Origin of the sequence: Paracoccus sp. Z118 (assembly GCF_019061185.1) — a bacterium.
GTDB lineage: Bacteria > Pseudomonadota > Alphaproteobacteria > Rhodobacterales > Rhodobacteraceae > Paracoccus.
Window position 1 is genome coordinate 1 of sequence record NZ_JAHQZU010000007.1, and the last position, 54937, is coordinate 54937.

Below are 54937 nucleotides of genomic sequence, written 5' to 3' on the forward strand. Positions count from 1 at the left end.
ATCGGCGATGGCCGCCAGCGTCACGCCCGGCCGCGCGCTGCGCTACGCCGGGGCTCCGCGCGCGGCCTCCTACACCAACCGCTGGGACACTGCCGAGGGGCTGGCCCGCAGGATCGTCGCCGCCGTGGCCGAGATGATCGCCGACATCAACGCAAGGGGGCCGCGGTGGTGCTGGTTGAGCAGAAGCTGACGATCGCGCTGAAGGGCCATGATGGAGCGGATCGGCAAGACGGCCGAGATCGTCGGTCCCACGTTCTTTCTCGCCTCGTCCTGGGCCAGCTACATCACCGGCGCCGTCCTGCCGGTCGACGGCGGCTTCTCGCCGCCTGACCGCCGCGCCGCTCCCAGGAGACCATCATGCCCGAGGTCGTCGACCTTTCCGCTTCCACCCCATGGCGCGAGATCCGCGCTACGCGATTGGGCGGCGCTCGACCTGGCCACGGGTGGCACGATGCTGGCGCAGATGGAACTGATCCGGGCCTTCGAGGAAAAGGTGCTGGAACTTGCCGCGCAGGGTCCGGTCCACGGCGCCGCCGATTCCGCCATCAGCCAGAAAGCGGGCGCAGTCGGGTCAGCCCCCAGCCTGCGGCCCGGCGACCAGATCAACGGCTCGCCCCCGGCGCATCATCAGTTCCTGGCCAAGGCGCTGTCCCATGTCGCGCCGCGGGGTATCGATCCGAAGGCGGAGCTCGGCGGCGATATCCGCCTGCTGGCCAAACGGACGCATGCCGAAACCTTCGGGCTTTCGCAGGGCTTCTGCCGGGGCCGGGGCGAATCGATGCATCTGCAGAATCACGCAATCTCGGCACCAATGCCACGGTGGGCGACGGCGTACCCATGACCGCCCGTGCCGCCTGGGCGCGGTTACCGGACCAAGGAGGAAGAGGCGGAGTGGCGCCACCGCGATCGGCTGCTCGCGCTGGCCCCGAATTGGGCCAGCGGAAGATCCTCGGCGACGACGCGACGAGGCGGCGGCGGCGTTGCGCGACCTATGCGTCGCCCTGATGAACGAGGTCGCGGGCGAGTTGATCGAGACGGCGCACGCCAAGCGGCGGATCATCCCGGCGCTCTGGCCCGAGGAAAGCTTCCGCGACTTCGGCCCGCGGGGCGACCTGTCGGAATTCGCCGGCGCGCGGACGGAGGAGGAGGAGAGCTTCACCGCCCCGTTCGCGGAAGCGAAGTTCATCGACACGGTGGCCGATGTCATGCACCGCCGCATGGCCACGGATGACCGGATCGTCATTCCGGGCGAGGACGTGCACCCGCTCAAGGCGGCACCAACGGCACCACCCGCGGGCTGAAAGCCGATATCCCCGACCGGGTGATCGGAACCCCGATCGGCGAGAACGCCTTTACCGGTGTCGCGGGCGGGCTGGCGGCGGATGGCCGCGTGATCCCGGTTCTCGAGCTCATGTATCCTGATTTTATGTGGGTCGCGGCCGATCAGCTCTTCAACAAGATCGGCAAGGCCCGGCACATGTTCGGCGTCGTTCGGCGCGAGAGGGACGGGACGCTGAGCGGCGACCTGCTCGACGGCCGGGGTTCCGTCGCCGGCAGGATCGCGGCCGGCGAATCGATCGCCCGGCGCCGCCTCTGTCTGGTCGTCGCGGGCGGCGCCGCAAGCGCCATCGCCTTTGCCATGGCCGAGAAGGCATCGGGCACCTGACGCTCGTCAATCGCTCGCAAGACAAGCTCATGGGTCTCGCAGGACGATCTCGGAGTATCTTCCCGAGCCTGTCGCTGGATTTGGGCGGGCCTCTCAGCGGGCACGACATCATCATCAACAGTACCTCACCGGCCTGCGGTCAGATGATCCGCTCCCTGTCGATCCGGCCGAGATCACGCCCGGAATGCTGGTCGCGGATGTGATCATGGAGCCCGCAGAGACGCCCCTGCTGGCCGAAGCAAAAGCTCGCGGCGCCCGTATCGACGAGGGTCCGAGGATGCCGGACGGCCAGATCGCCGAGATACTCTCTTCCCTTACCGAAGACCGGCGGAGAGGGAACGAAACGCCGAAAGCCGCGCCCCGGAACAACACATCAACCGGACGGCAAGACCTTAAGAGAACCGGCCGCGGCGGGAATGTAACCCCTGCCCTCTCAGCGCGACCCGGCACTGGCCTCCGGGGCTTCACGCCCGCGATCATCCGACTGACGATAACGCTCCTGATTTGGTTGTGGCTGCCGCTGCGCAACGTCGAAGATCTGCCGCACGAGCGCGGCGTCGTCATCAACCAAGAGTCAGCCAGGAGACCGCCCGCTTATGATGAACAGGTTTCCACCCGATGTCCTTGAACGACGACGAAGGCAAGAGGCAGGAATTCATAGCGACCAACACCCGCAATCGAAGGCATTCGCGCCCGCCAGTACGATCCTCTAGATCCCGGACGACAATGGCGTTAGTACGAGTCCGGCCGCTGATGGCGCGACAATCCGAAAGACAGCAGCGTCAACCAGCCGGATCAGTCGAATTTCGTTGAGGAGACGCTCGATGAGACTGCCGGCATCGGGTGGTCGCCCGCGCTAATGGCGTTGCGCCGGGCCCGCTCTATCGTTTGCGTCGTCTCCTGCTGGAGGTGGGAGCCGTGGCCGTGTCCGAAGATGACGATTTGGCCAGCAACCGGGCTGTCCGGCAGATCGAGGGCCGAATCCGGGAGTTCGAGCGCCCGCTTGGCCGCACGACGCTCGAGGCCGAGATCCTGTGTGAGATGCTGGATATCACGAGGTGCAGGCCGCAGGCCAAAGAAGCCGCGAGCGTAGTGCCGCTGATCAAGACGCTCGTTGCGGCGCATTCGTCATGCGGCTACCGCGGATTACCGCGATCTGAACCGGCAGTTTCCGAGGCGCTGGCGCAGGGCTGGGCCAATATCGGCTCGGCCCTCGTCGGGGGTCTGCCGGCGACCGGGGCGACTGCCCGCACGGCGACCAACGTCCGCGCGGACGGCAGGACGCCGGTCGTGGGCGTCGTCCATGCGCTGACGGTGCTGCTGGTGATGGTGGTGACCGCGCCGCTCGCCGGGCAGTTCGCCATGCCGGCGCTTGCCGGGCCGCTGATGCTGACCGCCTGGAACATGAGCGAGCCGCACAAGTGGCGCGGTTACATGCGGGCGCGGCGCTCGGACAGGGTGCTGTTGCTCATGACGCTGCTGCTGACGGTGCTGGCGGACCTGACCATCGCCATCGGCGTGGGGCCTTCGCGGGCCTCGCCTTGCGGCTGGCCCGGCGCGACGTGCCGAGCGGCTGGGACATGCCCTAACGCTGAAGGGCGCCGCGAACGCGCCCCCCACGGGCTTCGCGGGTCAGCCCAGCCTGGCGGCCACGTCCTCGGACAGGTCGAAATTGCCGGTGACGTTCTGCACGTCGTCGTCATCTTCCAGCGTGTCGATCAGCTTCATCAGCTTTTGCGCGGTCTCGATATCGGTGATCTCGGCCGGGGCCTGCGGTTTCCAGATCAGCTTGGCCGACTCCGACTCGCCCAAAGCCGACTCCAGCGCGATCGACACCTCGTTCAGGTCGGTGTCGGCGCAGTAGATCCAGTGGCCGTCCTCGTCGGATTCCACGTCCTCCGCGCCCGCTTCCAGCGCCGCCATCATCACCGTGTCGGCATCGCCGGCAGAGGCGGGATACATGATCTCGCCCACCCGATCGAACATGAACGCGACCGAGCCGGTCTGGCCCATGTCGCCGCCATGCTTGGTGAAATAGGACCGCACGTTCGACGCGGTGCGGTTGCGGTTGTCGGTCATCGCCTCGACGATGATCGCAACGCCGTCGGGGCCGTAGCCCTCGTAGCGGATCTCGTCATAATTTTCCGCGTCGCCGCCTTGCGACTTCTTGATGGCGCGGTCGATCACGTCCTTGGGGACCGAGTTCGACTTGGCCTCCTTCACCGCCAGACGCAGCCGCGCGTTCTTTTCGGGGTCGGGATCGCCCATCTTGGCGGCGACGGTGATTTCCTTCGCCAGCTTCGAGAACAGCTTCGAGCGGATCGAGTCCTGCCGACCCTTCCGATGCTGGATGTTGGCCCATTTCGAATGGCCTGCCATGTGCGTGCGTCCTGTTTGCGGATTTTCGCTGTGTGGCCCGGTTTCTAATCGCCGCGCCGGGGCGGCGCAAGCTGGGCTTGCGCCAGCACGAACAGCCGCAGCGCGGTCGCGAGCCCCACCTCGGGCGGGCGCATGTGATCGACCTGCGAGATGAGCTGCGCCGGCGTCATGTGCCGCGCCCGCGCCTCGTCCTGCAAGGCGCGCCAGAATGCATCTTCGAGGCTGACGCTGGTGGCGTGCCCTTCCAGCATGACCGAACGCTTGACGGGCGGCGTCAGCGGCGGCAGCCGAAGGGCGGAAGCGTCAGCCATCCTGCCCGCCGCTGTCCTGACCGTCGCCATCCCGGTCCAGCCGGTGCTGGTCGAGCTTGCGACCCTCGCGGGCCGCCGCGTCCGCCTGCGCGGCGCGTTCGGCGCGGGTCAGGCCGAACCGGGCGGCGTTCTCGTCACCTGTTCGGCGCTTGGTATTGCGGGCAGCCGACTTGCGCGCCTGCCGCAGGTTGACGACCTTGCCGGAGTCCCGCCCACTCATGGCTCCACGATCAGTTGCCAGCTGACGCCCACCCGGTCCACGATCCAGGTGTAGCAGGGCGAGAAGTCGTATGCCCCAAGCTCCATCAGCACCGCGCCGCCTTCGCCCAGCACGTCAGCCAGGCGCCGCAGCTCGGCCTCGTCCGCGCAGGCGACGGTCAGCGAGAAGGACGGGGTGAGCGTGAAATCGTGGTGAACCGGGCTGTCGAACAGCCGCAGCCGCTGGCCGGCGATTTCCACCGTGGCCGGGATGCCGGGCGTCACCTGCATGTCCGGAAAGGCGCGGCGCCACAGCGCCAGCGCCTCGTCCACGCGGCCCTCGAACATCAGTTGCGGCGTGATCTGCATCGCGGCCCTTTCTGCGGGACGCCGCGGGGGCGCCCCTCGGGGTCATCAATCCTCGGGACCGATCATCAGTTCCGGGCGGACGACGCGGTCGAAGGTCTCCGCGTCCACGTAACCCAGCGCGATCGCCTCTTCCTTCAGCGTCGTGCCGTTCTTGTGCGCGGTCTTGGCGACCTTGGTGGCGGCGTCGTAGCCGATGGTCGGCGCGAGCGCCGTCACCAGCATCAGCGATTCCTGCATCAGCTTCTCGATGCGCGCGGTGTTGGCCTGCGTGCCGACGACCATGTTGTCGGTGAAGCTGGATGCCGCGTCGCCTAGAAGCTGCATGGATTGCAGCACGTTGTAAGACATCATCGGGTTGAAGACGTTCAGCTCGAAATGGCCCTGCGACCCGGCGAAGCCCACGGCGGCGTCGTTGCCCATGACATGGGCGCAGACCATCGTCAGCGCCTCGGCCTGGGTCGGGTTCACCTTGCCCGGCATGATCGACGAGCCCGGCTCGTTTTCCGGCAGGATCAGCTCGCCCAGACCCGAGCGGGGGCCCGAGCCGAGGAAGCGCAGATCGTTGGCGATCTTGAAGAGGCTTCCGGCGATGGTCTTCAGCGCGCCGTGGAAGAACACCATCGCGTCATGGGCGGCCAGCGCCTCGAACTTGTTGGGGGCGGTCACGAAGGGCAGATCGGTGATCTTGGCGATCTCGGCCGCGATGGCGGTGTCCCAGCCCTTCTTCGTGTTCAGACCGGTGCCGACCGCGGTGCCGCCCTGCGCCAGTTCGTAGATCTGCGGCAGGGCCAGCTTCACCCGCTCGATCCCCATGCGGACCTGATGGGCGTAGCCGCCGAATTCCTGCCCGAGCGTCAGGGGCGTTGCGTCCTGCGTGTGGGTGCGGCCGATCTTGATGATGTCCTTGAACTCGTCACGCTTGGCTTCCAGCGCGGCGGCCAGCTTTTCCAGCCCCGGCAGCAGCACGTCGCGGGCCATCATGCCGATGGCGACGTGCATCGCGGTCGGGAAGGTGTCGTTGGACGACTGGCCCATGTTGACGTGGTCGTTCGGATGGACGGGCGTCTTGGACCCCATCTCGCCGCCGAGAATCTCGATGGCGCGGTTCGAGATGACCTCGTTCGCGTTCATGTTCGATTGCGTGCCCGAGCCGGTCTGCCAGACCACCAGCGGGAAGTTGTCGTCGAACCTGCCCGCGACGACTTCCTGCGCCGCTTGAACCATCGCCTTGCCGATGCCGCCGTCCAGCTTGCCCGTGGACATGTTCACCTGCGCGGCGGCCTGCTTGACGACGCCGAGCGCGCGGATGATGGCGACGGGCTGCTTTTCCCAGCCGATCGGGAAGTTGCGGATCGACCGCTGGGTCTGCGCCCCCCAGTATTTGTCGGCGGGCACTTCGAGCGGGCCGAAGCTGTCGGTTTCGGTGCGGGTGTCGGTCATGCTTGCCCCCTTTTCACGGTTGCGGGGGTTCTAGGGCCGGCGGGCCGCCTTGGCAATCGTATGCCTTGGTATGCGGGACGCCTACTTCCGCCACTTGTCGAGGCTCACGACCTCGGCCCCGCCCTCGGGCGGGAAGGAATCGGCCTCGGACGCGCCCTGTTCCCCGTCCTCGTCCGCCTCGTCCTCATCGTCGCTTTCCTGCGTCTCGAAGCGCAGGCCGAACTCGACCGAGGGGTCCACGAAGGTGCGGATCGAATCGAAGGGGATCACCAGCGGCTCGGGCGCATTGCCGAAGTTCAGCGTGATCGAGAAACCCTCATCGGTGATCTTCAGGTTCTCGAACCAGTGCTGGATGACGATGGTCATCTCGTCGGGATAGCGCTCGCGCAGCCAGTCGGCCATCTCCACCCCGTCGTCATGCGTATCGAAGGTGATGAAGAAATGATGCTCGCCCGGAAGGCCGTTGTCGGCGATGCCTTGCAGGACATCGGCGATCAGCCCCTGCATTGCACGGTGCATCATCCCGCCATAGTCGATTTCGCCTGACATCGTCCAACCTCGTTCCTTTGCCGGGCCAGCATAGGGATTGACGCGGCCTTGGAAAGCCCCGCGGGCAACGCCCGCATGCAGCAAATGATGGATGAAGGAAGGGAAATGGCGCGGTTGACGGGGCTCGAACCCGCGACCCCCGGCGTGACAGGCCGGTACTCTAACCAACTGAGCTACAACCGCGCACTTCCTGCGACCGGGCGTTCGGTGGTGATGGCGCGGTTGACGGGGCTCGAACCCGCGACCCCCGGCGTGACAGGCCGGTACTCTAACCAACTGAGCTACAACCGCGCAGACCACCCCGACGCCTGTCGGAGTGCCGGGGGTTTACGCATCCGCCGCGCGCACGTCAAGCGGATTGCGCGGGCGGGGCGCAACAAAGCGGCCATCATGCAGAAAGGCCCCGCGCGGTGGCGGAGCCTTTCCTTCATCTCACCGTCCGCCGATCAGTTTGCGGGGGTGTATTCCGGCAGGTTCTGCACCTGCTCGCCGGTCGTGCCGACATAGGCCCGCAGGTCCGAGCCGTCCGCCTGACGCTGCAGCGACACCTGGTCGAACGGATAGGCGACGTCACGTTCGCCAATCCCCAGGAAGCCGCCGACACCGACGATCACCTGCTGGATCTGGCCGGATTCGTCCGCGACCACGTCGTTGATGTCGCCGATCTGCTCGTCACCGGCGGCATAGACCGGGGTTCCGTCCAGCTCGTCCGCAGTGACCTCGCCAGCGGGAACGACCGCATAGCCTTCACGCACGACCACATCGCTCGCCATCACCGGGGCGAAATCGACAAGGGCGGCGTCTCTCTCGACGTCGGTCACGGCGACCGCGGCATCGGCCCCGGTCACGTCAACCGCGGCGTCGGCGGTTTCGACCGTGACCTGAGCGTCGGCCGCCGGCGCGACATCGACCACCGGCTCGGCGTCGGTCACGGCCACCTGGGGCTCGCCGGCCTGATCGACATTCACGTCGGCCTCGTTCTGGATGATCTGAACCTGCGCCGCATCGGCGCGGGCCACGTTCACCTGCGGCTCGGCATCCGTGACATTGACCACCGCTTCGGCCGATTCGACGGCAACGCGCGGCTCGGGGGTGATGAAGCTCACCACCGGCTCGGGCGTTTCCACGGTGACGACCGGCTCGGCGCCCTCGATCATGACCTCGGGATCGGCCAGCGCGACCGAGACGAGCGGCTGCGGGATGTTGACCTGAACGGTCGGCTCGGCCTGGGTCACGTGGATGACCGGGGCGCATTGCTCGACGGTCACCTCGGGCGGGGCCTGGGTGACGGTCACGGTCGGCTCGGGCTGCTCGACCGTCACCTGCGGCGGGGCCTGGCGCACGTTCACGACCGGATCGGGCACATCGACGTTCACGACCGGCTCGCCCTGTTCGACGACGACTTCCCCGCCCGCGACAGGGGCGGCAATGGTCGCGCCCGCGGCGTCAGGGGTTCCGACCACGGCTGCGTCGGTATCGGTCCCGACGACCGCGGCATCGTCGGTGGCAACGACGGCGGCGTCCGTATCGACCGTGCCGGTCACGGCGGCGTCGCCTCCGACCGGGGGCGTGCCATCGACCGGAGCGGTAGCCTGGGCGAATGCGCCCGATGCCACGAACGACATGACAGCGGCGGTCCCAAGAAGTTGCTTGAGCATGGAGTTACCTTTCAGCTGGATCGTTTCGGACAGGCCCAACCCTTGGCGGACCCCTGCGGCTTTAACGGGCGGATGGCGGATTCGTTCCATGCGAACGGCAAAAAGGGGCACCCGAAGGCGCCCCTTTTGGTCTTGTTTATATTGAAGAATTCAGCGCATGACGGTCGTCGTGTCGAAGTCCGGCAGCGCTTCCAGCTCTTCCTTGGTGAAGTTGGTGGCGAAGAACACGTCATCGCCCACCCGCACCATGTGCAGCGCCTGATCGCCCAGCAGAACCTGCTTGGCGCCGATCCCGAGGAAGCCGCCGATATCGGCGATGTAGCCCCGCAGATCGCCGCTCGCGTCGAAGACGAGGTCGTCCACCTGCGCGATGTCGCCCCAATCGGCGGGCCGCTCGGCCAGGTCGAAGCCTTCCCAGGCGGTGCTGGACGGCTGGTTGGTCGTGTAGATCCGCATCCCCATGATGCGCGAGGCAAGCAGGCCGGGCGCCTCGGCGCTGAGCGCCGGGGCGCCCACGTCCGGCGCTGCGACCGTGGCGGTGTCGCCGGTGACGACCGTGGTCGTCGTGGCGTCCTGATCCGTCACGACCGGCGCGGTGGCCACGGAATCCGAGGACATCGTGTCGGTGGCCATGGTGTCGGTGGTCGTGGTCGTCACCGCGTCGGTGCCGGTCGTGTCGGTGGTGGTCGTCGCCGTGCCGTCCATCGTGGTGTGGGTCATCGGCGTCGTGGTGTCAGCCGTGACGTCCGTGCCCGGATCGGTCGTGGACGAGGTGATGCCGGTCGCCGAGCTGCCTTCGGTGCTGGTCGCCGTCGCGTCGGCGGGGGCGGCGGTGGTGCCGGCCGTGGTGCCCATCGTGTCCGAATCGGTCGCGGCATCCGTCCCGCCCGTGTCGCCGGCGTCCTGGGTGGTCGCGCTGCCGGCGGCGTTGCTGTCGGTATCGGCCGAGGCGCCCGGTGCGGCGTTGGTCGCCGGCGGGGTGGAGTCGGTGGTGGTGTCGGTCGCGGTCTGGGCCACGGCGAACCCGGTCAGCGCAAGCGACGAGGTGGCGGCAAGAAGCAGAGCTTTCATCGGTGGTTCCTTTCGAAAATCGCTCGGGCGGCGGCGCAGGGCCGTCTCGCATCAGGCAGTCAACCCTGACGCGGGACAATTGTTCCGCACCGATTTGGCCTGCCGTATCAAGGTGCTCCGCTCGGGAACACGGACCCGTCAGCGCGGCCCGCTGATCCGCGCGCCGCAGACCGGCCCCGGCGCGCCGGTCGTGCGCGGGGCCGAGGTCGGCAGCCCCCGCAGCACCCGCACGGCGAGCCAGCCGAAGGCCTGCGCCTCGATCATGTCGCCGTCGAGCCCCAAAGCCTCGACCGGCTGCACCGGCAGCCCGGTCCGTTCGGCCAACGCCGCCATCATCGGCGCATTGTGTCGCCCGCCGCCGCAGACCAGCAGCGCGGCGGGCGCCTGCGGCAACCACCGCAGCCCCGCCTGAACCGAGGCCGCGGCCGCATGGGTCAGCGTCGCCGCTGCATCCGCGTCAGGCAGCCCCGCGACCGCCCTGCCCAGCCCGGCGAAGCTGTCGCGGTCCAGCGACTTCGGCGGCTCACGGTCGAAGAAGGGATGGCGCAGGAAGGCGGCGATCACGGCCTCGTCCGGCGTCCCGCCGGCGCTCAGCGCGCCGCCCTCGTCCCGCGCTGCCCCAAGGCGGGCGCGCATCAGGTCGTTCAGCGGCGCGTTCGCCGGGCCGGTGTCGAAGGCGAGGCAGGCATCCTCGGGCCGCGCGATCCTCGGGTCGGTGAAGGTCAGGTTCCCCACCCCGCCGAGGTTCAGAAACGCGACCGGCGCCGCCTCGATCCGCCCCTGCTCAGCTGCCCACCGCGCCAGCGCATGGTGGAAGAACGGCGCGAGCGGCGCGCCCTGCCCGCCCTGCCGCACATCCTCGCGCCGGAAGTCCCATACGACCCGCCGCCCCGTGAGCCGCGCGAGCCGCCAGCCATCCCCCGCCTGATGAGTGCCGCGCCCGCCCGGATCATGGGCGAGCGTCTGGCCGTGAAAGCCGATCACCCCAGCCTGCGGAAAGCGGTCCGCCAGCTCGGCATGGGCGGCGACTGTCAGCGAGGCGGCCTCGGCCACGCCCGCTTCTCCCGGCCAGCGGCCGAGGGCCGCGTGCAGCACGGACGCCTCGTCCGCGGAATAGGGCTGATAGCCGCTCTCCCCGAAACCGGCGATGCGCTCGCCGTCGGTGTCGATCAGCGCCGCGTCCACCCCGTCGAGCGAGGTGCCCGACATCATCCCCAGCGCCAGCATTTCCGCCCCGCTTTTCCTTGACCCTGCCCCCCTGTATAGGCGGACGGGACAGAAGGAAAACGCCGATGACCTACCGCCCCAAATCCGAGTTCCTAGGCATCATGATCCAGCGCGGCTACATGGCCGACTGCACCGACCTGCAGGCGCTGGACGATGCGCTGATCGAAGGTCCGGTGACGGCGTATATCGGCTATGACGCGACGGCAGCCAGCCTGCATGTCGGGCACCTGCTGAACATCATGATGCTGCGTTGGTGGCAGAAGACGGGCAACCGTCCGATCACGCTGATGGGCGGCGGGACGACCAAGGTGGGCGATCCGTCCTTCCGGTCCGAGGAACGGCCGCTGCTGGACAACGCCGCGATCCAGTCGAACATCGACGGGATGGCGCGGGTCTTCGGCCGCTACCTGCGCTATGGCGACGACGCGGCGCTGATGCTCAACAACGCCGAGTGGCTGGATAGCCTGAACTACCTCGAATTCCTGCGCGACATCGGGCGGCATTTCAGCGTCAACCGGATGCTGTCCTTCGAGTCTGTCAGGTCGCGGCTGGACCGGGAACAGTCGCTGAGTTTCCTCGAATTCAACTACATGATCCTTCAGGCCTACGATTTCCTGGAGCTTTACCGCCGCTACGACTGCCGCTTGCAGATGGGCGGGTCGGACCAGTGGGGCAACATCGTCAACGGCGTGGACCTGACGCGCCGGGTGCTGGATGCCGAGGTCTGGGGCCTGACCTCGCCGCTGCTGACCACCAGCGACGGGCGCAAGATGGGCAAGTCGGCGGGCGGCGCGGTCTGGCTGTCGGCGGACATGCTGTCGCCTTATGAGTTCTGGCAGTTCTGGCGCAACACGACCGACGCCGATGTGGGCCGGTTCCTGAAGCTCTACACCGAGCTTCCCGTCGAGGAATGCGAGCGTCTGGGCGGGCTTCAGGGTGCCGAGATCAACGACGCCAAGATCATCCTCGCCAATCAGGTGACGACCCTGCTGCACGGCGCGGACGCCGCCGCCAGCGCCGAGGCGACCGCCCGCGAGGTGTTCGAGCAGGGCGGCGCCGGGGGCGATCTGGAGGTCGTGACCCTGCCGCCCTCGGCCATTGGCGAGGGGCTGTCGGTGGTGCAGATGCTGGCCCAGTCGGGGCTGACCGCCTCGGGCAAGGAGGCCAAGCGCCTGATTGCCGAAAGCGGGCTGCGGCTGAACAACGACCTCGTGACCGACCCGCAGCGGATGCTGACGGCCGACGAGATCGGCGGCGGCATCAAGGTCTCCATCGGCCGCAAGAAGCACCGGATGCTGCGCCTTGGCTGACATGTCCCCGCCCCGCCCCGATGTGCTCTGCATCGGGCGGTGCTGTGGGACGTGATCGGCCGCACCCGCCTGCGGATGCAAGCAGGGGACGACGTGCCGGGGCGGATCGCCCTTGTGCCGGGCGGCGTGGCGGCGCGCAGTGCCGGACGCGGTGGGGGTCGAGCCGGTGCCGCTCCGGCCGTCGCGCTTCAAGCCGCCGCCGCCGCCGCTCTTGTCGCAGGACAATCCGCATGACCGCACTTCCGCTCGCCTGCACCCCCGAGGTTCGCGCCGCGCTGGACGAAGGCCGCCCGGTCGTCGCGCTGGAATCGACGATCATCACCCACGGGATGCCCCATCCGCAGAACGTCGGAATGGCCCGCGACGTGGAGGCCGCGATCCGCGAGGGCGGCGCAACCCCCGCGACCATCGCCGTGATCGACGGCACCATCCGCATCGGGCTGGATGACGGGACGCTGCAATCCTTTGCCACCCGGCCCGAGGGCTCGGTGATGAAGCTGAGCCGCGCCGATCTGGCCGTCGCCATCGCCACGGGCCGCACCGGGGCAACCACCGTCGCGGGCACCATGATCTGCGCGGCGCTGGCCGGCATCCGCGTCTTCGCCACCGGCGGCATCGGCGGCGTGCATCGCGGGGTCGAGCAGACGATGGACATTTCGGCCGACCTGCAGGAACTCGCGCAGACTGCGGTGACGGTGGTGTCCGCGGGCGCCAAGGCGATCCTCGACCTGCCGCGCACGCTGGAGGTGCTGGAGACGCTGGGCGTTCCGGTCATCGCCGTCGGCCAGGACGCCCTGCCCGCCTTCTGGAGCCGCGATTCCGGCCTGCCCGCGCCGCTGCGGATGGACGATCCGGCACAGATCGCCGCCGCCGCCCGGATGCGCCGCGCGCTTGGCCTGCCGGGCGGGCAGTTGGTCGTGAACCCGATTCCGGCGGACGCGGAAATTCCGCGCCCCGAGATCATGCCGCTGGTCGAGCAGGCGCTGTCCGAGGCAAGCGCGCAGGGCATCGCCGCCAAGGACGTGACGCCCTTCCTGCTGGACCGGATCTTCACGCTGACCGAAGGCCGCTCGCTGGCCGCCAACACGGCGCTGGTGCTGAACAATGCGCGGCTCGCGGCCCGGATCGCCGCCGCCGGGGCGTAAGGGACCGGCAGTCAGCCGTAAAGCGCCGGCAGATCGACCGAATCACGTTCCCCCAGATTGGCCAGATCGCCGCCGATGAATCCTTCGGCGGCCACCCTGCCCGCCTCGAACATCCGCTTCACCAGCCCCGGCCCCGGCAGCGACTTGCTGCGCGCCCCCAGCGAGTTCATCAGCTCCTCGTCCGAGATCATGTGGACCAGCGGCTCCTTCATGCCGCGCCCGGTCAGCCGCCCCTCGGCGGTCAGGCGCTTGACGAACTGGATGGCGCGCAGTTCGCGCAGCAGCGAGGAATTGAAGCTGATCTCGTTGATCCGGTCCTGGATCTCAACCGGGCTGCGTGGGACCGCCTCGCGCAGCATCGGGTTGATCGTCACGATGACGATGTCGCGCGGCAGGTCGGTCCCGAACAGCGGGTAAAGCGCCGGGTTGCCGGAATAGCCGCCGTCCCAGAACGCCTCGCTTCGTCCGGTCGCCGGGTCCACGATCTCGACCGCGCGGAACAGCGTCGGAAGGCAGGCGGACGCCATCACCGCCTCCGCCGTCACCTCGGCCCCCGAGAAGATGCGCACCCGCCCGGTCCGCACGGTGGTCGCGGTCACGAAAAGCTGCGGACCGCCCGACGCGGCGAGTTCCGGGGTCGGCATCCCGCGGATGATCGAGGCGAGCGGGTTGCTGTAGAACGGGCCGTAGTCATAGGGGCTGAAGACGCGGGTGACGCCTTCGAGCCATGCGGCGGGCGAATAGAGCTCCGCCATGCGTTGCAGGCCGGGCGGCACCGGGAACAGGCTCGACATCCAGCGCACCAGCCGGTTGTCGCTGTAGCGGCTGACCTGGCTCCAGACATGGCGCAGATTCTCGCGCGCCATCTCGCGCCCCGCGCCTCCGGGCGCGGCGGCCAGACCCGCCTTCAGGGCCGCGCCGTTCAGCGCCCCGGCCGAGGTGCCGCTGATCCCGTCGATCTCGATCTCGTCGCCTTCCAGCAGACGGTCGAGCACGCCCCAGGAAAACGCGCCATGCGCCCCGCCCCCCTGAAGGGCGATGTTGATCCGTCTGGCCATGGCCCCTCCGTCAAGCTGCGGCGCAGCGTAGCAGAGCGACGGGCGGCGGTGAACACGATCGCGCTTGCGCGGCGCAGGGGTCGCAACCCCTCATCACGCCAGCGGACCATCGACCGCCGCAAAACGGACCGAAACCCGGCCGGACCAGCTTTCTTCTTCGCTGAAATATCCCCGCCGGAGGCAGGCCTGGACGAACGGCAGCCGCAGCCAATCGGCGCGCTTCAGGGACGTTCAGTCCTCGACATTGGCCTCGGCCCGGCTTTTCCCGGCCACGTCCATCGCCAGCGTCGCGGCCATGAACGCGTCGAGATCGCCGTCCAGCACCCCTTGGGTGTCGCTGGTCTCCACCCCCGTCCGCAGGTCCTTCACCATCTGGTAGGGCTGCAGCACGTAGGACCGGATCTGGTTGCCCCAGCCGGCATCGCCCTTGTTCTCGTGCGCGGCGTTGATCGCCGCGTTCCGCTTGTCCAGTTCCAGCTGATACAGCCGCGAGCGCAGGGCGTTCATGGCGATCTCGCGGTTCTGGTGCTGCGATTTCATCGAACTGGTGACGACGATGTTCGTCGGCAGGTGGGTGATCCGCACCGCCGAGTCGGTGGTGTTGACGTGCTGCCCGCCCGCGCCGGACGAGCGGTAGGTGTCGATGCGGATGTCGCGGTCGGGGATGTCGATTTCGATATTGTCGTCCACCACCGGATAGACCCAGACCGACGAGAAAGACGTGTGCCGCCGCGCCGAACTGTCGAAGGGGCTGATGCGGACCAGCCGGTGCACGCCGGATTCGGACTTCAGCCAGCCATAGGCGTTCGGCCCGCTGATCTTGAACGAGGCGCTGCGGATGCCCGCCTCTTCGCCCGATGTTTCCGACTGAAGCTCGACCTTGTAGCCCTTCTTCTCGGCCCAGCGGGTATACATCCGCGCCAGCATCGAGGCCCAGTCGCAGCTTTCCGTGCCGCCCGCGCCCGCGTTGATTTCAAGGAAGGTGTCGTTGCCGTCGGCCTCGCCGTCCAGCAGCGCCTCCAGTTCCTTCTGCGCGGCTTCCTCGGCGATGGCTTTCAGGTTCGCCTCGGCCTCGGCGACCAGATCGGCGTCGCCCTCGTCCGCGGCCAGTTCGACCATCTCGGCATTTGCGTCCAGATTGCTGGACAGCCGCTTGTAGGTCTCCACCGCGTCCAGAAGCATCTGCCGGTCGCGCATCAGCTTCTGCGCGCGGGCCGGATCGGACCACAGATCGCCATCCTCGATCATGGCGTTCATCTCCTCCAGCCGGTGCGGCGCGGTGTCCCAGTCCATCCGCTGCGCGAGCAGGCGCAGCGACTTGCGGATGGAATCGATGGTGGTCTGGGTATCGGCACGCATGGGCGGTCCTTCGGGCGGTCGGCGTCAAGACAAGCGCTGATACAGGCTGCGGGCCGCCGATTCAAGCGTGCAGCCCGGCGCGGGCCGGATCAGTAGAGTCCGCCGGACGAGATGACCGAGGTGTCGGCCTTCTGCGGCAGCACCCTCTGCCGCCCGGAGGAGGTGGTGACGGTGGTGGCCGCCTCGCGCCCCTGCACGATCTTGGGCAGGACGTTCGGATCGACGCGTCCGAAGCCGCCATCGACGACCAGCTGACCGCTGTACATGTCGGTGCCGTCGCGGAAATACTCCGCGATCGTGCCGTTGCCATAGGGCACGTTGACGAAATGCCCGCCGGGCGGCACCTTGAACTCGGTCCCGCCATATTCCTTGACCGCCTGCCGCATGAATGCGTTGAACACCGGCACGCACAGCGTCCCGCCATAGGCGTTGTCGCCGAGGCTGCGCGGCTGATCGTAGCCCAGATAGCACCCCGCCACGATGTTGGAGGTGAAGCCGACGAACCACACGTCCTTGGCGTCGTTGGTGGTGCCGGTCTTGCCCGCGACGGGCACCGGCAGGTTGACCCCGCGCCCCGAGCCGCGCTTGACGACGCCTTCCATCATCGAGGTCAGCTGATAGGCGGTGATGGCGTCCATCACCCGCTCGCGGTCCGAACTGATCCGCGGCGCTTCGCCCGCGGGCAGCGCCTGCTGGCCGCAGGTCTCGCAGACGCGGCGGTCGTGGCGGTAGATCGTGCGGCCGTTGCGGTCCTGCACACGGTCCACCAGCGTGGGTTCGACCCGCTCGCCGCCATTGGCGAACATGGCGTAGGCGGCGACCATCTTGAACAGCGTCGTTTCCTGCGCCCCGAGGCTGTTGGCGATATAGGGGTCCAGCCGGTCATAGACGCCGAACCGCTCGGCGTATTTCGCGACCGTGTCCATGCCGATATCCTGGGCGATGCGGATCGTCATCAGGTTGCGCGACTGCTCGATCCCGGTGCGGATCGGCGCCGGGCCATAGAAGCCGCCGCCCGCGTTCTTGGGCGTCCACAGCCCCTGCGGGGTGTTCACGACCACCGGCTCGTCCGCGACGATGGTGGCCGGGGTGTAGCCGCTGTCCAGCGCCGCGGCATAGACGAACGGCTTGAAGGCCGAGCCGGGCTGGCGCATCGCCTGCGTCGCGCGGTTGAAGACCGAGGACTGGTAGGAGAACCCGCCCTGCATCGCCATGACGCGGCCGGTGTTCACGTCCATCGCCATGAACCCGCCCTGCACCACCGGCACCTGCCGCAGGGTCCAGCGGATGAACTCGCCGGTATTGTCGTCGGTCATCTGCCGGACCAGGACCACGTCGCCCACCGTCAGCAGATCGCCCGCGACCTTCGCCTGCGGCGCCCGCTGCGTGCCGGGCATCAGCTTGCGCGCCCATTGCACGTCGCGGGCGGGAATCCAGTGGCCGTCCTCGTCGTCCGGGGTGCCTTCGATGCCGATGCGGGCATCGGATTCGCCGACCTGCAGCACCACGGCGGGATACCACCCCTCGATGTCGCGCGGCACGGCGGCGTTCGACAGGGCCGCGCGCCACAGGTTTTCGTCGGCCAGTTCGGATTCGGGGATGGTGATGCCGGTGCCGCGCCACAGGCCGATGCTGCGGTCGTATGTCTCCAGCGCGTCCTGAAGCGCCTTGGCGGCGATCGACTGAAGCTGCGGCTCGACCGTCGCGCGGATGGCGAGGCCGCCGGTGAAGAACTCCTCCTCGCCGAACTCGCGGCTCAGCTGGCGGCGGATTTCGTCGGTGAAATAGCCGCGCGGCGGAAGCTGCTGGCGGAAGGACGGAAAGTCGCCGTTCTGCACGGTGCGCAGCGGCTTTTCCGACTCGGCGCGGAAGGTCGCCTCGTCGATATAGCCGTTCTGCCACATCTCGCGCAGGACGTAGTTGCGCCGCTCGGTGATCCGCTGCTTGTCGTTCACGACCGAGCGCGAGGGCGCCTGCGGCATCGCCGCCAGCATCGCCGCCTCGTGCGGCTGAAGCTGGTCGAGCTGCTTGTTGAAATAGCTCTGCGCGGCGGCGGCGACGCCGTAGCTGTTCTGGCCCAGGAAGATCTCGTTCATGTAGAGTTCGAGGATCTGGTCCTTGCTCAGCGTCTGCTCCAGCCGCGTGGCGAGGATCAGTTCCTTGACCTTCCGTTCGACGCTGCGATCCGAGGACAGCAGGAAGTTCTTCATCACCTGCTGGGTGATGGTGGACGCGCCGCGCACCTCGGCCCCGCCGGTGCGGATCGCCTGCACCGCCGCGCCCGCCATGCCGCGCGGATCGAAGCCGTGATGGACGTAGAAGTTCTTGTCCTCGGCGCTGATGAAGGCCTGCTTGATGAGGTCCGGCATTTCCGCGACCGGATGGAACAGCCGCCGTTCCTGCGCGAATTCGTCGATCAGCCGGCCTTCGCCGGAATAGACGCGGCTGATCGTCTTGGGGGCGTAGCTGGCAAGCTGCTCATGGCTGGGCAGGTCGCGCCCATACATCCAGAACACGCCGCCCAGAATCAGGGCGACGAAGACCAGGCCCGTGACGAACCACGAAAATATGCCGCCGAAGAACGACAGGACGAAGCGGACCACAAAGACCTCTCGGGCTGGCTGCGGCTGGCGAACAGGGGGTTTCTATAGACGCCGGAGGGGGAGGCGTCAAAACAACCTTGTGTCAGTCGGGCACATACGGCACCGCGCCGCGAAGCGAGGCGAGGCTGGCGATGTCCGCCTGCCAGTTGGCGACCGCGCGGGTGATCGCCGCCGCCATCTGCGCCCGCCAGGCGGGGTTCAGCAGGTTGGCGCGGTCCGCCGGATCCGAAAGGAACCCCAGTTCCACCAGTGCCGACGGGATATCGGGCGATTTCAGCACCGAGAACGCCGCCCCCTGCACCGGCCTGCGGTGCATCCCGATGTCGGACAGCGCCAGTTCGCTGGACAGATGCGCGGCGAAGGCTTCGCTGCGCGGCTGGGTGCCGGTGCGGGCAAGATCCATCAGCGCGCGGGCCACCTGATCGTCGGTTCCGTCCAGATCGACGCCCGCCAGCAGGTCGTCGCGGTCGTGGCGGGCGGCCAGCTCGCGCGCCGCGCGGTCGTTCGATTGCGGGTTCCAGACATAGATCGTCGCCCCCGCCGCCTGACCCTTGGGCAGCATGTCGGCGTGGAGCGAGATGAACAGGTCCGCCCGCACCGCCCGCGCCGAGGTCGCCCGCTGCTCCAGCGGGATGAAATGGTCATCGCCCCGCGTCAGCATCGGTTCGAACCCCGCTGCCGTCAGCGTCGAGGCGAGTTCGGTCGCAAAGCCCAGCATCAGCGCCGCCTCGGTCAGCCCGTCCACCTGCGCGCCGGGGTCGATGCCGCCATGGCCGGGGTCGATCACGACGCGCAGCCGCTCATGCCGCGGCGGCGCGGGCGGGAGCTTCGCCAGCGGCGGCAGGCCGTGCAGCGCGGTCAGTGCGTCCTGGCGGGGGGCGAAACGGTCGGCGGGAACGGGGGTGAGGGCGAGTTCGATGGCGGCGGCGCCGAGGGGCCGGGCAGGATCGCCGGATGGCCCGGCAGCGTTCCCGGCCTCGCCCGTGTTCGCGGAGTTCCCGGCCTGCGCCTGAGCGCCGCCTGAAACAACCGCCGCGGCCCCGGTGATCGTCGCCCGGCTGATCTGATAGGTGCCCGGCAGTTCGGCCACGATCCGGCCCCAGCCGGACAGCCCCCCGCCCCAGCGCAGCCCCGGAAGCAGCTCGGCCCCCGGCACCGCGGCATCCTCGGGCGGCAGGGTCATCCCCTCGACCTCGACCACCAGCCGCGGCGGCGCGTCCAGCAGATAGACCCGCCACGGCGCCCGCACCCCGACCGAGAGGCGCAGCGACAGCGGCCGCGCCGCGTCCCGCTCGCGCCCCTGCGCGGCGATCAGCGATTGCGTCGGGTCGAACCGCACCGCGCCGGGCGGGTTCGCGTGGGCAGGCGCGAGCGCCAGCCATGCCACGGCCAGCGCGATCAGACCCCGCAGGAACGCTGCGATCACCGCTGCGACATGAACCGGGCCAGCCGGTCCAGCCCCTCGGCGATATCCGCCGTGCTGCGGGCATAGGAAAAGCGCAGCGTCCGCGCCCCGCGCACCGGGTCGAAGTCCAGCCCCGGCGTGACCGCCACCCCGGCCCTGTCCAGAATCTCGGCCGCAAAGGCGCGGCTGTCATCGGTCAGGTCCGACACATCCGCATAGACATAGAACGCCCCATCCGGCGGCGCGATACGGTCGAAACCGATGGCGGGCAGACGCTCCAGCATCAGCCGGCGGTTCTCGGCATAGACGGCAAGATTCGCCTCGGCCTCGTCCACGCAGTCCAGCGCGGCCAAGGCCGCCACCTGGCTGGCGTGCGGCGGGCAGATGAACATGTTCTGGGCCAGCCGCTCGACGGTGCGGATCATGTCCTCGGGCACGACCATCCAGCCGATCCGCCAGCCGGTCATGCCGAAATACTTGGAGAAGCTGTTGATGACGAGGGCATCGTCCGTCACCTCCAGCGCGCTGACCGCCCGCTCGCCGTAGCTGAGGCCATGATAGATCTCGTCCGACACCAGCGCCGCGCCGCGTTCCGCCGCAGCCGTCGCCAGCGCCGCAAGATGCTCGCGGTCCAGCATCGTCCCCGAGGGGTTGCCCGGCGAGGCAAGGATGATCCCCTGCACATCGGGGGGAATGTCCGAGGGCACCGGCTGGTAACAGTTCTGCGCCGCCGTCTGCATCCCTACCGGTTCGACCGACATGGCCCGCAATATCTGCCGATAGCTGGGATAGCCCGGCTCGCCCAGCGCCACCCGGTCGCCCGCGTCGAAAAGGGCCGAGAAGGCGAGGATGAATGCCCCCGACGAGCCCGGCGTCACCACCACCCGCGCGGGGTCCAGATCGACGCCATACCAGCGCCGGTAAAGACCGGCGATGCCGCGCCGCAGCTCGGGCAGGCCCAGCGCGACCGTGTATCCCAGCGGCTGATCCAGCGCGCGGGCCAGCGCCTCGCGCGCGCCCTGCGGCGCGCCCACCGAGGGCTGGCCGACCTCCATGTGGATGATGTGGCGGCCGTTTTCCTCGGCGATGCGGGCCGCCTCCATCACGTCCATGACGATGAACGGATCGACCTGTCCGCGCGACGATTTCCGCATGCCCGTATCCCCTTGCCTTGCCGGGCGCTTGTTGCCCGCCGCCCCGGTCTGGTCAAGCGGCGGGTCAAGCTCACGCAAGCGTTGGGTTGCGATGGTGCGGCGTCCGGGCCAAGCATGCACCAACTCGTGAAAGGATGCCGCATGTCCCGCTTCGCCCTCGCCGCCGCGCTGCTGGCCGCAACCGCCCTGCCCGCCGCCGCATTCGATCCCGCCGCCATGACCGAGACGGAGAAGGCGGCCTTCGGCGAAGCGGTGCGCGACTACATCATGACCAACCCCGAAGTGCTGATCGAGGCTGTCAACAGTCTTGAGGCGAAACGCCTTGCCAACGAGGTCGAGAACGACCGCGCGCTGGTCGCCGCCAACAGCGCGGCGATCTTCGAGGACGGCTACAGCTGGGTCGGCGGAAATCCCCAGGGCGACCTCACGTTGGTCGAATTCGTGGACTACCGCTGCGGGGTGTGCCGCCGTGTCCACGAGGACGTGGGGAAGGTCGTCGCGGGGGACGGCAACATCCGCCTGATCTACAAGGAATTCCCGATCCTCGGGCAGGAAAGCGACCTCGCCTCGCGCTTCGCCATCGCGGTGAAGCAGACGGCGGGCGACGACGTCTACAAGAACATCCACGACCGGCTGATGACGATGCGCGGGGCGGTGACGGTCGAGTCGCTGTCTGCGCTCGCCCGCGACATGGATCTGGAGGCCGAGCCGCTGGTCAACCGCATGAACACCGAGGAGGTCAGCGCCGAGATCCGCGCCAATGCGCAACTGGCCGAGCGGATGGGCGTGATGGGCACCCCCACATTCATCATCGGCGGCGAGATGCTGCGTGGCGTCCCGCAGACGGGGCTGGCCGACGCGGTGGAGCAGATCCGGGCGTTGGAGGGGTAAGGGGCGGGAACGGAGCCTTCGGGCCGCCGATGCGCGCCATGCGCTCGATCCGGCGGGCTTGGGGCGTTCGGGCAGTGCCAGCTTCTGTCAAGCGAAACCGGGGATCTGGCGCAGAACCGCAGCGGAGCAGTATCACCGCAGGATGGGGGTTGCCCGACCCTCCGCCGCGATGGGGCGGGAAGCGGTGGGGTAAGCCTGCCCTTCGTCAGCCCTTGATCATCTCGGACGTGCCTTCGATCTCGATTGGGCCGGCATGCCCGAGGCGCAGCGGCACCGCGCCAGCCCGAAGGGCGGAGCGCGTTCCTTGCGGACGTCTTTCCGCATCCGCGCGGCAGGCCTGAGCCTCCGGGCGAGGTCAAACCTCAGCGCGGGTCGAGATCGCTCCCCGGCGCGGCTGCCCCCGCGAGAACCTGCGCCACGTAGTCGCGGACCGAGCGGAAGGCGATCAGCCGCCAGCCCCGTCCGGTCTCCGCGCCGTCGATCCGCCAGACCGCGCAGGCGACCTGCGCCGCGCGGGTCCGGCGCAGGCCGTCGCGCGGCCGCGTTTCAAGATCAGCGGGGCACAGCTTGGCCAGCACCTGTCCCGGCTTGCGCCCGGTCACGTCGAAGACGCAGCGCATGTCGCTGACATCCTGCACCAGCGCATGTTCCCCGGTCAGCGCGCCGGCAACATCGGCCACCGCCCGCCCCCGCTCGCTGCCGGGCACGATCAGCAGCAGCTCATCGGGCGACATCCAGCCCAGCCAGCGCAGCCCGTCCGTGGTGAAGCGTCCCGTTTCCGGCAGCGCCAGCCCCGCTGCTTCCGCGATGGCATCGCCCGCCCGGCCAAGGTCGGCGCGAATCAGTACCATGCCGAGGCCGCGTATCTCGGCGATCCCGGCCAGCGGCGTCATCGTGATCGCATCAGCCATCGGCGGCCCCTTCCGCTTTCGCGCCTTCCTTGTCGTAGAACACCGGATCGACGATCCGCGCCCGGAAGCTGTCGCCGGGCACCGGAAACTCCAGCACCTCGCCCATCCGCTCCGGCCCGTGATGGACCAGACCCATCGCGATCGGGCGATCCAGCGTGGGCGAGTGATAGGTGGAGGTCACCCTTCCTTGGCTGTTCCGCTGCCCGTTGGCGTTCACCCCATCCGCCACCGCCAGCGCCCCGTCCGGCAGCACCCGGCCATCGAGGCTTTCCAGCCCCACCAGCCGCCAGCGATCCGGCGAGGCCATGAACGACCGCTCCTGCGCGCGCTTGCCGATGAAGTCGGGCTTCTTCCTGCTGATCGCCCAGTGCAGGTTCAGGTCCTGCGGGATCACCGTGCCGTCCGTCTCGTCCCCGATCATGATGAAGCCCTTTTCGGCCCGCATGACGTGCATCGCCTCGGTCCCGTAGGGGGTGATGTCGAACTCGGCCCCCGCCTCATGGATCGCCTGCCAAAGTTGCAGCCCTCGGTTCGCGGGGGCCGCGATCTCGAACGACAGCTCGCCCGAGAAACTGATCCGATAGACGCGGACGGGGATGCCGGCCAGCTCGCCCTCGGCCCAGCCCATGAAGGGCAGCGCGGCGGCGGACAGGTCCATCCCGCCCAGCTTCGCCAGCACCCGGCGGGCATAGGGGCCGACCACGGCGATCTGCGCGAACTGTTCGGTGAGGTTGGCGGTGTAAACCTGCCAGTCCCACCATTCGCATTGCAGCCAATCCTCCATGTGGCCGTGGATGCGCTCGGCCCCGCCGGTGGTGGTGTGGCAGAGCCAGGTATCCTCGGCCAGCCGCACCGCGACGCCGTCATCGACGAGGAAGCCGTTTTCCGAACACATCAGCCCGTATCGGCATTTGCCCACGGGCAGGCTGGACATCATGCCGGTATAGATCATGTCGAGGAACCGCCCCGCATCCGGCCCCTTCACAAGGATTTTCCCCAGCGTCGAGGCATCCAGCGTCCCCACGCCCGAGCGCACGGCGCGGATTTCCCGCGCCACCGCCTGCCCGCGGGTCTCGGCGCCGCGCGGGTAGCAATAGGGGCGCCGCCAGAGGCCGACCGGCTCCCAATCCGCGCCATTCGCTTCGTGCCAGCCGTGGATCGGGGTCTTGCGGAGCGGCTGGAACACCGCGCCCCGTGCCTCGGCGGCGATGGTGCCGAAGGTGAGCGGGGTGTAGGGCGGGCGGAAAGTGGTGGTGCCGGTCGCGGCGATGGGCTGATCCAGCGTCGCAGAAAGAACAGCCAAGCCATTGATGTTGCTCGTCTTACCTTGATCGGTGGCCATGCCGAGCGTGGTGTAGCGCTTGGCGTGCTCGACGCTGGCATAGCCCTCGCGCGCGGCGAGTTCCACATCGCTGACCTTCACGTCGTTCTGGAAATCCAGCCACATCTTGAAGCGCATCTTCGCAGGCGCGTTGGCCGGCATGACCCAGACCGGCAGGATCGCCGCCGCGTCTGCCGCCCCCGTCAGGGCCGCGACAGCCAGATCGCCGGACGCAGCGCCGACTGGCGTCACGTTGCCGCGCCCGTCCGCGCCGGTCGGCTGGCGGCTCGGGTCGGGGGCGAAGAAGGCGCGGGCGTCGTCCCAGACCAGCTTGCCGCCGCAATGACTCCACAGATGGTCGGCCGGCGACCAGCCGCCCGACATGGCGATCACGTCGCAATCGACCGTGCCCAACGGCGCACCCGAACCGTCCTGCGCGCAGAATTCTACCCCGCTGACGCCCTTGCGGCCCAGCACCCGCGCGATGCCGCAGCCGGTTTCCACCCGAACACCGCGCGCCCGCGCCTCGCCGGGCAGCAGCCCATCGGCCACCGGCCGCGCGTCCAGCACCACCGGCACCGCAAGGCCCGCATCCAGCGCCACCAGCGCCGTGCGATAGGCGTCGTCGTTGTTCGTCACCACTGCGATCCGCCGCCCCGGCGCGACTCCGTGATCCACGATGTAGTCGCGCACCGCCGAAGCGAGCATCACCCCCGGCACGTCGTTGCCGGCAAAGCTCAGCGGCCGTTCCAGCGCCCCGGTCGCCGTGATCACATGGCCCGCGCGGATGCGCCACAGCCGCTGCCGGGGCAGCCCCGCGTTCGGGTCGTGATCGGCCAGCGCCTCGCGCGCCAGCAGGTAGCCGTGATCGTAGAGCCCCGTCGCCATCGTGTTCCGGCGCAGGGTGACGTTCCGCAGCGCGCGCAGCTCGGCCAGCAGCGCGTCCACCCGCCCCTGCCCGCCCGGATGATCCACCGGCGTCCGCCCGCCCCAATGGGCGGCCTGTTCCAGCACGATCACCCGCCCGCCCCGGCGCGCCGCGTCCAGCGCCGCGTTCAGCCCGGCGATGCCGCCGCCGACCACCACCACATCCGCGAAGCCATAGGCCTGCTCGTAGCGGTCGGGGTCGGGCAGTTCAGGCGCGCGGCCGAGGCCGGCGGCGCGGCGGATGATCGGCTCGAACACGCTCTTCCACGCGCGGCGGGGGGCCATGAAGGTCTTGTAGTAGAACCCCGCCGGCAGGAACCGCCACAGCGCGTCGTTGATCGCCCCGAAATCCCGGTTCAGCCCCGGCCAGGCGTTCTGCGCCGTCGCCACCATGCCCTGCACCAGCGGCGTCGTCGTGGCCCGCTGGTTCGGCTCGAACCGGCCGCCCTGCCCGAGGCCGAGCAGCGCGTTCGGCTCCTCCGCGCCCGAGGCGAGGATACCGCGCGGGCGGTGATACTTGAAGCTGCGTCCCACCACGCGCTGCCCGCTGCCCAGCAGCGCCGAGGCGAGCGTGTCGCCGGAAAAGCCGGTCATCTGCCGCCCCTCGAAGCGGAAGCCGAGCGGTTTGCTGCGGTCGATCAGGCGGCCGCCGGCCGGCAGGCGGAAAGGTCCGGTCGTCATGCGAAGCTGTCCCGTGCGGGGGTGGGGTTCGGGGCGGGGTCGTTGCCGACGCCCGGCGCGCTGTCGCCGGTGATCTCGTCCCAATGCGGCACCCAGTCCGGGCGGTCCGCGCGGATAGCGGCGATGATCTCGCGCGGGGGGTATTTCGACTGCGCGGGGTAGGTGCCGAAGACCTGCAACGTCACCGTGTCGCGCGCGGCGAGGAACCACTTGCCGCAGCCATAGAGATGCCGCCAGCGCTCGAAATGCACGCCCTTGGGATTGCGGCGGGCGAACAGGTACCACTCGAAATCCGCGTCGGTGGAGCCCGGCCCATGGCGGGTCAGATGCGCCTCGCCGCCCGGATGCAGTTCGGTTTCCTCGGCGGCGACGCCGCAATAGGGGCAGGTCAGGATCAGCATGCGGAGGTCCTCGGGGCCGGGGCGGACGAACGCCGAAGGCCCCGCGCGGGCATCGCGCAGGGCGGATAGGTCTTGGCCCCGGTCAGTGCCGGGAAGGCGGCGTCAGTTGCTGCCGCGGGTCGTATCGACGCCGGTGCCGGGCGCGAGGTCCGGGTTCGGCTGTGCCACGGGCGATCCGGGCGGTGCGTCGGCGCCGGGCGGCGCGCCGGGCTCGGGCCCCGCGCCGGTGACGCCGGCCGGCTGGCCGACGGTGCCGGTCGCCACGGGCGAATCGGGCAGCGGCACCGGCTCGGGCACGTTGATGCCCAGGAAGAACCAGACCGCCAGAGCGATGACGATGACGGCACCGAGGACGATGGGAAGTATGCCGATTTCTCCGGCGCCGGATCTTGTGGGACGGGGATCAGCCATGTCGCAATCTCCTGAGAACGCTGCAGGGCCAACGAACGGGAAGCCGCCGGGTTCCAGCCCCGCGTCACCGCGCCGCAGGTCGTCGCCACACCGAAGAACCCGCCCCTCAATGCGCCACCCCCGCAGCCACGCTTTCGTCGATGAACCGCCCTTCGGCAAAGCGGCTCATCCCGAAATCCGCCGCGAGCGGACCGGGCGCGCCCTTCGCCACCAGCTCGGCCATGGCCCAGCCCGAGCCGGGGATCGCCTTGAACCCGCCCGTCCCCCAGCCGCAATTGACGAAGACCCCGCCCACCGGCGTCGCCGACAGGATGGGCGAGCGGTCCCCGGTCATGTCCACGATTCCGCCCCATTGCCGCAGCATCTTGAGGCGGCTGAGCATGGGAAATGTCTCGATCAGGGCGCGGACGGTTTCCTCGACATGCTGCCAGCTTCCGCGTTGGGTGTAGTTGTTGAACCCGTCGGTGCCGCCGCCGATCACCATCTCGCCCTTGTCGGACTGGCTCAGATAGCCGTGGACGGTGTTGGCCATCACCACCACGTCCATGCAGGGCTTGATCGGCTCGCTGACCAGCGCCTGAAGGGCGATGCTTTCGATCGGCAACCGGAACCCTGCCATCTCTGCCACGACCGAGGAATGGCCGGCGACGACGATGGCGAGCTTGTCGCATTCGATCCGCCCGCGGGTCGTCTCCACCGCGCGGACCCGGCCGCCGGCGATATCGACGCCCGCCACCTCGCAGTTCTGGACGATGTCCATGCCCATCTGCGAACAGGCCCTTGCATAGCCCCAGGCCACCGCGTCGTGCCGCGCAGTGCCGCCGCGCTCCTGATAGAGCCCGCCCAGCACCGGATAGCGCGGCCCGTCGATGTTCATGATCGGCACCAGCCGCTTGACCTCGGCCGGCTCGATCCAGCGCGTCGCCACGCCTTGCAGGTGGTTGGCGATGGCCGTGCGCTTGTAGCCGCGCACCTCGTGTTCGGTCTGCGCCAGCATGATGAGCCCGCGCGGGCTGAACATGACGTTGTAGTTCAGCTCCTGACTCAGCGTTTCATACAGCTTCAGCGACTTGTCGTAGATCGCCGCCGACGGGTCCTGCAGGTAGTTCGAGCGGATGATCGTCGTGTTCCGCCCGGTGTTCCCGCCGCCCAGCCAGCCCTTTTCCAGCACCGCCACATCGGTGATGCCGAAGTTCTTGCCCAGATAATACGCCGTCGCCAGCCCGTGCCCGCCCGCGCCGATCACCACCACCTTGTAGCGCCCGCGCGGCTGCGCGTCGGCCCAGGCGCGTTCCCACCCGCTATGCAGCCGCATCGCTTCGCGCGCGATGGCGAAAACAGAATAACGGCGAGGCTTTCTGGCCGTCGGGGTGCTGGGCTCGGGCATGGCTGGCGCCTCGGGTCGGGACAGGGACGGCGGCAGATTGCATAAGCACCGCGCCGGGGGGAAGAGGCGAGATGCCGCGCGCACCCGGCCCGGCCGCGTTCGCGGGCAATTGCCGCACCCTGCGCGACTTTCGCCGGGCTGCCAAACCGCCTATCTAGCCTGCGGGCCGAAGGAGAAGCGGATGTTCTGGATCATGGTTGCGGGAATGGTTGCGGTCGTGGCGCTGGCGATCGCGCTGCCGTTCCTGCGGGCCGGCAAGGGCACCGAGCCCGCGGCCGCCTATGACCTGCGCGTCTATCGCGACCAGCTGCGCGAAGTGGACCGCGACCGCGCGCGGGGCGTGCTGAACGACGACGACGCGGGCCGCCTGCGGACCGAGATCGGCCGCAAGGTGCTGGACGCCGACCGCGCCCTGTCGGCCCAGGCGCAGCGCGGCGCCACCCGCAGCCCCGGCACGGGCGCGGCGCTCGCGGTGCTGGCGGTGCTGCTGGCGGGCGGCGCGGGGCTCTATGCGCTGGAACTCGGCGCGCCCAGGATGCCGGACGCGCCGCTGAACGCCCGGCTCGCCGGGGCCGAGGAAACCTACCAGTCCCGCCCCGCGCAGGCCGAAGCCGAAGCCGCCGCCCCCGCCGTCGAGCGGCCCGAACCGGACGCCCAGTATCTGCAACTCGTCGAATCGCTGCGGGACGCCGTGGGCCGCAACCCGGACCCGCAGGGCCTTGCGCTGCTGGCCCGGCACGAAGGCCAGCTCGGCAATTTCACGGCCGCGCGCGAGGCGCAGACCCGGCTGATCGAGGCGCGCGGCGCGGCGGCGACCGCCGACGACCACGCCCGCCTCGCAAGCCTGATGATCGAGGCGGCGGGCGGCATCATCACCCCCGAGGCCGAAGCCGAAATCCTGCGCGCCCTTCAGATCGACCCGCGCGAGCCGCTCGCCCGCTTCATGCAGGGGCTGCTGTTCGCGCAGAACGGCCGCCCCGACCGGACCTTCCCGGTCTGGGCCGACCTGCTGGCGACCGGCCCGCAGGATGCGCCGTTCATCGAGGTGATTCGCGGCACGATCCAGGATCTGGCCTGGCTCGCCGGGCAGCCGAACTACGTCCCGCCGATGGCGCAGCCGGCGCCCGGCCCCGATGCGGAATCGATGGCGGCGATGGAGGCGATGTCCCCCGAGGAGCGCCAGATGATGATCGGCGACATGGTCACGCGGCTGGAAAGCCGCCTCGCCCAGCAGGGCGGCACGCCCGAGGAATGGGCGCGGCTGATCTCGGCGCTGGTGGTGATCGGCAACGAGGCCCACGCCCGCGAGATCTGGACCGAGGCGCAGACCCGCTTCGCCCCCAACCCCGAGGGGCTGGCCGTGGTCACCGAGGCCGCCCACACGGCGGGGCTGACGGATGCTGCGGCGCCGGCCCTGCCCGGCCCTACCGCCGAGGACATGCAGGCGGCCGCGCAACTCTCCGCCGCTGAACAGGGCGAAATGGTCGCGGGCATGGTCCGGCGCCTCCACGACCGGCTGACGACCGAGGGCGGAACCGGCGAGGAATGGGCGCGGCTCGTCTCGGCCCTCGTGGTGCAGGGCGACGACGCGGCGGCCCGCGACATGCTGGCACGGGGCCGCGCCGAACTGGCGGGCGACGCAGGGGGGCTGGAAATGCTGAACGGCGCCGCCCGGCAGGCGGGGATCGAATGATCCGCGCCGATATGGCGGACTTTGCCGCCGCCCTGCCCCGCATTGGCGGGATCGCGGGCCTTGACCTCGGCACCAAGACCATCGGCGTCGCCGTCAGCGACGGGCTGCGGCAGGTCGCCTCTCCTCTCACCACGATCCGCCGGACCAAGTTCACGCAGGACGCCGCTGCGCTGCTGGCCATCGCGGCGGAGCGGGGCCTCGCCGGGCTGATCCTCGGCCTGCCCCGCAACATGGACGGGACCGAGGGGCCCCGCGCCCAGTCCACCCGCGCCTTCGCCCGCAACCTCGAACGGCTGACCGACCTGCCGATCGGATTCTGGGACGAGCGTCTGTCCACCGTCGCCGCCGAGCGCGCGCTGCTGGAAGCGGACGCCTCCCGCGCACGCCGGGCCGAGGTCATCGACCAGGTGGCCGCCGGCTACATCCTGCAAGGGGCGCTGGACCGGCTGCGCCATCTGGCCCAGCCATGACCGTCCCCAGTCCCTGCCGCAACATCTGCACGCTGGACCGCACGGCCCGCATCTGCACCGCCTGCGGCCGCACGCTGGAGGAAATCGGCCGCTGGGGATCGATGTCGGACGCGGAACGGCAAGCGGTTCTGGACCGGCTCGCTGCAAGGGGCTGATCCCGCCGGAACCCCGTGCGGAAGGCGGCGTTGCCCCTGTCAGAGCCTGAGGGAAGCGACATGGCGGCGATGAACATCCGGGCTGCTGGCATCCTTGCTGCGGGGAGCGGCCTCCGGCGCGGGGCCGCCAGCCTGTGCGTTTCTCTCGCTCTGCTGCCGTTCCCGGCCATCGCCCAGGTGCCGGGCGACATCGCGGCGATGCGCGAACATGCGCTGGCGCTGGTCAACGAGTCCCGCGAGGCGGAGGGGCTGAACGCCCTCACCTTGGGCGAGGATGCCGTAGAGGCCGCGCAGGCCCATGCCGACGACATGTTCGACCGCGACTACTACGCCCACGAATCACCCGAGGGCGAGACGGTGCAGGACCGCTATATCGACGCGGGCGGCAGCCCGTGGCACCTTGCGGCCGAGAACATCGCCCGCTGCGTCGGCTGCCCGCCGCCATCGGAAACGACCGTGGGGAACCTGCACCAGGGCTGGATGGACAGCCCCGGCCACCGCGCGAACATCCTCGCCCCCGGCCTCGCCACATTCGGCTTCGGCCTCACCTCCGGCGCCGAGGAAGGGCTCTACGCCGTCCAGACCTTCGCCGGACCGGGCGTCCCGCGCGGCCTTGCCCCGGACGAGGAGCCGGTCGCGCTGGCCCCGGCGGAGCAGGCCGAACGCGCGCTGAACTACGTCAACCGCGCCCGCGAACGGGAAGGCGCGGCGGCGCTCCAGCCTGCTGAGGCGCTGAGCGCAGCGGCCGCAAACCTGCTGCCCCCGCCGGATCAGGAGGAGTTCACCCTGAACGCCGGGGGCGACCTGTTCGCCGCGCTGCCCGAGGGCGAGCGGACGGCCTGGGCCTCGCTCATGGTGCTGGCGGGCGTCTGCGGCGGTTGCGGGACCGAGCCGACATCGGCCGACATCCGCGATTTCGTGCGCGGCTGGCTGGGCGATCCCGGCTACCGCGCCACCCTGCTCGACCGCGAGGTGACGCATCTGGGCTTCGCGCTGCTGCCGGACGGCGACGGGCGCAAGATCGCGGTGCTGGTGCTGGGGCAGGCGCGCTGACGCCTCACATCTTCGGAAAGAACAGCCCGCCCGGCGACAGGGTGAAGATCTCGCACCCGTCCGAGGTCACGCCGATCGCATGCTCGAACTGCGCCGACAGCGACTTGTCGCGGGTCACGGCGGTCCAGTCGTCGGCCAGCACCTTGGTCTCCGGCCGGCCGAGGTTGATCATCGGCTCGATGGTGAAGAACATCCCTTCTTCCAGCACCGGGCCCTTGCCGGGACGGCCATAGTGCAGGACGTTCGGCGGGGCGTGGAACACCCGGCCGAGACCGTGGCCGCAGAAGTCGCGCACCACCGACATGCGCTGGGATTCGGCATAGGTCTGGATCGCCGCGCCGATATCGCCGAAGGTCGCGCCGGGGCGCACCGCCTCGATCCCCTTCATCAGGCTGTCATGCGTGACCTCGATCAGCCGCCGCGCCTTCACGCTGGGGGTGCCTGCCACATACATGCGCGAGCTGTCGCCATACCAGCCGTCCACGATCACCGTGACGTCGATGTTCAGGATGTCGCCATCGGCCAGCGTCTTCTCGCCGGGGATGCCGTGGCAGACGACGTGGTTCACGCTGATGCAGCTTGCGTGCTGGTAGCCGCGATAGCCGATGGTGGCGCTGGTCGAGCCGGTCTCCTCGACCCGCCGGTGGATGAAGTCGTCCAGCTCGCCGGTGGTCACGCCGGGCACGACCAGCGGGCCGACCTCGTCGAGGATGGTGGCGGCCACGCGGCCCGCCTCGTGCATGCCGGCGGAGTCCTCGGGGCTGTGGATGCGGATGCCTTCGCGGGTGAGGCGCGCTTCGTTCATCTGTCGTCCTTTCGGTTTCATCCGAGATAGCCCCGGCGCGTCCCTTGTTCCAGTCCCCCCTTGTCCCCGCCCCCCTTGTTCCGGGCCTGCGCCCGCGCATTATGGCGCCAGCAGGAAGGGAGCCGCCATGCAGTCCGACAACCCCACCGCCGCCATCCTCGTCATCGGGGACGAAATCCTGTCGGGCCGCACGCAGGATACGAACTCGCATCATCTGGCGGGGGTGCTGACCTCGGCCGGGATCGACCTGCGCGAACTGCGGGTGGTGGCCGACGACCACGACGCCATCGTCGCGGCGCTGCGCGCGCTGGCGGCCAGCCTTGGCGGGGCGTGGGATCTGGTCTTCACCTCGGGCGGGATCGGGCCGACCCATGACGACATCACCGCCGATGCGGTCGCGGATGCCTTTGGCGTCGAGCTGGTGGTGAACGACGCGGCGCGGGACATCCTTCAGCGCCGCTGGGCCGAAACAGGGGTCGAGATCACGCCCGCCCGCCTGCGGATGGCCCGGATTCCCGTCGGCGCGACGCTGATCGACAATGCGGTGTCGGCGGCGCCGGGCTTTTCGCTGGGGGGCGTGCATGTCATGGCCGGGGTGCCGTCGGTCTTCAAGGCGATGACCGACTGGCTGGTGCCGCGCCTGCCCACCGGCCGCCCGCCGGTCAGCGAAACAATCGAGGTGATGCGCCCCGAATCCGAGGTGGCGGGCGAGCTTCTGGCGGTCGCCCGCAGCTTCCCGGCGCTGTCGCTGGGCAGCTATCCGTTCCACAATGCGCAGGGCTACGGGACCAATCTCGTGATCCGCGGGCTCGACGGCGATCAGGTGGCGCAGGCGAAAGCCGAGCTGAGCCGGGCACTGGGGCTGCCGGCATGATGGACCTCGCGCTGCGCACCGCGCTCGACGTGACCTGGCCCGCCGCCGGATACGCCCGCGTCGGCGGCATCCGCATCGGCCGCCAACCCGGCGGCGGCAAGCGCCTGAACGCCGCCTGGGCCGCGAGCGACTGGACGGAAGCCGACGTCGCGCGTGCCATTGACCAGCAGCGCAGCTTCGGCGCGAAGCCGCTTTTCGCAGTGATGGATGGCGATCTGCCGCTAACGCAGGCGCTGGCCGCCCGCGGCATGGATGATTTCGAGCCGACGGCGATCCTGCACGCGCCCGTCAGCCTTCTGACCGACCAGCCCCTCCCCCCGATGGGTGCGTTCGCGGTCTGGCCGCCGCTCGCCATCCAGCGCGAGCTGTGGGCCGAGGCGCAGATCGGCCCCGGACGGCAGGCGGCCATCGACCGCGCCCCGCAGCCCAAGGCGGCGCTGCTGGGGCGGGTCAAGGACCGGGCGGCGGGCGTCGGCTTCGTCGGGGTCTGCGGCCCGGTGGCCATCGTCCACGCGCTGAGCGTGCTGCCCGGGTTCCGCCGCATGGGCGTCGCCGACTGGATGATGCGCCGCGCGGCAGGCTTCGCCGCGGAAAGGGGTGCCGACCGCATCGCCGTGGCGGTCACGCGGGCGAACACGGACGCGCTGGCGCTTTACGATTCGATGGGGTTCAACGAAGCGGCGGGATACCGGTATTTCACCGAGCCGGACCCGGACGGATGGCTCGCCACGCCGCCTCCCTGACCCCGCGCCGCTGCCGCTGCCGCGACCAGCGGCCTCAGGCCGAAGCCAGCCGCCGCAGCTCGCGCTTCAGCAGGTCCAGCTCGGCCCGCATCAGCTCGATCTCGGCCCTCAGGTCGTCGTCCAGCGGGCGACCGGCGATCAGCGGCAGCACGCCGAGGCGGGCGGCGCCGGGTCGCGGACTCTCGTCCGCCTCGCCGTCATCGGCCAGCAGCACGAAGCTGTGGACGCCATCCGACAGCCGATCCACCGGCAGCGCCACCGAGACATGGAAGCGCCCCTCGCCCGCCGGCTCGACAGAGGCGCCGGCGACATGCATCCCGGTCTGCGCGAGGAAGACCCGCTGCGGCGGCGTGCCGCTGTGCAGGATGCCCTGCCAGATGCCGCCGCGCAGGCCCGCCGAGGTGAAGCTGCCCTCCATGTCCGCCCTTTCAGATTTCAGCGCGCAGGTGGCGCGACAGGAACAGGTCGCTGATCCGCACCGCGTTCATGCGCGGCGATTCGAAGATCAGGTCGAGCCAGATCTTCTCCAGCCGCTTCTCGTTCATCTCGATCAGATACATGTCGAACTCGGTCACCAGCGATTGCGGGTGGCCGGGGTGCAGATCGCCCAGATGGCGCAGAAGCTGGTCGGTGTTCGGCCCGTGACCGACATTCAACCGACCAAAGATATTCATCGGCCGCTCGACCGAGACGACCGCCGCCAGCCGCACGATATGGCTGCGGGTCAGCCCGTCGAGCGCTTCCGCCGGCAGGTCGATCGAGATCGACAGGAAGCTGCCGTCGAAACCCAGCGTCTCCAGCAGCAGGCTGTGAGGCGAGAGCTCCGCCGAGGACTTGTTGCGGGCCTGCCGCAGCACCAGCGCGTTCTGCGGGCAGTCGTGCCAGACCGCCGCCTCGTCGCCCAGCCGGGTGCCGCTGTCCGGGGCGGCGATCCCGCGCGGGGCGATCGGTCCCGCCAGAAACAGCGGCCGCCAGCGCCAGTCGGTGCCGGCGGGCAGGTCCAGCGGCTCGGCCCCTGGACGCAGTGCGTCGATCCGCCGGTCGGCGCGGGCGACGAGCCGGTTCAGGCTGCGCCGCAGCGACCGCGCCTCGTCATCGATATCCCGCAGATCGGCCAGCGGCATCCGGCCCACCTGACTGGCAAGCCGCTCCCACCGCCGCGCCGCGCGCGCGCGCGCAACATCGTCGATCCAGCGGCGGGGGGAGCGGGGCATCGGCGGTCCTTACGTGTTCATGGCCTTACTGGTCCATGTAGATGTGCGTTTCCACCTTTGCACCGGGATGGGTGACAGCACCGTGACGCGCCCCGCCCACAAGCTGCGCATATTTCCACAGCGCGCCCGAGGCATAGTCGGTCTTGCGCGGCCCCGCCCATTCGGCGCGGCGGGCGGCCAGCTCGTCATCCGTCAGCGCGACCGAGATCTCGCCCTTGATGGCGTCGATGGTGATCATGTCACCATCCTTCAGCAGCGCGATCGGCCCGCCATGCGCTGATTCCGGCCCGACATGGCCGACGCAGAAGCCGCGCGTGGCGCCCGAGAAGCGGCCGTCGGTGATCAGCGCGACCTTCTTGCCCATCCCCTGCCCCGACAGCGCGGCGGTGGTGGCCAGCATCTCGCGCATCCCCGGCCCGCCCGCAGGGCCTTCGTTGCGGATCACGAACACGCAGCCTTCGCTATAGCGGCGGTTCTGGACCGCGTCGAACGCGTCCTCCTCGCATTCGAAGACCAGCGCAGGGCCGGTGAAGACCTGATCGGCCTCGCTCATCCCGGCGACCTTCACGATGGCGCCTTCGGGGGCGAGGTTGCCGCGCAGGCCGACGACGCCCCCGGTCTGCGTGAGGGGCGTGGCGATGGGGTGGATGACCTTGCCGTCCGGCTCGCCCCGGATCTCGTCCAGCTCCTCGCCCAGGGTCCGGCCAGACGCGGTCATGCAGTCCAGATGCAGCAGCCCGGCATTCGCCAGTTCCTTCAGCACCACCGGCACGCCGCCCACGTCGAACAGGTCCTTGGCGACGTATTCGCCGCCGGGCCGCAGGTTCACGAAGTAGGGCGTGTCGTGGAAGATGTCGCAGACGTCGAACAGGTCGAACTCGATCCCCGCCTCATGGGCGATGGCGGGCAGGTGCAGCCCGGCGTTGGTGGAGCCGCCGGTGCAGGCGACGACACGGGCGGCGTTCTCGAGGCTCTTGCGAGTGACGATGTCGCGGGCGCGGATGTTCTTTTCCAGCAGCTCCATCACCGCCACGCCCGAGGCGTCGCAGAACTGGTCGCGCGATTCGTAGGGCGCGGGGGCGCCCGAGGAGTTCAGCAGCGCCAGCCCGATCGCCTCGCTCACGCAGGCCATGGTGTTGGCGGTATACTGACCGCCGCAGGCGCCGGCCGAGGGGCAGGCCAGCTTTTCCATGATCGCCAGCTCCTCGTCGGACAGCAGCCCGGCGGCGTGCTGGCCGGCGGCCTCGAACATGTCCTGCACGACGATGTCGCGGCCCTTGTAGCGGCCGGGCAGGATCGAGCCGCCATAGATGAAGACCGAGGGCACGTTCAGCCGCACCATCGCCATCATCATCCCCGGCAGCGACTTGTCACAGCCCGCAAGCCCCACCAGCGCGTCATAGCAATGGCCGCGCATGGTCAGCTCGACCGTGTCGGCGATGGCGTCTCGCGAGGCGAGCGAGGACCGCATCCCCTCATGCCCCATCGCGATGCCGTCGGTGACGGTGATGGTGGTGAATTCGCGCGGGGTGCCGCCGCCCTTCTTGACGCCCATCTTCGCGACCTGCGCCTGACGGTTCAGCGAGATGTTGCAGGGCGCGGCCTCGTTCCAGCAGGTGGCGACGCCGACGATCGGCTGGTGGATTTCATCCTCGGTGATCCCCATCGCATAGAGATAGCTGCGATGCGCGGCACGCGCCGGCCCCTCGGTCACGTGACGGCTGGGCAGTTTCGACTTGTCGAAGCGCGTGTTGTGCATTGGCTTGTCCCCTCTGGCTCGGCCTTGGGAATAGTGCGCCGGGCCAGAGGGGGCAAGCCCGAGCCAGAGGGGATCAGAGCGCGAGAATCCCGCGGCCGCGACCGGGTGGCAAACGCGGCGCCACGCCTCCGGCATCGGCGCACCCGCCGCACACCAGCCGGGGACAGCGCCGCCCACCGCCCCGAACGCCTCCGGCAGGTAGGCCGAGCGATCCCGGCGCGGAACGGATCGGAAGCTGGCTCATCGGGTCAGAGCGCGTCGATGGCGTTCAGCTTGGCGGCGCAGATCAGGTCGTTCTCGGTCAGCCCGCCCGCTGCGTGGGTGGTGAACGTCACCTCGCAATAGCCCCAGCCGAAGCGGATGTCGGGGTGGTGTCCCTGCCGCTCGCCCAGCCACGCGGCGAGGTTGGCCATCTGCACGGCGCGGGCGAAGCCCTTGACCTCCCACCGGCGCGAGATCGCGGCGGCGTCGGGCGAAAGCGCCCAACCCTCCAACCCGGCGAGCGCGGCTTCCGCCTCGGCCCGGCCCATCGGGGGCGTGCCGCCCTCGCAGGGCACGCAGTGGCGCGATGCCAGATCGGCAGCCTTGGATGCGTCGGTCATGTGCGATCCTCCTTCATGTCACAGCAGCGGCGAGGCCAGCGCGAGGATGTTGTTGCGCATCCTCTGCCACCACGGCCAGGCGCGCACCTCGTCCAGCGTAACCCGGCGCGAGCGTTCGATATAGCTCAACTGGCGCAGATCCAGCGCGGCGACGGTGATTGGATCGACGATCAGCATGTTCAGCTCATAGTTCAACTCGAAGCTGCGGCGGTCCAGATTGGCGCTGCCGATGATCGCCATGCCGCCATCCGCGGTGACGATCTTGGAATGCAGCAGCCCTTCATGGAACAGATGCATCTGCACCCCTGCGTTCAGCAGGCTGCGCCAGAACCCCTGGCTGGTGGCGGCGACGATGAGCGAATCGTTCTTTCCCGGCAGGATCAGATGAACCTCGACGCCGCGCCGGGCGGCCGACTTGATGGCGGAATCGAGCGGCTCGTCCGGGACGTAATAGGGCGTGCAGATGACGATCCGGCGCCGCGCGGCGTGGATGAGCGTCGAGAATGTCTCGGACATCGACCCCGCGTTGCGATCCGGCCCGGTCGGGATCATCTGCGCGGACACGTCGCCATGGCGAATCCCGTCTTCTGGCGCGAGCAGTTCGGGCAGGTATTCGCCCCCGGCATCCACCCAGTCGACGATGAAGGCGGTCTGCATCTGCCGCACGACCGGCCCCTGCGTCTCGACCATGATGTCGATCCACGGCGCGAATTCCGGCTTGTGCCGGAAGGCGAGGTCCGCGCAGTTGCGGCTGCCGGTAAAGGCGACGGCCCCGTCGATCAGCACGATCTTGCGGTGGTTGCGCAGGTCCAGCCGCTGTTCCAGCGCCCGCAGCAGCGGGATGCCGACTGGCAACGCGGCGCGGCATTCCACCCCCGCCTCGACCATCCGGTCCCACCAGGGCGAGCGCATGAAGGGCCGCGAGCCGACCTCGTCCACGATCACCCGCACCGTGACGCCGCGCTGCGCGGCCCGGATCGCGGCGGCGGCGACCCGCCCGCCGCTGGCATCGGCCAGCCAGATGTAGAACAGCAGATGGACGTGATCCTGTGCCCCGTCGATCGCCCGGATGATGGGGTCGAAGGCGCTGTCATCCTCGGCCAGCAGGGCGATGCGATTGCCGCCGACCACCTGCAACCCGCCCACCGCCTGCGCCGACAGGGCGACCGGCACCGCCGCCTCCGGCAGCACGGGCGGCGGCGGGGCCGAGGCGTCGTAAAGGCGCGAAACCTCGTCCCGCGCGCCGCGGCGGGCGCGCATCTCGGCCCGGCCGACGCGGATCTCTCCGAACAGCACATAGGCAAGCACGCCGAGCACCGGCACGAGGGAGATGACCAGCACCCAGGCGAGCCGCGCCGACGGCTCCAGCCGGGGCTGCAGCAGCACCCGGACGGCCAGCGCCAGCACGATCGCGCCGTGAAGATAGAACGAGAAGCTGAAATCCATACGGCACCTAACGAATGGCGGGCGAGAATTGCAATCTGCGACCGTCCGGCCTATCTGACCGCAGACCCCGCCGACGCCTCACCCCCGCCGAACGCTTGAAAGGCCCGCCTGGATGAACTGGATCTCGAACTACGTTCGCCCGCGCATCAATTCGCTGTTTTCGCGGCGCGAAGTTCCAGAGAACCTGTGGACCAAGTGCCCCGAATGCGGGACCATGCTGTTCCACCGCGAACTGGCGGACAATCTGAACGTCTGCACCAATTGCGACCATCACCTCGCCATCAGCCCCCGCGCGCGCTTCACCGCGTTGTTCGACGGGGGCGTCTTCAACGAGGTGAAGGTGCCCGAGCCGGTGGCCGACCCGCTCGGCTTCAAGGACCAGAAGAGATATCCCGACCGCATGAAGGCCGCGCAGAAGGCCACCGGCGAGAAGGAGGCGATGCTCGTCGCCGAGGGCGAGATGGGCCGCACCCCGATCGTCGCCGCCGCGCAGGACTTCGCCTTCATGGGCGGATCGATGGGGATGTATGTCGGCAACGCCATCATCGCCGCCGCCGAGCGCGCCGTGGCGCTGAAGCGGCCGCTGGTGCTGTTCTCGGCCGCCGGCGGCGCGCGGATGCAGGAAGGCATCCTGTCGCTGATGCAGATGCCGCGCACCACCGTCGCCGTGCAGATGCTGAAGGAGGCGCGGCTTCCCTACGTCGTCGTCCTGACCCATCCGACCACCGGCGGCGTCACCGCGTCCTACGCGATGCTGGGCGACGTGCAGATCGCCGAGCCGAATGCGCTGATCTGCTTCGCCGGCCCGCGGGTGATCGAACAGACCATCCGCGAGAAGCTGCCCGAGGGTTTCCAGCGCGCCGAATACCTGCTGGAACACGGGATGCTGGACCGCGTGACCCATCGCAAGGCGCTGCGCGAGGAGCTGATCTCGATCCTGCGGATGCTGACGCGGCAATCGGCGCCGATCGCGGGCGACCTGCCGCCGCCCGGCGTGATCCCCACGGCCCTGCCGGCCGAGCCGGAGGCGGCGCCCGAAGCCGCGCCAGCCCAGACCTGAAGGGGTGCGACATGGCGGACACTGCTGATGAGCTGCTGGACCGCCTGACGCGGCTGCACCCCAAGATCATCGACCTGTCGCTGGACCGCATGAACGCGCTGCTGGAGGCGCTCGGCCATCCCGAACGCGCCATCGCCCCGGTGATCCATGTCGCCGGGACCAACGGCAAGGGCTCCACCCAGGCGATGATCCGCGCCGGGCTGGAATCGGCGGGGCTGCGGGTGAACGCCTATACCTCGCCGCATCTCGCCCGCTTCAACGAGCGCATCCGCCTGCCGACCGGCGACATCCCCGACGATCTGCTGGCCGAAACGCTGGCAGAGGTGGAGGAGGTGAACGCCGGCTGTCCCATCACCTTCTTCGAGGTGACGACCGCCGCCGCCTTCCTCGCCTTCTCGCGCGTTCAGGCGGATTACACGCTGCTGGAGGTCGGGCTCGGCGGGCGGCTGGACGCGACCAACGTCATCAAGAAGCCGCGCCTGACGGCCATCACCCCCATCAGCATCGACCACACCCAGTATCTTGGCGACACGATGGCGCAGATCGCCCGCGAGAAAGCGGGCATCCTCAAGCGCGGCGTGCCCTGCATCGTGGGCCGCCAGCACGACGAGGCGCTGGCCGCCATCGAGGCCCGCGCGGGCCTGCTCGGCTGTCCGCTGTCGGTGCGGGGCCAACACTGGATGATCACGCGCGAGGGCGACGCGCTGGTCTTCCAGGACGAGCGGGGGCTGCTCGACCTGCCGCTGCCGTGTCTGCCCGGCCCGCACCAGATCGACAACGCGGGCACCGCCATCGCCGCGCTGCGCGAGCTTGGTCTGGGGCAGGACGAAGCGGCGGCGGCGATGACCCGCGCCGCCTGGCCCGCGCGGATGCAGCGCATGACTCATGGGCCGCTGGCCATGGCGGCAGAGCGGCACGGCTGCGAATTGTGGCTGGACGGCGGCCATAACCCCGCGGGCGCCGAGGCGGTCGCGGCGACGCTGGCGGCGCTGCCGCGCAAGCCGACGCATCTGATCTGCGGGATGCTGAACACCAAGGACGTGCTGGGCTACATGCGCCCGCTGGCGGCCGAGGCCGAGAGCCTGACGGCGATCCCGATCCCCGGAGAGCCGAACACCCTGCCCGCGGCGGAAACCGCAGCGGTCGCGGCCGAGGCCGGCTTGCCGGCGACGACGGCCAGCGACGTGCAGGCCGCGGTCGAGGAACTCGCCGCCGCCCATCCCGGCGCCCGGCTGCTGATCTGCGGCTCGCTGTATCTCGCCGGGCGCGTTTTGCGCGAGAACGGCTAGGGACAGGACGCGTCCTGGTCAGTCCTGGCTATCCTTCCTCAGGCGAGGATGAGGATGATGTCTGCGATTATCCCTGTCGACGCGAACCAAGCGCTGATCAATGCGAGCAGGGCCTTGGCGGGCGGGGATGTCCATCCGGTCTCCTTCCGACGACCGTAGAGGATCGCGAGAGCGATGGTCATCATTGCGCCCGCAATTTGCGGGATCGCCTTGAGGTCAACCGACGCGCAGGGTTCGAGGCAGAGAGCGCGGCCGCTCGGAGGACCGCTCAGGCGGCCAAGGGATCGGCTCTATGGGGTGGCGCCCGTCTCGTCCCCTTCCGGCTTGCCCCAGTCGGCGGCGCGCATCTCGCGCAGGCGGCTCGCGGTGCGCTCGAACTCGAAGCTGCCGGTGCCGGAGGTGTAAAGCCGCTCCGGCTCATCGGCGGCGCTGGCGAAGACGCGGACCTTCGCCTCGTAGAGCGCGTCCACCAGCGTCACGAACCGCTTGGCCGCGTCGAAGTTCTGCGATCCCAGCCGGGGAATCCCGTCGATCAGCAGCACGTCCACCGCATCCGCGACCGCAAGATAATCCGCCGGCCCCAGCGGCTTGCCGCAGAGATCCTGGAATCCCGCCCGCGCGACCCGGCCGTCCGCGGCAGGCAGTTCCACCTTCCGCCCCATCACGGACAGATGCAGCGGCTCCGGCTCGGCGCAGTCGGTCAGGTCGTCCCAAGCGGCGTCCAGCGCCCGCTTCGCCAGCGCGTCGTCGGGGGTGAACCACACCTGCTCGCCGCCGGCCCGGCCCTGCCGGTGGTCGCGGTCGCTTTCCAGATGCACCACCTCCAGCCGCTGCCGGATCAGCGCGATGAAGGGCAGAAAGAGCTGCCGGTTCAGCCCGTGCTTGTAAAGGTCTTCGGGCACCCGGTTCGAGGTCGTGACCACCGTCACGCCGGCGTCGAACAGAAGCTGAAACAGCCGCCCCACGATCATCGCGTCGGCAATGTCGGTGATCTGCATCTCGTCGAAGCACAGCAGCCGGGTTTCAGCGGCGATCCGCTCGGCCACCGGGCGCACGGTGTCCTGCGCCGAGGTCCTGCGCGCCTCGGCCAGGCCCGCCTGCACCTCCTGCATGAATTCGTGGAAATGGACGCGGCGCTTGGCGGCGATGGGCGCCGCCTCCATCGTCAGGTCCATCAGCATCGACTTGCCGCGCCCGACCCCGCCCCAGAGGTAAAGCCCGCGCACGCCCGACGCGGGCTGGGGGGCGGAGCCGCCGAACAGCCGTCCTAGCCAGCGCTTGCCCTGCGGCGCCGGGGCTGGGGCCTTCGCCAGCTCCCGCACGATCCGGTCGAGCATCGGCAGCACGCGGCGCTGGGCGGCGTCGTCCTTGATCCGCCCGTCATGGGCGGCGGCGTCGTAAAGTCGGGTGACGGAGGGTTGCGCTGACATGGGGTTCCCGTGCCAAATGCCGGCCGCCGCCGCAAGGGGGCTTTGGCGGCGCGGGGACTTGCGAGCGTTCATTCGGGCCGCATGGGAGAGGCAGATGAACAGCCACGCGGCGCTTGACCCCGACACGGCTGGCCATCGTGCCTGCTTCGAGGCGCAGCGCGGAATGGTTGGCTGAACCGGCTGACTGGAAACCACCCGGCAGGTTGGCGCGACGGTCCGCCCGCTCATTGACGCCGCCCCGGTCCCGCAACGGCGGCTGTTCCCCGCCGGTAGTTCTCGCGGCTCAACGGGGCGAACCTGATCACCCCGCCTTACGGGGGCGGTTCCGCACCCTGATGAAGCTGATGCTGCGCTGAGCCCTACGCCGCCTGCGCGAATTGCAGCCGCGCCAGCCGGGCGTAAAGCCCGCCCTGCGCCAGCAATTCGTCATGGGTGCCCTGCTGGACGATCCGGCCCTGTTCCATCACCACGATCCGGTCGGCGTTCTTCACCGTCGAAAGCCGATGCGCGATGACGATGGTCGTGCGCCCCTGCGCCAGCCGCTCCACCGCCTCCTGCACGAGGCTTTCGGATTCGGAATCGAGCGCGCTCGTCGCCTCGTCCAGCAGCAGGATCGGCGTGTCGCGCAGGATCGCGCGGGCGATGGCGATACGCTGCTTCTGGCCGCCGGAGAGCATCACCCCCCGCTCGCCCAGGGCACTGTCATAGCCCTCCGGCAAATCGCGCAGGAACTCGTCGGCATGGGCCGCGCGGGCGGCGGCGATCACCTCGTCGTCGCTGGCGTCCGGTCGGCCGAAGCGGATGTTCTCGCGCGCGCTGGCGGCGAAGATCACCGGGTCCTGCGGGACCAGCGCGATGGCGCGGCGGAAATCGCCGCGCGCCATGTCGCGCAGATCGATGCCGTCGATGGCGACATGGCCTGTATCGGGATCGCGGAACCGCTGGATGAGTTGGATCACGGTCGTCTTGCCGGAACCGGACGGGCCGACCAGCGCCACCGTCTCGCCCGGCGCGATGTGCAGCGTGAAGTCATGCAGCGCCGCGACGTCCGGGCGGGCGGGATAGCGGAAGGTCACGCCGTCCAGATCGATGCGGCCCTGCACCGGGCGCGGCAGCGCCACCGGCTCGGCCGGATCGCTGATCGTGTCCTCGGTCGCCAGCAGCTCGCCCAGCCGCTCGGTCGCGCCGGCGGCGCGCTGCAATTCGCCCCAGATCTCGGACAGGGCCCCGACCGAGCCGGCGACCATGATCGCGTAGATGACGAACTGCACGAGCTCGCCTACCGACATCGCGCCCTCGCGCACGTCGCGGGCGCCGATCCACAGGACGCCCGTGACGCCCGCGAAGATCAGGAAGATCACCAGCGCCGTCATCACCGCGCGGGTCGAGATGCGCCGCTTGGCCGCGTCGTAGCTGCGCTCGGTCACCTGCGCGAACTCGGCCCGCGTGCGATCCTCGTGGGTGAAGGCCTGCACGGTCTGCGCCGCCAGCAGGCTTTCGGAGGCCGCGCCCGAGGAATTGGCGATCCAGTCCTGGTTTTCGCGCGCCAGCACCCGCAGGCGGCGGCCCAGCAGGATGATCGGCAGCACCACGACCGGCACGAGCAGCAGCAGCAGGCCGGTCAGCTTGGCCGAGGTCAGCAGCAGCATCACCATCCCGCCGACCGCGACCAGCGCCTGCCGCAGCGCGAGCGAGACGGAACTGCCGATCACCGACAGGATCAGGGTGGTGTCGGTGGTGATGCGGCTGATGATCTCGCCCGTCATCACCCGCTCGAAGAAGCCGGGCGACAGGGCCACGACACGGTCGAACACGGCCTTGCGGATGTCCGCCACGACCCGCTCGCCCAGCCGCGTCACCAGCGCGTAGCGCAGCGCGGTGCCCACGGCGAGCGCGGCGGTGATGCCGAGCGCGGCAAGGAAATACTTGTCCAGAAGCTGCGCACCGCTGTTGAAGCCGTCCACGATACGGCGAACTGCCAGCGGCAGGATCAGGCTGATCGAGGCGGTGACGACCAGCGCCATCAGCGCCGCCGCCATCAATGCGCGATAGGGCCGGACAAAGGGCCACAGCGCCGCCAGCGCGCCCACCTTCTTCGTCGTGGGCCGGTCTTCGCCAGACCTGCCGGTCCGCGCCGTGCGTCCTCGCGCCATTTCACCTCCTGGGTGTCACCTCGTAGGTTCCGACGGGTTTAGGAACTGCACGGCCCGAGGGCAAGCGCCGGGGCTGCGGCATCTCGTCCGGGCGGCACCGGCCCGCCGCGGCGCGGCCCTCAGACCCCGCCCATCACTGCGCCGAGGACGGCGCAGGCGACGACGGCGTAGCCCATGTCGATCAGCACCATGACCATCGGTCGGGCGGAATAGGTGTTCTCGATCATGAACCACGGCGCGACGATGAAGGCGCCGACGCTGGCGCCCCATGCGATGCCCGTCAGCACCCCGTCGATGCCCGCATGGACGAACAGGATGCGGATCATGGCCGCGACGGCGACCAGCCCGACGCCCGCCAGCAGATACGGCACCACGGATTTCGACTGCGGATGGCCGATGTTGCGGACCTGAAGCGCCGAGGCGTCGGCATAGACCCCGTCCGCCAGCCGATACCAGATCGCGCCGACCACCCAGACCAGCACCGCCGCCATGATGACGATGAGAAGTTCCATCCCTGACCCTCCTACTTCGCCGCGTCTTCGGCCATTTCGACGATCATGTCCCATTCGGCGTCCGTCACCGGCTGCACCGACAGGCGGGAGTTGCGCACCAGCACCATATCGGCAAAGCGCGGATCGGCCTTCACCTCGGCCAGCGTCACCGGGCGCGGCAGCTTCCGCACCGCGCGCACGTCCACGCATTCCCATTTCGGATCGTCTGCCGTCGAATCGGGATGCGCCTCGGCGATCACCTCGACGATGCCGACGATCTCCTTGCCGATGTTGGAATGATAGAAGAAGCCCTGATCGCCGATCTTCATCTCGCGCATGATGTTGCGGGCCTGCATGGAACGCACCCCGTCCCATTCCTCGCCCGCGTCGCCCTTGGCGACCAGATCGTCCCAGCCGAAGACGTCGGGTTCGGACTTGAACAGCCAGCGGCTCATCCGATGACCTTCTTCCACTCGATCACCTCGGCCGAGGCGAAGAGCCCCGCGGCCGCATAGGGGTCGGCGGCCGCCCATTTCTTCGCGGCGGCCAGATCGTCCGCCTCGACCACGACCAGCGAGCCGCGCATCTCGCCATCCTCGATCAGCGGGCCGGCGAACTGGACGTTGCCGCCGGCCTTGAGCCATTCGACGTGCGCCGGGCGGTTCTCGGTGCGGATGTGCAGATGGCCGGGCTTGTCCCGGCAGATCAGGGCGAAAAGCGGCATCATTCCTCCTTCAGGGGTCGTGCGAGCAAGGTTTCGACCGCTTGTTTCACGCCGAGGTGCCCTTCAGCAAGATGGGCGACCTGGGTGGAGATGGGCATCTCCACCCCGACCCGCGGCGCAAGGGCCGCGACGGCCCGCGCGGTGGCTGCGCCTTCGACGGTCACCGAGGGGTCGAACGTCTCGCCCCGTCCCAGCGCGAGGCCGAAGCGATAGTTGCGCGACTGGTCCGAGGTCGTGGTCAGGATCAGATCGCCAAGGCCGGACAGCCCGGAGAGCGTGTCCGCCTCGGCCCCCATCGCCGTGGCGAGGCGGGTCATTTCGGCGAAGCCGCGTGTGACGATGGCGGCGCGGGCGCTGTCACCGAAGCCGGCGCCGATGGCCGCGCCGGCGGCGATGGCGATGACGTTCTTGAGTGCCCCGCCGAGTTCCGCCCCGGTCACGTCCGTCGTCCGGTAAAGCCGCAGCGCCGGGGTGGCGAGCGCGTGTTGCAGCCGGTGGCCGGCATCCGCATCCGCGCAGGCCAGCGTCAGCGCCGTGGGAAGGCCCCGCGCGATGTCGGCGGCGAAGCTGGGGCCGGTCAGCACGGCGGGAATCGCGCCGGGGAAAGCCTCGGCGATCAGCCGCGCGGGCGAGCGGCCGGTGCTCAGGTCGATTCCCTTGGCGCAGCTGACCAGCGCGCGCCCGTCCAGATCGGCGGCATGGTCCCGCAGGAACGCGCCCAGCGACTGCGCCGGAATGGCAAGCAGCATGACGGGGGCGAGCGCGCGGTCCAGCCGGTCCGTCACCTCGACGCCTTCGGGCAGCGTCACGCCCGGAAGACGCGGGTTTTCGCGCCCCCAGCCGGTCTCGCGCCCCCACAGCGTCACCGGCCCGTTCACCGACAGCGCCACGGCGAGCGCGGTGCCGAACGCCCCTGCCCCGAGGATGGAAATGTCCGCCGTCATGCCGTCACCGCTCGCACCCCCGACACAAGGATGGAAAGCTCGGGCAGAATGCCCCTTCTCCTCGCCCCCGATCTGCCCTGCTCACGCCTTCGCCCCCCGCTTGCCTGCGCCCAGCATCGGCGCGGCGCCCTGATCCAGCGGCCAGCGCGGCCGCGCCGCAAGGTCCATGCCGTCGCGGTGGCCAAGGCGGAACCGCTCGATCCCCGCCCAGGCGATCATCGCGCCGTTGTCGGTGCAGAGCTTCAGGGGCGGCGCGAGGAACTCGGCCCCCGCTTCGGCCGCGACCTCGGCCAGCGCGGCGCGGATCGCTCCGTTGGCGGCGACCCCGCCCGCGACGGAAAGCAGCGGCACGGGCGCGGCGGCCAGCGCGCGGCGGGTCTTTTCGGCCAGCACATCGGCCACGGCCTGCTGGAAGGACGCGCAGATATCCGCCCGGTCGGACCGGCGCAGCCCGCCATGTTCCGCAACCGCATTGTCGCGGGCGCGCAGCACGGCGGTTTTCAGCCCCGAGAAACTCATGTCGCAGCCGGGCCGGTCCAGCAAAGGGCGCGGCAGGGGCACGCGGCGCGGATCGCCGCGCGCAGCTTCGGCCTCGACCGCCGGGCCGCCGGGCTGCGGCAGGCCGAGCAGCTTGGCGACCTTGTCGAACGCCTCGCCCGGCGCGTCGTCGATGGTGCCGCCAAGACGGGTGAAATCCTCGGGTCCGTGCACCCGCAGGAACTGGCAATGCCCGCCGGAAACGAGCAGCATCAGATACGGAAACGCCACCCCATCCGTCAGCCGCGGCGTCAGCGCGTGCCCGGCGAGGTGGTTGACCCCGACCAGCGGCAGGCCGGTCCCGGCGGCGATGCCCTTGGCCAGCATCACCCCCGCCATGACCCCGCCGATCAGCCCCGGCCCCGCCGTGACGGCGATCCCGTCCAGTTCGCGTAATGTGACGCCCGCCTGCGCCAGCGCCTGCTCGACGCAGATGTCCAGCCGCTCGGCATGGGCGCGGGCGGCGATTTCCGGCACCACCCCGCCGAAATCGGCGTGCAGCGCGGTCTGCCCCGCGACGACCGAGGACAGGATTGCGGCCCCGCCGGATTCAGGCCGTGCGCCATCCGCCGCCCGCACGATGGCGGCGGCGCTGTCGTCGCAACTGCTTTCGATGCCGAGAAAGGTCAGCGTCATCCTTGTGCCGTCGTGGGAAGGGGCTTAGGCCATCCCCGGTTATCATCACGGGTTCACTTGCGCCATGCCTGCTTCCCAGCCAATCGTCCTCGTCACCCGCCCGCAGCCTGCCGCGAGCAGCTTTGCCGAGCGTCTGCGGGGAATGGGGCTGCGGACGCTGGTCGCGCCGCTGATGCGGATCGCGCCGGTGGCGCATGACGCGGCTGCCGTCGATGCGGCGCGGGGGCTGGTCTTCACCTCGGTCCACGGCGTCGCGGCGGCGGGCCAGGGGCGCGGCCGTCCGGCCTTCTGCGTGGGCGGCGCGACCGCCGGGGCGGCGCGCGCGGCGGGCTATGCCGTCACTACCGGCCCGGGCGACGCCGCCGGGCTGATGCCGATGCTGACCGGGCTGGACGAGGGCTGGCTGCACCCCCACGGCCGCCACGTCGCGGCCAGGCTGCCGGTGCGCGGGATGGTCGTCTATGACCAGCTTGCCCTGCCGCTTTCAACCGAGGCCGCGGCCCTGCTCGCCGGGGACGGGCCGGTAATCTGGCCGGTGATGTCGCCCCGCTCGGCCCGCCTCGCCTGCGAAGCGGCGCATGGCGCGCGCGCCTCGATCCTCGTCGCCGCGATCAGCCCTGCGGCAGCGTTGGCATGGAGCCCCGCGCCTGCGCGGATCGAAACCTCCGCCACCCCCGACGCCGAGGGCGTCATCGCCGCGATCCGCTCGCTCCTGAGGCCGGAAACTTCCGCGCCCGACGCGGGTTGAGCCGCCGTCCCGCCCGTCATAGGCTGACGCCGACATGAACGGCGCTCGCGCGTGCCGGTGATGGCGCTCAGAATGCCTGACCGGACCGGCCGCGCACGCCAGTCTGCCACCTTTTAAGAAGCCGGGACGATCACGATGACCCCTGACGACGACACCTCCGGTTCCACCCGCGACGACGCTTCCGCGCTGCGTCCGCGCCCCGCCGAAGGGCCGGTGCTGGGCACGCGCCCGGCGGACGCCGGTGATCCGGCCGTCGCGCAGGCAGAGGTGCGGTCCAGCCCGATGATCGATTCGACGCTGGTGGGGGAAGGCGGCGGCCTGCCCCCGGCCGAGCCGCGCTCCGTGGAGCCCGGCGACCTGCACCGGTCCGACGCGGTGATGGCGGAAGTGTTCGACGAACCCGAAGCCGCGCCGGCCGCAGCCGTGACCGAGCCGGTGCGTCCTGCGCAATCCCCGCGTCCTGCCGAAGCGGCGCCCGCCGTTACTCCGCCCGCCGCGTCGCCAGCCACGGCTGCGGCATCAGGTCGCAAGGAACGCTCGGGCAGCGGCTTCGTGCCGCTGCTGCTGGGCGGGGTGATCGCCGCCGCGCTCGGCGCGGGCGCCGCGATGTGGGCCGCGCCGCGCATGCAGCCGGCCGCCCCGGCGGTGGACACCGCCGCGCTGCAGGCCGAAACGCAGGCCGCCATCGACGCGGCCATCGCCGATCTTCGCACCGAAGCCGGCAATGCGGGGGCCGAGGCGGCCCGCGCTGAACTCGCCACCCAATCCGCCGCGATCGACAGCCGCGCCGCCGAGGCGGCCACCCAGGCCGCTGAAACGGCCGTCCAATCCGCCGTGGCGAACCTCGCGGCGCCGGAACTGGGACCGGAGGCGTTGCAGGCGCTCAGCGAAACGGCGGCGGCCGCAGGTGCCGACGCCGCGCGGCGCATCATCGCCGAATCCCCCGCCTCGGACACGCCCGCGGACCTGAACGCCACGCTCACAGCGCAGGCGCAGCAGCTTGCGGCACTGGATCAGACGCTGAACCAGCTTCGCGCCGCCATCCCCGATGCCTCGGCCCGCCTCGACAGCCAACAGGCCGCCATCGACGAACTGGCCGCGCGGCCCGCGCTGGACCCGCAGGCCATCGACCGGCTGCAACAGGTCGCCGACAGCGTCGAGGCGACGCAGGCCCAGCTTCAGCAGCAGAGCGAGACCGCCGCGCAGGAATTCGCCCGCATCCGCGACGAGGCCGCGCAGCTTCAGACCGCCGCGCAGGAGGCGACGAATCGCGCCCTGACGGCGGCGGCGGCGGCCAACCTGTCGGCCGCGCTGACCTCGGGCGACAGCGGCAACCCCGCCGCCGCGCTGGGGCAGCTTGAGGAAGCTGGCGTCGAGGTTCCGTCGGCGCTGACCGTGGATGTCGTGCCGCTGGACCAGCTTCAGGCCGAATACGACGCCGCCGCGCGCGCGGCGCTGTCGGCGGCGCTGGAATCGGGCGCGGCGCAGGGCGGCAACAGCTTCACCAACTTCCTGCGCGCCCAGACCGGCGCCCGCTCGGTCGTCCCGCGCGAGGGCAGCGATCCCGACGCCGTCCTGTCCCGCGCCGGCGCCGCCGTCACCCGCGGCGACATCCCCGCCGCGCTGGCCGAGATCGAGCAGCTTCCCGAACCCGCGCAGGCCGCGATGGGCGACTGGACCGCCAGGGCCCGCGCCTGGGTGGAGGCCCGCGGCGCGGTGGAAAGCCTCACCGCCCCGGCCAGCGCAGATACTTCCGCGACCGTCACCACCTCCACGGTCGCGATCACGCCCGCACCTGCCCAACCGTCGAACTGAGGAATCCCGCACATGCTGCTTTCGCTTCTGAAGATCCTGCTCTTCTTCAGCGTCGTGCTCGCGGGCGCCCTGGCCGTCATGCGGCTGGCCGAGGCCGATCAGGTGCTGCGGGTCGTCTTCAACGGCGTGGAATACACGCTCGGCCCGGTGCAGATCATCGTGCTGGCGCTGCTGGTCGTGCTGGCCGGCTGGCTGACCGTGCAACTGCTGCGGCTGGCCATCGCGTTCCTGCGCTTCCTCGCCGGGGACAGGACCGCCATCGACCGCCACTTCGCCCGCAAGCGCGAGCGCAAGGGCTATCAGGCGGTGGCCGACGGGATGCTGGCGGTCGCCTCGGGCGAAGGGAAGCTGGCGCAGGACAAGGCACGGAAGGCGGCGAAATATCTCGACCAGCCACATGTCACCAACCTGCTGGCGGCGCAGGCCGCCGAGGTCGCGGGCGACACCGCGCGGGCCGAGGTGGCCTATCGCACCATGCTGACCGATCCGCGCACCCGCTTCGTCGCGGTGCGCGGGCTGATGCAGCAGCGCCTGGCGGCGGGCGACACCCAGACCGCGCTGCAGCTGGCGCAGAAGGCCTATGCGCTGCGCCCGTCGCATACCGAGCTTCAGGACACGCTGCTGACGCTGCAGACGCGCGAGCATGACTGGAAGGGCGCCCGCAGCGTCCTGAAGGACAAGCGCCGGCAGGGCGCGTTGCCGCAGGATGTGGCGCTGCGCCGCGACGCGGTGCTGGCGTTGCAGGAGGCGCGCGAGGTGCTCGCGCACGGCAACTCGATCAGCGCGCGCGAGGCCGCGATCAGCGCCAACCGCGCCTCGCCCGACCTCGTGCCGGCGGCGGTGCTGGCCGCGCGCAGCTATCTGGCGAAGAAGGATACCCGCAACGCGACGCGCGTGCTGCAGAAGACGTGGTCGGTGCAGCCGCACCCCTCGGTCGCCGCCGCCTATGCCGAGATCGTGCCGGACGAGACGCCTGTCCAGCGCCTGCGCCGATTCGAGGACCTCATCAAGCAGGCCCCCACGCACGAGGAATCGCGCCTGCTACAGGCCGAGCTGATGCTGGCCGCCGAGGACTTCCCCGGCGCCCGCCGGGCCATCGGCGACATTGCGGAAAAGCACCCGACGGTGCGGTCACTCTCGATCATGGCGGCGATCGAGCGCGGCGAGGGTGCCGAAGACAGCGTGGTGCGCGCCTGGCTCGCCCGCGCCATGACGGCCAGCCGCGGCCCGCAATGGGTCTGCGACAAATGCCACAACGTGATGACCGACTGGGCGCCGGTCTGCGACAGCTGCGGCGGCTTCGATACCCTGACCTGGCGCGAGCCGCCGATGGACCTGCGCCTCGCCGGAACCGCCGGGAACACCGTGACGATGCTGCCGCTGCTTGTGGCCCGCGAGAGCCACGGCGATCACGCGCCCTCCGACCACACCGATGCGTCAATGGCCCCTCGGCCCGCCGGGCCGGCACCCGCACCGGCTCCGAAGGCCAAAGCGGCGCGGGTGGTCGAGGTCGCCCATGTCGCGCCGGGCATGGTCCCGCGCGAATCGGATTACGAGCCGTCGATGACCGTGACCGATCCCGAACTGGACATCCCGGCCCCGCCCGCGACGGTCCACATCGTGGGAAAGCCGGACAGCCCCGCAAAGCCGGTGGCGGCGGCCGGCCCGGTCGTGGTCTCGATCCGGCAGGCGCCCGATCCCTTCGTGCGCCCCGACGTCGAGCCGCAGGACGAAAGGACAGCGCGGAAAGGCGATTGACCCCCGGCGGGATTACCTGCTAATCCCCGCCGCACGCCGCAGTAGCTCAGCTGGTAGAGCACGTCATTCGTAATGATGGGGTCGGGGGTTCGAGTCCCTTCTGCGGCACCAGTTTCCAGAATACGCGCCGATCGGCCGTTAATCCGATCTTAGGCTTGCGCCCTTACACAGGGGCGCATGCGCCGCTTGCCCGCCCTGCTGTCCGTCCTGCTGGCCCTGCTCGGGTGCCTGCCTGCGCTTGCTCGCACGGCGCCCGAGACCGCGGCCGAGGCCTATGCCGCCATCTGCGAACAGGCGGCGCTGCAGGCGGCGGCCGAAAGCGGGGTGCCTCCCGACATCCTGACGGCGCTGACCCTGACCGAGACCGGGCGCAGGCTCGGCGGCCGTATCCGCCCCTGGGCGTGGAGCATCAATGCCGAAGGTGCGGGGACCTGGCACGATGACCCGCAGAGCGCTCTCGCCTTCGCCGAGCAGCGGGTGCGGCAGGGGCGGTCCAATATGGATCTCGGCTGTTTCCAGATCAATTATCGCTGGCACGGGCATCATTTCGGCTCGGTCGCGGAGATGCTCGACCCGCTGGCGAATGCCCGCTACGCGGCCCGTTTCCTGCGCGAGCTTCACGCCGAGACGGGCGACTGGCGCGCGGCGGCAGGGGCGTTCCATTCCCGCATGCCGCAACACGCATCGAAATACCTTGCGCGCTTCGACCAACTGCGGGCGACAGTGAGACAGCAGGGTTTCACGCCGCCGCAGCCGGAGCAAAGGCTGGCGCGGCTCGCGCCAGTCGCGGCGGTCGAGCCTCCCTGGCCGCGCCGGATATGGGACATGCCGCGGGGCATCGCGCAGCGGGCGGGGCCGCGGACCGCCGCGGACGTCCAAGGCGGGGTGGTCGGCGATGATGCGGCTCTCGCGGCGCTCGACCGTTTCGTGGCGGAGGCGAATGGGGTTCCTCTCGACCGGTTGGCGACGTGGCCCCAGGCCGCCGATGAGCCCGCGCAGGTGTGGTTCGGCCGGACGCCGGGCGGGTCTGCCGACGATCCCTTCGGGGGCGATGGTCTGGACCCGCCGCCATCGGATGAGGGCCGGGAACACCCAGCCCCGGCGCTGTTCGGGGCGGCACGAGCCCTGTTGACGCAAGCTGTCCGGCCGAGCGCGGAAGCCGGGGGCGGCTCGCTCGCGGCGAACTGGGGTTCAGTTGGCACCCTGCTGGGCCCGGCCGCCCAGCCGATCTCCGTGGCCGCTGCCCAACCGCTACCCGGCCTGCCGGACGCCCGCACCGGGCCGCCCGCGTCGAACTCGTCGCTATGGCAGATGGCTGCGCTGGAATGACCGCGATCCGGCCCGCCGAGTGATGCCGCCCGGCCACCCCCGTCCCGCCGCCTGCTGTCCAGCGCGCCCGTACAGGCATCGCGGCTTGCCGCCAGCACCGCCTCGCAAGCGTCCGCCTCTGGCGTTCCGGCGAAGTCCTGCCGGTTGTTCCGGTCGGTGCGCTTCCCGCGAGTTGACCGCTACCCTGCACCACTTGCACGAATCCGTCGCGCGGCAGTAACAAGTCTCCACGGCAGCAACCGGCGTCTGGCGGATCGTTCCTGCCTCTCCCCGGCGGAACAGATGGCGAGGCCCGCAGAATGACGTCTCCGGTATTCCTGCCGGGCTTCGCGCCCGGCCACGACTGCGCGGTGATCGTCGCCTGCGACGCGGCGTATCTGCCTTATGCGGCGGTGCCGGCATTGCAATTGACCGCCCTGCCGCAGCGGGGCTTTGACGTGCTGATAGGCTCGCCCGAGCTGCTGGCGCTGCCCGCGGCGCTGACCGATGCCGGGATCGCGGCGGTCGGGGCGATGGATGTGACGCTCGCCGAATCGCTCCCCGGAGATGTGCGGCGCACGCTTGCGACCTACATGGATGTCTTTCTGGCTGGTGCGCTCGCCGGGGTCTATCGCCGCATCCTGGTTCTGGATGCCGATGTCGTCTTCGAGCGCGGAGATCCCGCGCGGCTGCTTGCCGCCGACATGCGCGGGCGGGCGCTGGCCGCCGTGCGCGACAACCGCCAGTGGCGCAATCCGGCCAAGCTCGCGCCGGAGTTCCGGACACTGGGCTGGACCGCCGCCCCCTACTTCAACGCCGGCGTGGTGATGATCGACCCCGAAGCCTGGGCCGCGCAGGATCTGCCGGCCCGCTGCACGGCCTTCGCCCGCCAGCATCTCGCGCGGCTCGGGCGCGATCAGGCGCTTCTGAACGGTGTCCTCCACGGCGGTTGGGCCGAGATCAGCCCGCTCTGGAACTGGCAATTCACCTGGGCCTCGTCGCATCTGCTGGGGATGGCCGATCCCTTCGCCGTGCATTTCATCGGCCCGCTGAAGCCGTGGCTCGCCAGTTCCGCGGGGACGGTGCCGATGCGTTATCGCAGCCTTTACGCCCGGTTGCCGGACGACATCCGCCCCGCGAACCTGCCCGAAGGGCTGGAGCGGCGGCACTGGCCGCAGCCGCGCGCGCTGCGGCGGGCGCTTGGCCGGCAATGGCGGGCGGCGGGGCCGATGCTGGCCTATCTGAACCGTTTCCCGGACCCCTACGCGCTGCGGGACCCGGCCTGACCGCCCTCCTCGTGCGGCGTCGCCAGGATCGCGCGGACCCGGTCGGCGAGGCCCGTCAGATCCGCGTCCGGCAGGCCGAGCTGGTCCAGATGGGCGACGGTGTTGAAGAGAT

The 54937-nt window shown here is 69.9% G+C and carries 55 protein-coding genes, 3 tRNA genes and 2 pseudogenes (1 of these 60 cut by a window edge); 24 read left to right on the forward strand and 36 right to left on the reverse strand.

The features are described from left to right. From KTN05_RS07570 to KTN05_RS07600, 7 genes and pseudogenes are all read left to right on the forward strand, one after another. Positions 1-190: hypothetical protein (locus tag KTN05_RS07570; RefSeq protein ID WP_217328791.1), on the forward strand; the 190-nt coding region annotated here is incomplete at its 5' end. An 18-nt stretch (positions 191-208) separates the two neighbouring features. Beyond that, a complete protein-coding gene (locus tag KTN05_RS18550; protein WP_217328792.1) occupies positions 209-841 on the forward strand; it encodes an SDR family oxidoreductase in 633 nt (210 codons plus the stop codon). 139 nt (positions 842-980) lie between these two features. Next, positions 981-1301 carry a hypothetical protein gene (locus KTN05_RS07580; protein WP_217328793.1) on the forward strand — a complete coding sequence of 107 codons (321 nt, stop codon included), beginning with the start codon at positions 981-983 and terminating at the stop codon, positions 1299-1301. Positions 1302-1321: 20 nt separating this feature from the next. Beyond that, positions 1322-1666, forward strand: coding sequence for a hypothetical protein (locus KTN05_RS07585; protein ID WP_371823299.1), 345 nt, complete (start codon positions 1322-1324; stop codon positions 1664-1666). Positions 1667-1850: 184 nt separating this feature from the next. Then, positions 1851-2294, forward strand: a complete 444-nt coding sequence (locus KTN05_RS07590) for a hypothetical protein (RefSeq protein WP_217328794.1) — start codon at positions 1851-1853, stop codon at positions 2292-2294. Positions 2295-2471: 177 nt separating this feature from the next. After that, a pseudogene (locus KTN05_RS07595) lies at positions 2472-2726 on the forward strand (IS3 family transposase); the annotation flags it as partial. Continuing rightward, positions 2708-3082 (forward strand): annotated as a pseudogene (locus KTN05_RS07600) (SulP family inorganic anion transporter); the annotation flags it as partial. The pseudogenes KTN05_RS07595 and KTN05_RS07600, both read left to right, overlap by 19 nt. A gap of 216 nt (positions 3083-3298) precedes the next feature. Here KTN05_RS07600 and KTN05_RS07605 read toward each other — a convergent pair. From KTN05_RS07605 to KTN05_RS07655, 11 genes are all read right to left on the reverse strand, one after another. Then, positions 3299-4045, reverse strand: coding sequence for a YebC/PmpR family DNA-binding transcriptional regulator (locus KTN05_RS07605; RefSeq protein ID WP_217328795.1), 747 nt, complete (start codon positions 4043-4045; stop codon positions 3299-3301). A gap of 44 nt (positions 4046-4089) precedes the next feature. Beyond that, positions 4090-4356: a ribbon-helix-helix domain-containing protein gene (locus KTN05_RS07610; RefSeq protein ID WP_217328796.1), complete on the reverse strand. Its 267-nt coding sequence runs from the start codon at positions 4354-4356 to the stop codon at positions 4090-4092. Next, the gene (locus tag KTN05_RS07615; protein WP_217328797.1) at positions 4349-4576 is read right to left on the reverse strand and encodes a DUF4169 family protein; all 228 of its coding nucleotides are present in this window, start codon (positions 4574-4576) and stop codon (positions 4349-4351) included. The genes KTN05_RS07610 and KTN05_RS07615 overlap by 8 nt, the downstream gene beginning before the upstream one ends. Continuing rightward, positions 4573-4923 (reverse strand): VOC family protein, encoded by a 351-nt coding sequence (locus tag KTN05_RS07620; protein ID WP_217328798.1) that lies wholly within the window; start codon positions 4921-4923, stop codon positions 4573-4575. Before KTN05_RS07620 ends, KTN05_RS07615 begins: the two co-directional genes overlap by 4 nt. 45 nt (positions 4924-4968) lie before the next feature. Next, on the reverse strand, positions 4969-6363 hold the full coding sequence (gene fumC / locus KTN05_RS07625; protein ID WP_217328799.1) for a class II fumarate hydratase: 1395 nt from the start codon (positions 6361-6363) through the stop codon (positions 4969-4971). 81 nt (positions 6364-6444) lie between these two features. Further along, positions 6445-6912 carry an SspB family protein gene (locus KTN05_RS07630; RefSeq protein WP_217328800.1) on the reverse strand — a complete coding sequence of 156 codons (468 nt, stop codon included), beginning with the start codon at positions 6910-6912 and terminating at the stop codon, positions 6445-6447. A 106-nt stretch (positions 6913-7018) separates the two neighbouring features. After that, positions 7019-7095, reverse strand: a tRNA-Asp gene (locus KTN05_RS07635). Between the two features lie 31 nt (positions 7096-7126). Next, positions 7127-7203, reverse strand: a tRNA-Asp gene (locus KTN05_RS07640). A 155-nt stretch (positions 7204-7358) separates the two neighbouring features. After that, positions 7359-8570, reverse strand: a complete 1212-nt coding sequence (locus KTN05_RS07645) for a PRC-barrel domain-containing protein (RefSeq protein WP_217328801.1) — start codon at positions 8568-8570, stop codon at positions 7359-7361. 150 nt (positions 8571-8720) lie between these two features. Further along, a complete protein-coding gene (locus KTN05_RS07650) occupies positions 8721-9641 on the reverse strand; it encodes a PRC-barrel domain-containing protein (protein ID WP_217328802.1) in 921 nt (306 codons plus the stop codon). A 138-nt stretch (positions 9642-9779) separates the two neighbouring features. After that, positions 9780-10868 (reverse strand): anhydro-N-acetylmuramic acid kinase, encoded by a 1089-nt coding sequence (locus tag KTN05_RS07655; RefSeq protein WP_217328803.1) that lies wholly within the window; start codon positions 10866-10868, stop codon positions 9780-9782. A 65-nt stretch (positions 10869-10933) separates the two neighbouring features. On the opposite strand from KTN05_RS07655, the gene tyrS reads away from it, so the two are divergent. Both tyrS and KTN05_RS07665 read left to right on the forward strand, forming a co-directional pair. Next, complete coding sequence (gene tyrS, locus KTN05_RS07660; RefSeq protein WP_217328804.1) at positions 10934-12178, forward strand: tyrosine--tRNA ligase; 1245 nt, start codon at positions 10934-10936, stop codon at positions 12176-12178. Between the two features lie 230 nt (positions 12179-12408). Then, the gene (locus KTN05_RS07665) at positions 12409-13323 is read left to right on the forward strand and encodes a pseudouridine-5'-phosphate glycosidase (protein WP_217328805.1); all 915 of its coding nucleotides are present in this window, start codon (positions 12409-12411) and stop codon (positions 13321-13323) included. 11 nt (positions 13324-13334) lie between these two features. Here KTN05_RS07665 and KTN05_RS07670 read toward each other — a convergent pair whose 3' ends face one another. The 5 genes from KTN05_RS07670 to KTN05_RS07690 form a co-directional block, all read right to left on the reverse strand. Next, entirely contained in the window at positions 13335-14381 is a 1047-nt protein-coding gene (locus KTN05_RS07670) for a patatin-like phospholipase family protein (RefSeq protein WP_217328806.1), read from the reverse strand. A 231-nt stretch (positions 14382-14612) separates the two neighbouring features. Next, positions 14613-15740 carry a peptide chain release factor 2 gene (gene prfB, locus KTN05_RS07675; RefSeq protein ID WP_217328807.1) on the reverse strand — a complete coding sequence of 376 codons (1128 nt, stop codon included), beginning with the start codon at positions 15738-15740 and terminating at the stop codon, positions 14613-14615. Between the two features lie 89 nt (positions 15741-15829). Then, a complete protein-coding gene (locus tag KTN05_RS07680; RefSeq protein WP_217328808.1) occupies positions 15830-18343 on the reverse strand; it encodes a PBP1A family penicillin-binding protein in 2514 nt (837 codons plus the stop codon). A gap of 82 nt (positions 18344-18425) precedes the next feature. Continuing rightward, complete coding sequence (locus tag KTN05_RS07685; protein WP_371823300.1) at positions 18426-19769, reverse strand: N-acetylmuramoyl-L-alanine amidase; 1344 nt, start codon at positions 19767-19769, stop codon at positions 18426-18428. Further along, positions 19766-20902, reverse strand: a complete 1137-nt coding sequence (locus KTN05_RS07690) for a pyridoxal phosphate-dependent aminotransferase (protein WP_217328809.1) — start codon at positions 20900-20902, stop codon at positions 19766-19768. The genes KTN05_RS07685 and KTN05_RS07690 overlap by 4 nt, the downstream gene beginning before the upstream one ends. 141 nt (positions 20903-21043) lie before the next feature. Here KTN05_RS07690 and KTN05_RS07695 point away from each other — a divergent pair, with 141 nt between their 5' ends. Further along, complete coding sequence (locus KTN05_RS07695) at positions 21044-21793, forward strand: DsbA family protein (protein WP_254368064.1); 750 nt, start codon at positions 21044-21046, stop codon at positions 21791-21793. Positions 21794-22155: 362 nt separating this feature from the next. On the opposite strand, the gene KTN05_RS07700 is transcribed toward KTN05_RS07695, so the two are convergent. The 5 genes from KTN05_RS07700 to KTN05_RS07720 form a co-directional block, all read right to left on the reverse strand. After that, positions 22156-22704: a sarcosine oxidase subunit gamma gene (locus KTN05_RS07700; protein WP_217328811.1), complete on the reverse strand. Its 549-nt coding sequence runs from the start codon at positions 22702-22704 to the stop codon at positions 22156-22158. Beyond that, on the reverse strand, positions 22697-25633 hold the full coding sequence (locus KTN05_RS07705; protein ID WP_217328812.1) for a sarcosine oxidase subunit alpha family protein: 2937 nt from the start codon (positions 25631-25633) through the stop codon (positions 22697-22699). The genes KTN05_RS07700 and KTN05_RS07705 overlap by 8 nt, the downstream gene beginning before the upstream one ends. After that, positions 25630-26034 (reverse strand): sarcosine oxidase subunit delta, encoded by a 405-nt coding sequence (locus KTN05_RS07710; RefSeq protein WP_217328813.1) that lies wholly within the window; start codon positions 26032-26034, stop codon positions 25630-25632. The genes KTN05_RS07705 and KTN05_RS07710 overlap by 4 nt, the downstream gene beginning before the upstream one ends. A 102-nt stretch (positions 26035-26136) precedes the next feature. Next, complete coding sequence (locus tag KTN05_RS07715) at positions 26137-26445, reverse strand: hypothetical protein (protein ID WP_217328814.1); 309 nt, start codon at positions 26443-26445, stop codon at positions 26137-26139. A 106-nt stretch (positions 26446-26551) separates the two neighbouring features. After that, positions 26552-27832 carry a sarcosine oxidase subunit beta family protein gene (locus KTN05_RS07720; RefSeq protein ID WP_217328815.1) on the reverse strand — a complete coding sequence of 427 codons (1281 nt, stop codon included), beginning with the start codon at positions 27830-27832 and terminating at the stop codon, positions 26552-26554. A 181-nt stretch (positions 27833-28013) separates the two neighbouring features. Between KTN05_RS07720 and ccmI the strand changes: the two genes are divergently transcribed. From ccmI to KTN05_RS07740, 4 genes are read left to right on the forward strand one after another with little or no spacing between them, the layout of a single operon-like run. Then, positions 28014-29525, forward strand: coding sequence for a c-type cytochrome biogenesis protein CcmI (gene ccmI / locus KTN05_RS07725; RefSeq protein ID WP_254368065.1), 1512 nt, complete (start codon positions 28014-28016; stop codon positions 29523-29525). Beyond that, positions 29522-29995, forward strand: a complete 474-nt coding sequence (ruvX, locus tag KTN05_RS07730) for a Holliday junction resolvase RuvX (protein WP_217328816.1) — start codon at positions 29522-29524, stop codon at positions 29993-29995. The genes ccmI and ruvX overlap by 4 nt, the downstream gene beginning before the upstream one ends. Then, complete coding sequence (locus KTN05_RS07735; RefSeq protein ID WP_217328817.1) at positions 29992-30150, forward strand: DUF1289 domain-containing protein; 159 nt, start codon at positions 29992-29994, stop codon at positions 30148-30150. The genes ruvX and KTN05_RS07735 overlap by 4 nt, the downstream gene beginning before the upstream one ends. Positions 30151-30210: 60 nt before the next feature. Further along, positions 30211-31203, forward strand: a complete 993-nt coding sequence (locus KTN05_RS07740; protein ID WP_217328818.1) for a CAP domain-containing protein — start codon at positions 30211-30213, stop codon at positions 31201-31203. Between the two features lie 4 nt (positions 31204-31207). Here the strand turns inward: KTN05_RS07740 and map are convergent, their stop codons facing one another. Beyond that, complete coding sequence (gene map, locus KTN05_RS07745; protein WP_217328819.1) at positions 31208-32008, reverse strand: type I methionyl aminopeptidase; 801 nt, start codon at positions 32006-32008, stop codon at positions 31208-31210. A 127-nt stretch (positions 32009-32135) separates the two neighbouring features. Here map and KTN05_RS07750 point away from each other — a divergent pair, with 127 nt between their 5' ends. Both KTN05_RS07750 and KTN05_RS07755 read left to right on the forward strand, forming a co-directional pair. Then, the gene (locus KTN05_RS07750; RefSeq protein WP_217328820.1) at positions 32136-32882 is read left to right on the forward strand and encodes a molybdopterin-binding protein; all 747 of its coding nucleotides are present in this window, start codon (positions 32136-32138) and stop codon (positions 32880-32882) included. Then, a complete protein-coding gene (locus KTN05_RS07755; protein WP_217328821.1) occupies positions 32879-33625 on the forward strand; it encodes an N-acetyltransferase in 747 nt (248 codons plus the stop codon). Before KTN05_RS07750 ends, KTN05_RS07755 begins: the two co-directional genes overlap by 4 nt. 34 nt (positions 33626-33659) lie before the next feature. Here KTN05_RS07755 and KTN05_RS07760 read toward each other — a convergent pair whose 3' ends face one another. The 5 genes from KTN05_RS07760 to cls form a co-directional block, all read right to left on the reverse strand. Beyond that, positions 33660-34043, reverse strand: coding sequence for a hypothetical protein (locus tag KTN05_RS07760; RefSeq protein WP_217328822.1), 384 nt, complete (start codon positions 34041-34043; stop codon positions 33660-33662). Positions 34044-34053: 10 nt separating this feature from the next. Continuing rightward, on the reverse strand, positions 34054-34839 hold the full coding sequence (locus tag KTN05_RS07765) for a DUF6478 family protein (protein WP_217328823.1): 786 nt from the start codon (positions 34837-34839) through the stop codon (positions 34054-34056). Between the two features lie 25 nt (positions 34840-34864). After that, a complete protein-coding gene (gene ilvD / locus KTN05_RS07770; protein ID WP_217328824.1) occupies positions 34865-36598 on the reverse strand; it encodes a dihydroxy-acid dehydratase in 1734 nt (577 codons plus the stop codon). Between the two features lie 248 nt (positions 36599-36846). Continuing rightward, on the reverse strand, positions 36847-37200 hold the full coding sequence (locus KTN05_RS07775; RefSeq protein ID WP_254368066.1) for a 4a-hydroxytetrahydrobiopterin dehydratase: 354 nt from the start codon (positions 37198-37200) through the stop codon (positions 36847-36849). Positions 37201-37218: 18 nt separating this feature from the next. Continuing rightward, a complete protein-coding gene (gene cls / locus KTN05_RS07780) occupies positions 37219-38646 on the reverse strand; it encodes a cardiolipin synthase (protein WP_217328825.1) in 1428 nt (475 codons plus the stop codon). A gap of 112 nt (positions 38647-38758) precedes the next feature. On the opposite strand from cls, the gene accD reads away from it, so the two are divergent. Together accD and KTN05_RS07790 are read left to right on the forward strand one after the other, a co-directional pair. Next, on the forward strand, positions 38759-39706 hold the full coding sequence (gene accD / locus KTN05_RS07785) for an acetyl-CoA carboxylase, carboxyltransferase subunit beta (RefSeq protein ID WP_217328826.1): 948 nt from the start codon (positions 38759-38761) through the stop codon (positions 39704-39706). Positions 39707-39717: 11 nt separating this feature from the next. Beyond that, positions 39718-40995, forward strand: a complete 1278-nt coding sequence (locus KTN05_RS07790) for a folylpolyglutamate synthase/dihydrofolate synthase family protein (protein WP_217328827.1) — start codon at positions 39718-39720, stop codon at positions 40993-40995. Positions 40996-41033: 38 nt separating this feature from the next. On the opposite strand, the gene KTN05_RS07795 is transcribed toward KTN05_RS07790, so the two are convergent. The 8 genes from KTN05_RS07795 to tsaD form a co-directional block, all read right to left on the reverse strand. Then, positions 41034-41177 carry a hypothetical protein gene (locus tag KTN05_RS07795; RefSeq protein WP_217328828.1) on the reverse strand — a complete coding sequence of 48 codons (144 nt, stop codon included), beginning with the start codon at positions 41175-41177 and terminating at the stop codon, positions 41034-41036. Positions 41178-41285: 108 nt separating this feature from the next. Further along, entirely contained in the window at positions 41286-42425 is a 1140-nt protein-coding gene (gene zapE, locus KTN05_RS07800) for a cell division protein ZapE (RefSeq protein WP_217328829.1), read from the reverse strand. 359 nt (positions 42426-42784) lie between these two features. Then, a complete protein-coding gene (locus KTN05_RS07805) occupies positions 42785-44578 on the reverse strand; it encodes an ABC transporter transmembrane domain-containing protein (RefSeq protein WP_217328830.1) in 1794 nt (597 codons plus the stop codon). Between the two features lie 119 nt (positions 44579-44697). Further along, entirely contained in the window at positions 44698-45090 is a 393-nt protein-coding gene (locus KTN05_RS07810) for a DUF1761 domain-containing protein (RefSeq protein ID WP_217328831.1), read from the reverse strand. An 11-nt stretch (positions 45091-45101) separates the two neighbouring features. Beyond that, positions 45102-45524 (reverse strand): EVE domain-containing protein, encoded by a 423-nt coding sequence (locus KTN05_RS07815; RefSeq protein ID WP_217328832.1) that lies wholly within the window; start codon positions 45522-45524, stop codon positions 45102-45104. Beyond that, positions 45521-45796, reverse strand: a complete 276-nt coding sequence (locus KTN05_RS07820; protein ID WP_217328833.1) for a YciI family protein — start codon at positions 45794-45796, stop codon at positions 45521-45523. Before KTN05_RS07820 ends, KTN05_RS07815 begins: the two co-directional genes overlap by 4 nt. Next, positions 45793-46737: an NAD(P)H-dependent glycerol-3-phosphate dehydrogenase gene (locus KTN05_RS07825; protein ID WP_217328834.1), complete on the reverse strand. Its 945-nt coding sequence runs from the start codon at positions 46735-46737 to the stop codon at positions 45793-45795. The genes KTN05_RS07820 and KTN05_RS07825 overlap by 4 nt, the downstream gene beginning before the upstream one ends. Before the next feature lie 81 nt (positions 46738-46818). After that, positions 46819-47910, reverse strand: coding sequence for a tRNA (adenosine(37)-N6)-threonylcarbamoyltransferase complex transferase subunit TsaD (tsaD, locus tag KTN05_RS07830; RefSeq protein WP_217328835.1), 1092 nt, complete (start codon positions 47908-47910; stop codon positions 46819-46821). Positions 47911-47974: 64 nt separating this feature from the next. Here tsaD and KTN05_RS07835 point away from each other — a divergent pair, with 64 nt between their 5' ends. From KTN05_RS07835 to KTN05_RS07860, 6 genes are all read left to right on the forward strand, one after another. After that, complete coding sequence (locus KTN05_RS07835) at positions 47975-48658, forward strand: uroporphyrinogen-III synthase (RefSeq protein WP_217328836.1); 684 nt, start codon at positions 47975-47977, stop codon at positions 48656-48658. 135 nt (positions 48659-48793) lie between these two features. Continuing rightward, complete coding sequence (locus KTN05_RS07840) at positions 48794-50473, forward strand: COG4223 family protein (RefSeq protein ID WP_217328837.1); 1680 nt, start codon at positions 48794-48796, stop codon at positions 50471-50473. Positions 50474-50485: 12 nt separating this feature from the next. Beyond that, positions 50486-52231 carry a heme biosynthesis protein HemY gene (locus KTN05_RS07845; protein WP_217328838.1) on the forward strand — a complete coding sequence of 582 codons (1746 nt, stop codon included), beginning with the start codon at positions 50486-50488 and terminating at the stop codon, positions 52229-52231. A gap of 35 nt (positions 52232-52266) precedes the next feature. Continuing rightward, a tRNA-Thr gene (locus KTN05_RS07850) sits at positions 52267-52342 on the forward strand. A gap of 66 nt (positions 52343-52408) precedes the next feature. Continuing rightward, complete coding sequence (locus KTN05_RS07855; protein ID WP_217328839.1) at positions 52409-53560, forward strand: hypothetical protein; 1152 nt, start codon at positions 52409-52411, stop codon at positions 53558-53560. A gap of 299 nt (positions 53561-53859) precedes the next feature. Beyond that, positions 53860-54825: a glycosyltransferase gene (locus tag KTN05_RS07860; RefSeq protein ID WP_217328840.1), complete on the forward strand. Its 966-nt coding sequence runs from the start codon at positions 53860-53862 to the stop codon at positions 54823-54825. Here the strand turns inward: KTN05_RS07860 and KTN05_RS07865 are convergent. Continuing rightward, positions 54801-54937, reverse strand: partial view of a gamma-glutamylcyclotransferase gene (locus KTN05_RS07865; protein ID WP_217328841.1) — the 3' portion only. It continues 442 nt past the right edge of the window; the window shows 137 of its 579 coding nt (coding positions 443-579); its start codon lies beyond the right edge, outside the window — the gene reads right to left on this strand; its stop codon occupies positions 54801-54803. The two genes, KTN05_RS07860 and KTN05_RS07865, sit on opposite strands and share 25 nt — an antisense overlap.

Coding starts and splice junctions, on each gene's coding strand:
- KTN05_RS18550 (WP_217328792.1), top strand. CDS start 209: ATGATGGAGCGGATCGGCAAGACGGCCGAGATCGTCGGTCCCACGTTC.
- KTN05_RS07590 (WP_217328794.1), top strand. CDS start 1,851: ATGCTGGTCGCGGATGTGATCATGGAGCCCGCAGAGACGCCCCTGCTG.
- KTN05_RS07605 (WP_217328795.1), bottom strand. CDS start 4,045: ATGGCAGGCCATTCGAAATGGGCCAACATCCAGCATCGGAAGGGTCGG.
- KTN05_RS07610 (WP_217328796.1), bottom strand. CDS start 4,356: ATGGCTGACGCTTCCGCCCTTCGGCTGCCGCCGCTGACGCCGCCCGTC.
- KTN05_RS07615 (WP_217328797.1), bottom strand. CDS start 4,576: ATGAGTGGGCGGGACTCCGGCAAGGTCGTCAACCTGCGGCAGGCGCGC.
- KTN05_RS07620 (WP_217328798.1), bottom strand. CDS start 4,923: ATGCAGATCACGCCGCAACTGATGTTCGAGGGCCGCGTGGACGAGGCG.
- fumC (WP_217328799.1), bottom strand. CDS start 6,363: ATGACCGACACCCGCACCGAAACCGACAGCTTCGGCCCGCTCGAAGTG.
- KTN05_RS07630 (WP_217328800.1), bottom strand. CDS start 6,912: ATGTCAGGCGAAATCGACTATGGCGGGATGATGCACCGTGCAATGCAG.
- KTN05_RS07645 (WP_217328801.1), bottom strand. CDS start 8,570: ATGCTCAAGCAACTTCTTGGGACCGCCGCTGTCATGTCGTTCGTGGCA.
- KTN05_RS07650 (WP_217328802.1), bottom strand. CDS start 9,641: ATGAAAGCTCTGCTTCTTGCCGCCACCTCGTCGCTTGCGCTGACCGGG.
- KTN05_RS07655 (WP_217328803.1), bottom strand. CDS start 10,868: ATGCTGGCGCTGGGGATGATGTCGGGCACCTCGCTCGACGGGGTGGAC.
- tyrS (WP_217328804.1), top strand. CDS start 10,934: ATGACCTACCGCCCCAAATCCGAGTTCCTAGGCATCATGATCCAGCGC.
- KTN05_RS07665 (WP_217328805.1), top strand. CDS start 12,409: ATGACCGCACTTCCGCTCGCCTGCACCCCCGAGGTTCGCGCCGCGCTG.
- KTN05_RS07670 (WP_217328806.1), bottom strand. CDS start 14,381: ATGGCCAGACGGATCAACATCGCCCTTCAGGGGGGCGGGGCGCATGGC.
- prfB (WP_217328807.1), bottom strand. CDS start 15,740: ATGCGTGCCGATACCCAGACCACCATCGATTCCATCCGCAAGTCGCTG.
- KTN05_RS07690 (WP_217328809.1), bottom strand. CDS start 20,902: ATGCGGAAATCGTCGCGCGGACAGGTCGATCCGTTCATCGTCATGGAC.
- KTN05_RS07695 (WP_254368064.1), top strand. CDS start 21,044: ATGTCCCGCTTCGCCCTCGCCGCCGCGCTGCTGGCCGCAACCGCCCTG.
- KTN05_RS07700 (WP_217328811.1), bottom strand. CDS start 22,704: ATGGCTGATGCGATCACGATGACGCCGCTGGCCGGGATCGCCGAGATA.
- KTN05_RS07705 (WP_217328812.1), bottom strand. CDS start 25,633: ATGACGACCGGACCTTTCCGCCTGCCGGCCGGCGGCCGCCTGATCGAC.
- KTN05_RS07710 (WP_217328813.1), bottom strand. CDS start 26,034: ATGCTGATCCTGACCTGCCCCTATTGCGGCGTCGCCGCCGAGGAAACC.
- KTN05_RS07715 (WP_217328814.1), bottom strand. CDS start 26,445: ATGGCTGATCCCCGTCCCACAAGATCCGGCGCCGGAGAAATCGGCATA.
- KTN05_RS07720 (WP_217328815.1), bottom strand. CDS start 27,832: ATGCCCGAGCCCAGCACCCCGACGGCCAGAAAGCCTCGCCGTTATTCT.
- ccmI (WP_254368065.1), top strand. CDS start 28,014: ATGTTCTGGATCATGGTTGCGGGAATGGTTGCGGTCGTGGCGCTGGCG.
- ruvX (WP_217328816.1), top strand. CDS start 29,522: ATGATCCGCGCCGATATGGCGGACTTTGCCGCCGCCCTGCCCCGCATT.
- KTN05_RS07735 (WP_217328817.1), top strand. CDS start 29,992: ATGACCGTCCCCAGTCCCTGCCGCAACATCTGCACGCTGGACCGCACG.
- KTN05_RS07740 (WP_217328818.1), top strand. CDS start 30,211: ATGGCGGCGATGAACATCCGGGCTGCTGGCATCCTTGCTGCGGGGAGC.
- map (WP_217328819.1), bottom strand. CDS start 32,008: ATGAACGAAGCGCGCCTCACCCGCGAAGGCATCCGCATCCACAGCCCC.
- KTN05_RS07750 (WP_217328820.1), top strand. CDS start 32,136: ATGCAGTCCGACAACCCCACCGCCGCCATCCTCGTCATCGGGGACGAA.
- KTN05_RS07755 (WP_217328821.1), top strand. CDS start 32,879: ATGATGGACCTCGCGCTGCGCACCGCGCTCGACGTGACCTGGCCCGCC.
- KTN05_RS07760 (WP_217328822.1), bottom strand. CDS start 34,043: ATGGAGGGCAGCTTCACCTCGGCGGGCCTGCGCGGCGGCATCTGGCAG.
- KTN05_RS07765 (WP_217328823.1), bottom strand. CDS start 34,839: ATGCCCCGCTCCCCCCGCCGCTGGATCGACGATGTTGCGCGCGCGCGC.
- ilvD (WP_217328824.1), bottom strand. CDS start 36,598: ATGCACAACACGCGCTTCGACAAGTCGAAACTGCCCAGCCGTCACGTG.
- KTN05_RS07775 (WP_254368066.1), bottom strand. CDS start 37,200: ATGACCGACGCATCCAAGGCTGCCGATCTGGCATCGCGCCACTGCGTG.
- cls (WP_217328825.1), bottom strand. CDS start 38,646: ATGGATTTCAGCTTCTCGTTCTATCTTCACGGCGCGATCGTGCTGGCG.
- accD (WP_217328826.1), top strand. CDS start 38,759: ATGAACTGGATCTCGAACTACGTTCGCCCGCGCATCAATTCGCTGTTT.
- KTN05_RS07790 (WP_217328827.1), top strand. CDS start 39,718: ATGGCGGACACTGCTGATGAGCTGCTGGACCGCCTGACGCGGCTGCAC.
- KTN05_RS07795 (WP_217328828.1), bottom strand. CDS start 41,177: ATGACCATCGCTCTCGCGATCCTCTACGGTCGTCGGAAGGAGACCGGA.
- zapE (WP_217328829.1), bottom strand. CDS start 42,425: ATGTCAGCGCAACCCTCCGTCACCCGACTTTACGACGCCGCCGCCCAT.
- KTN05_RS07805 (WP_217328830.1), bottom strand. CDS start 44,578: ATGGCGCGAGGACGCACGGCGCGGACCGGCAGGTCTGGCGAAGACCGG.
- KTN05_RS07810 (WP_217328831.1), bottom strand. CDS start 45,090: ATGGAACTTCTCATCGTCATCATGGCGGCGGTGCTGGTCTGGGTGGTC.
- KTN05_RS07815 (WP_217328832.1), bottom strand. CDS start 45,524: ATGAGCCGCTGGCTGTTCAAGTCCGAACCCGACGTCTTCGGCTGGGAC.
- KTN05_RS07820 (WP_217328833.1), bottom strand. CDS start 45,796: ATGATGCCGCTTTTCGCCCTGATCTGCCGGGACAAGCCCGGCCATCTG.
- KTN05_RS07825 (WP_217328834.1), bottom strand. CDS start 46,737: ATGACGGCGGACATTTCCATCCTCGGGGCAGGGGCGTTCGGCACCGCG.
- tsaD (WP_217328835.1), bottom strand. CDS start 47,910: ATGACGCTGACCTTTCTCGGCATCGAAAGCAGTTGCGACGACAGCGCC.
- KTN05_RS07835 (WP_217328836.1), top strand. CDS start 47,975: ATGCCTGCTTCCCAGCCAATCGTCCTCGTCACCCGCCCGCAGCCTGCC.
- KTN05_RS07840 (WP_217328837.1), top strand. CDS start 48,794: ATGACCCCTGACGACGACACCTCCGGTTCCACCCGCGACGACGCTTCC.
- KTN05_RS07845 (WP_217328838.1), top strand. CDS start 50,486: ATGCTGCTTTCGCTTCTGAAGATCCTGCTCTTCTTCAGCGTCGTGCTC.
- KTN05_RS07855 (WP_217328839.1), top strand. CDS start 52,409: ATGCGCCGCTTGCCCGCCCTGCTGTCCGTCCTGCTGGCCCTGCTCGGG.
- KTN05_RS07860 (WP_217328840.1), top strand. CDS start 53,860: ATGACGTCTCCGGTATTCCTGCCGGGCTTCGCGCCCGGCCACGACTGC.